Below are 54,070 nucleotides of genomic sequence, written 5' to 3'. Positions count from 1 at the left end.
GCGCCTCGCAGGTGCCCGGCGCTGGGGACGGCGCGCCTGAGTTGGGCGCCCTCGAGGCGGCGCGGATCGCCGTCGGGGTCCTGCTCGACGGCGGTGTGCAGCATGTGGTGGTGTCGCCCGGCTCCCGGTCGGCGCCCATGGCATATGCGCTGGCTGAAGCGTCCGCGGCAGGCAAAGTGGAGCTCTTTGTGCGGATTGACGAGCGTGCCGCCGGGTTCACCGCCCTGGGCCTCGCGCTGGCGACCGGCTCCCCGGCGGCCGTGCTGACGACGTCGGGGACCGCCGTCGGGAACCTGCTGCCCGCCGTGATGGAGGCGAATCATGCAGCGGTCCCGCTGATCGTCCTCTCCGCCGACCGGCCGGATGAGCTCCGCGGAACCGGAGCCAACCAGACCACGATCCAGCCGGACCTCTTCGGCGAGCAGGTGCGCTTCGCCGCCGACATCCCGGCAGGCAGCAACCCGGAGCGGGCCGTCCGGACCGGGCTCTCCGCCGCCACCCGCGCGTTTGAAGAGATCCCGCCGGGCCCCGTCCAGCTCAACCTCGCCTTCCGTGATCCGCTGGTTCCGGCGGACGGGGAATCGCTGCCGCCGGCGGCGGAGCGGCAGCGTTACCGGATCGGCACCCAGCCGCTGGTCATGAACCTGCCGCCGGCCCCCGAAACACTTCCCGAGCGGCGGACCGTGGTGCTGGCAGGACACGACGCCGGTCCGGTCGCCGAGGCCTTTGCCCGCGCCCACGGACTGCCGCTGCTGGCCGAGCCGTCGTCGAACGCCCGCTTCGGCCCGAACGCCGTGGGCCCGTACCGGCTCCTGCTGGAACACTACGGCTCCGGCTCCGGCCACTCGATCGAACGTGTGGTGCTGTTTGGCCGGCCCACCCTGTCCCGGCCGGTGGCGGCGCTGCTGGCCCGGGAAGACGTGCAGTCCGCCCTCTACCAGCCGGTCCCCGTGGCCTGGTATGAGCCTGGCCGGCGCACCGAGCTGCCGCTGGAAAACCTCGCTGACCTCGCCGACTTCGCGGGCCGCGGCGCACCCGCCTGGCTGGACACCTGGCTGCTCGCCGGCTCGGCCGCGCAGCACGCGCTGGACGGGGTGCTGTCCGCGGACTCTGCTGCCACCGGCCCGTCTGTCGCGGCCCTGGTGTGGCGGCACGCCCGCGGCCAGCTGCTGCTGGGTTCCTCGAACGGCATCCGCGACGTCGACCTCGCCGGGCTGCCCGCGCCCGAACCTGCGGCCACGGTCTACGCGAACCGCGGCCTGGCCGGCATCGACGGCACCATCTCCACTGCCACCGGCCTCGCCCTCGGCGGGCGCCAGGAGACCACGGTCCTGCTGGGCGACGTGACCTTCCTGCACGACGCGGGAGGCCTCCTGCTCGGGAACGGCGAGGAACAGCCCGACCTGCGGATCGTGGTCCTCAACGACGCCGGCGGGGCCATTTTCGGGCTCCTGGAGCACGGCGCCGTGGCCGAAAGTGGCGCGTACGGGGACGCCGTCGAACGCCTCTTCGGCACCCCGCACGCGGTGGACATCGCGGCACTCGCCGCGGCATACGGCGTCGGGCATTCACTGGTCAGTACGACGGCGGGACTCGCCGAAGCGCTTGGCCAGCCCGTCAAGGGACGCACCATCGTCGAAGTCCGCACGGACCGCCAGGCGCTGCGGCAACTCCATGCGCGGATCAAGGAAGCTGTTGCGGCCGCCGTCGGGGGAGTGCTGGCCCGGTAGCTAGCCGGTGGGCGGGGTGAACTGGCTGGCGGTGAACACGGCTCCCTGCGGATCCTTGATGAGTGCGTCGCGCGTCCATTCCGTGTCACGCTGCCCCAGGACCTGGCCGCCAAGCCGGGTTGCCGCAGCCGTTGCCTGGTCCCGGTCGGCGACCGCGAAGGTGACATGCCAGTGCGGAGGTTCGTCCGCCTCCGTTGGCGCAACCCAGCCGATCTCGTCCTCAAAGCCGGGAGGCACGGCGACCTCCGCCTGCCGCGACCGTGTGCAGATCGCTGAAGTTCCGGGATCCCGGCTGGTTGACTGCCTGGGCGCCCACCCGGTGCTTTGGCTGCCAGAGCCGGAACTCGACACCCTCCGGGTCAGCCAATGCCGCACCGCGCCCGCCCTCACCGGCATTGGAGGGACCCGAGAGCACCGTGGCGCCGGCCGCAACGAGCCGCTGCGCTGTTGCATCGACGTCGTCCACCGCTATGTAAGTACTCCAAGCCGTGATGTCCTCCCGCCCGCCTGCCAATCCGGCCACATCCTGGCCGTCAAGCTTCGCAATCAGGTACCTGCCGGGCGCGCCGGGCGGCATGGCGTCCTCGAATGTCCAGCCAAAAAGTCCGGCGTAGAATTCGGCGGCGGCAGCGATATCGGGCTGAGTAGTGCCGATCCATTACGGGACACCCTGGGGGTACGTTCGCGTGGTCATCGCTCACCCCTGCTTTCCTTCAGGGCCGACTCGAAGGCCGGCAGGCTGCGCTCGATCATGTCCTCGTTCGCGGTGAGGGAGATCCGGAAGAAGCCCGGGGTTTCGAACAGCACGCCGGGGAACACGAAGACGTCGCGGCGGGCCAGGGACTCAATGAAGGGCTCGTCGTCCGGCAGGGGAGATGTCACGAAAAGGTAGAACGAGCCCTCGGACGGCCGGAGGCGGTAACCCATGCCGCCGAGGGCATCCACCAGTCGGTCCCGGCGGCGCTGCAACTGGCTGACGTCGATGGTGAACTGCTCCAGCGCGGGCAGGGCGTGTTGCAGCAGCGCGTTGGGGTACACCCAGCCCATTGCCACCTGCAGGCCCGAGATGGCCGGTTCGAGCCCATCGGCGTCGGGCATGGTGGGCGGCAGCGCCAGGTAGCCGACCCGCTGGCCCGGGGAGAGGTGGGTCTTGCCGTAGGAATAGGCGAGCAGGGTGTGCGGGTAAAACTCGGCCGGGCTGTGGAAGCGCGTGCCGTCGAACACGATCCGGTTGTAGGCCTCGTCCGAGAGCAGGTAGATCCGCCGTCCGATGCGTGCGGAGGCCGTCTCCAGCAGGTCCGCGAGCCGGCGCAGCATCACGGGCGGATAGATGCGTCCCGTGGGGTTGTTGGGTGAATTGACGATCACGCACCTGGTCCGTTCCGTGATGGCGGCGTCAATGGCGGCCAGGTCCAGGTCGAACGTCTCCGTTTCGACCTTGACCTTGACCGGTACCAGCCCGGCTTCGAGGATCAGCGGCTCGTAGAGGAACCAGGGCGGGAGGCTGAAAATGATCTCGTCGCCCGGGTCCGCCACGGTCTTCAGCGCCAGCGCGATGGCGGCGAAACCCCCGGTGGTGAGGTAGATGTCCTGGGGCCGGAACGGCACGTCCAGGAGCCGTTGAAGCGACGCGGCGGCGGCCTCCCGGGCGGATTCGCCGTTCGTCTGGTAGGCGAACCACTGGTCGTTCTGTGGTGCCAGGGCGTCCCGCAGGGTGTTGACGTAGCGGTCCGGCGGCATCTGGTGCGGGTTGCCGAAGGTGAAGTCGCCGCCGGCCTCGCCCAGCCCCATCAGTGTCATCTTCCGGAGAAAGGCATCAACCCGTCGGAAGGAGGGGATCGACGCCAGCCGGGCAGCCCGCCTGGACACCCCCGACGTGGCTTGGGTGGTGGCTGATGGATCGTTCATTGATTGGCGCTCCTCTGCAAACCGCCCGGTTTGGACGGCCGTCGGACGGGCAGCGCGCTGCTGAGCCAGGGCTGTGGTGGGACCCATTCTCGGCCCCTGCCCGCGCCGGTGTAAAGGCTCCGTGAACCGCCCGGGCAGGGTGCCGCCGTCGTCCGCCTTGCGCTCCCGGCGACCTGCAAAAGGCCCTGTGACGCAAACATTCCCCGGCGCTGCGGTTGTCGCGGCGCCGGGGAATGCGTGTCTGTGTGGATCAGCGCGTCGGCGCCTACTCCTCGATCTCGATGTGGGTGGGGTCCAGGACGCGGCGCAGGAACTCCTTGGTGCGTGGCTGGGTGGGGGCGCCGATGACCTGCTCGGCCACGCCTTCCTCCACCACAACACCGCCGTCCATGAACACCACGCGGTCGGCCACTTCGCGGGCGAAGCCCATCTCGTGCGTAACCACCAGCATGGTCATGCCCTCCTTGGCCAGGTTCCGCATGACGGAGAGGACGTCGCCCACCGTTTCGGGGTCCAGGGCGGAGGTGGGCTCGTCGAAGAGCATAAGCTCGGGATTCATGCTCAGCGCACGGGCAATTGCCACGCGCTGCTGCTGCCCGCCCGAGAGCTGGTCCGGGAAACGGTCGGCCAGGTGGCCCAGTCCCACGCGCTCCAGGTTGTGCAGCGACACCTTGTCCGCTTCGGCCTGGGAGCGCTTGAGGACCTTGGTCTGGGCAATGGAGCAGTTGCGCTTGGCGTCCAGGTGCGGGAACAGGTTGAACTGCTGGAACACCATGCCCACCTTGCGGCGCATGCGGTCGATGTCCACGTCCGGGTCGGTGGCTTCGAACCCGCCTACGTGGATGCTGCCCTGGTTGGGCTGCTCCAGCAGGTTGACGCAGCGCAGCAGGGTGGACTTGCCGGAACCGGAGGGGCCGATCAGGCACACCACCTCGCCCGGTGCCACATCCAGGCTGATGCCCTTGAGGACCTCGTTGGTGCCGTAGGACTTGCGGAGGTCCTTGATGGATACGCCGGCGGCGTGGACGGTGCCGGTGCTGCCGGCGGAAGGTACGACGTCGTTCATTGGCTTGCCTGCCTATCGCTTGGTCCGCGCGGAGCGGCTTTCGAACTTCCGGGCCAGGAGGCTCAGCGGGATGGTGATGACCAGGTAGAAGGCGCCGGCCACCAGGAGGGGCGTCAGGCCAGCACCCAGGCTGGAAATACCGTCGCGCCCAAACTTGGTGAGCTCGTACTGCGAGGCGGTCAGGCCCAGGACATAGATCAGGGACGAGTCCTTGGTGAGCAGGATGATCTCGTTGGTCAGGGGCGGCAGGACGATCTTGAAAGCCTGCGGGATCACGATGGTGACCATGGCCCGCCACTGGGGCATGCCCAGCGAACGGGCAGCTTCCATCTGGCCCTTGGGGACGGCCTGGAGGCCGGCGCGGAGGGTTTCGGCGATATATGCCGAAGCGACCATGCCCAGCGAAATCATCACGATCACGGTGACGTTCCAGGAGACGCCGAAGGCCAGCGGGACGCCGTAGCCGAAGGCGATAAACACCAGCAGGGCCGGGATCCCGCGGAAGAATTCAATGTAGCCGGTGGCGATCCAGCGGTACAGCGGGAAGCTGGAGAGCTTCATCAGGGCAAGCAGCAGGCCGCCGGACAGGCCCACGATAAAGCCCAGGAAGGTGTAGACCAGGGTGTTGACCAGGCCGGTGACGAAGATGCCCGGAAACATGGGCCCGATCTTCGCGAAGTTGAAGACGCTGTTGCCGATCGTCTTCCAGTCGGTGGCCAGGATCAGCGCGGCGAGGGCCACAACAAAGATTCCTGCCTGGACATACAGGCTTACTCTGGCTCGCTGACGTGCGGTCATTGCCATGGGTTGCTCACATTCGTTATGCGTGGCTGGGGCCCCGGACGGCGGTGTGGCGTGTCCGGGGCCCCAACAGCGTTGTTCTCAGGGCCGCGAAGGCACCGGGTCAGCGCCCGGGCCCGCGCTCTGGCTACTTGGCGGCTTCGCCGAACCAGGTGGTCTTGAACTTCTCGAGCGAACCGTCGTCGGTCAGGCGCTTGAGCGTGCCGTTGACCTTCTCCGCCATGGCGGTGTTGCCCTTCTTGATGGAGATGCCGAGCTTCTCGCCGGTGGCGAAGTCTTCAACCTTCTTGAACTTGGGGTCGTCCTTGATGGCGTAGCCCAGCACGGACTGGTTGCCGAGGGCGGCGTCGATGGTCCCTGCCTGCAGGGCCTGGACCAGGAGTCCGGTGTCCTCGAACTGCTGTGCCTCGATGCCCTGTTCCTGTGCGTAGTCGGCGCCGGTGGTGGCCTGCTGGACGCCCACCTTCTTGCCCTTGGCGCTGTCCAGGCCGGTGATGCCGGAGTCTTCGCTGGCCACGAGGGTCAGGTCGTCGTCCAGGTAGGGATCGGAGAAGTCCATGACGGATTTGCGGGTGTCCGTGATGGAGATGGAGGAGATGCCCAGGTCGCACTGGGTCAGGGCGGTGCCGGTCTCGATGGCTTCGAAGGAGCTGTCGACGATGTTCAGTTCGGCGTCGAGGTCCTTGGCGACTTCCTTGGCGATGTCGACGTCGAAGCCGACGGTTTCGCCGTCCTTCTGGAATTCGAAGGGCTCGTACGGGACATCGGAGCAGACCGTGAGCTTGCCTGCGTTGATGAGCTGGATGCCGCCCTCGGACGCGGCGGGGGTGGAGTTGCCGCCACCGCACGCCGTGAGGGTGAGGGCGCCGGCGGCGAAGAGTGCTGCTGCCTTGGCGGTCATTTTGGCCGTAGCCAGGGACTTGAGCTGCATAATTCTTACCTTTTGTTGCAGGGGTATGCGGTACTAAATCGGTTCATAGTGTAGCGCCGATTATGAGATGTACATCACAGAAAACTAAGTTTCACTATTGGATAACTAAAGCACAGAAGAAAGCAACCGTGTCGCGCTGCTTTTTGTCTCCAATCCCGGACTCCGCCCAACTGGGTAGCAGTAACTGTCGTTTTGACGGCTCAAAACGGCAGTTACTGCTACCCAGTTGGGGCCAGTGGGGTTGTGAAAGCTAGCTGCTGATGCCCAGGGCCTCGAGCATCGGACGGAACTTCGCCCATGTCTCGGCCAACTCGGCTTCCGGCTGGGAACCGTCAACGATGCCGCAGCCGGCATACAACCGGACCGTGTCCGGCGCTTCGATCACCGCGCCGCGGAGGGCGATGCCCCACTCGCCGTTGCCGGCGGCGTCGAGCCAGCCGACCGGCCCGGCGTACGGGCCGCGGTCCAGGTGTTCCAGCTTGCGGATCAGCGCTCCGGCCACCTGTGTGGGGGTGCCACAGACCGCCGCCGTGGGGTGCAGCGCGTTGATCAGCGCAAGGCAGGTGGGCACATGGCCTTCCACCTCCGTGAGTTCGGCCTTGACGTCCGAAGCCAGGTGCCACACGTTGGGCAGTTCCAGGATGAAGGGCTCGTCATGGGCGTTCATCGCCTCCGAGAACGGCGCCAGCTGCGAAGTCAGCGACTGGATGGCGATCTCGTGCTCGTGCCGCTGCTTTTCGGACCCGGCGAGGACGCGGGTGGCAAAGTCCATCGGAATGCCGTCCTCGCCATGCGCGTCACGGCGGTCAAGGGTCCCGGCCAGCACCCGGGCCTGCGCGGTCCGGCCTTCCACCTGGATCAGCATTTCCGGGGTGGCCCCCACCAGTCCGTCAACGCCGTAGGTCCAGCATTCGCGGTACCGCGCCGACAGTTCGCGCAGCACCTTTGCCGCGTTCACGCCTGCCGGCAGTGTGGCCACAACGTCGCGCGCCAGGACCAGTTTCTCCAGCGCGCCGGTGCGGATCTCCGCCACCCCCGCGCTGACGGCCTCCATCCAGGCCTCCTCGCTCAGCGACCCGGTGTGCAGCGTCGCGCCGGCGGCCAAAGGGAGTGGTCGTACGACGGCGCCGCCCGCCTCGGCAGCACCGCGGCCCGAGGTGCCGTCCCCGGCCGGGTCCGCTGCCGCCGTCGTGCTTTCCGGAGCGGAGCCGCCGGAACCCCCTGAACCGCCGCTGAGCCAGCGGTCCAGCGCGGCGAGGGCGCTCTGTTCGGTGAGGTCGCCGTCGTCGAACGTCAGCTGGGTGACCCAGGCCCGGCCGTCCCGGACGCCGACCACCAGTTCCGGCACAATCAGGCGCGACTCATGCGCGGAGGTCTTGGAAAAGGCGAAGGAGCCGAATGCGACAGGTCCGGTGCCGGGCAGCCCAACCAGGTCGGTGATGTCCGCTTCGATGACCAGGTGGCGCCACCAGATGTCGGCCTCGAGGAACCGTTCGGGTCCGGTCGCGGTGAAACGCGTGATCTCCCCGAAGCCGGCCAGGCCGGACTCGCGGCGGGTCCAGCAGAGGACGTCGTCCCGCACCAGAAACGAAGGCAGCCCCCCGGGGAATGCTTTGCCATCCAGGGGGACTGTCAAGGTGCGGAACGTGCTCGTCATGATGAGACAACACTACTCCGGACAGCAATCAGGCCGTCCGCGGCGGCATCGTACGACATTCGGGCCGGCGCCGTCAGTCATGCGTGCGGTGGTCAGGGCCCTGCCGAACATTTGAGACAATGTCATGGTGAACCGAGCATCCTTGGATAAGCGTCCGGACGAAGTAGCCACCATGTTTGACGACGTCGCACCGAAGTACGACGTCGTGAACGATGTCCTGTCCATGGGGCAGACCCGCCGCTGGCGCAAGGTAGTGGTGGAAGCCATGGAGGTTTCCAAAGGCCAGCGCGTCCTCGACCTGGCGGCCGGCACCGGAACCTCGAGCGAGCCGTATGCCGATGCAGGCATAGATGTTGTGGCATGCGACTTTTCGCTCGGGATGCTCAAGGTGGGCAAGCGCCGCCGCCCGGACATCGACTTCATCGCCGGCGACGCCACCAACCTGCCGTTCGCGGACAACTCGTTCGACGCCACCACCATCTCCTTCGGCCTGCGGAACGTCAACGAGCCCAAGAAGGCCCTGCAGGAAATGCTCCGGGTCACCAAGCCCGGCGGACGGCTGGTCATCGCCGAGTTCTCCCAGCCCGTGGTCCCGCTGTGGCGCACCATGTACACCGAATACCTGATGCGCGCCCTGCCGGCCATCGCCACCAAGGTCGCTTCCAACCCGGACGCCTACGTCTACCTCGCCGAGTCAATCCGCGCCTGGCCGGACCAGGACCACCTGGCCGCATGGCTGCAGGAGGCCGGCTGGGACAACGTGAACTACCGGAACCTGACCGGCGGAATCGTGGCGGTCCACCGCGCCTTCAAGCCCGTTGACGCTTCGAATGGGGCCGCCGCTGCCATTGCCGCCCACAAGGGCCCGGTGGCCAAGCTGCGCCGCAACATCGTCCGCTGATCGCGTGAAAGTACTGATTGTCGGCGCGGGCCCGGCTGGCTCCACCGCCGCGTACTACCTGGCCAAAGCCGGTGTGGACGTCACGGTCCTGGAGAAGACGAGCTTTCCCCGGGAGAAGGTGTGCGGCGACGGGCTCACACCCCGCGCCGTCCGCGAGATCCAGAAGCTCGGCCTGCCGCACCCCGAAAACGACGGCTGGCGGCGCAACAAGGGGCTGCGCCTGATCGCCGGCGGCCGCACCATCGAACTGCCCTGGCCCGAGGTCTCCGACTTCCCGCAATACGGCCTCATCCGCACCCGGCTCGGCTTCGACGAGGAACTCGCCCGGCACGCCGGGGCCGCCGGTGCCACCATTCTTGAGCGGCACAGCGTCACCGACGCCCTCCACGCGGAGGACGGCCGCGTCACCGGTGTCCGCGCAGCGCTCCTGGACGGGGCCGGACGCAAGACGGGGGAGACGCGCGACTTTCGCGCCGACGTCGTGCTCGCTGCCGACGGCAACTCCACCCGCACCGCCGTGTCCCTCGGCATACAGAAGCGCGACGACCGCCCCCTCGGCGTCGCCGTCCGCACCTACTTCACCTCCCCGCGCACAGACGACGACTGGATGGAGGGCTGGCTCGAGCTCCCCGGCCGCGACGGCAAGCTGCTTCCCGGCTACGGCTGGGTGTTCGGCGTCGGCGACGGCACCTCGAACGTTGGCCTCGGCATCCTGAACTCGTCCAAGGAATTCGGCAAGCTCGACTACAAGCAGGTCCTGCGCGAATGGACCGCCGGCATGCCCGCCGAATGGGGCTTCACGCCGGAGAACCAGGTGGGTGAAATCCGCGGCGCCGCCCTGCCGATGGGCTTCAACCGCACCCCGCACTACTCGCCGGGTCTGCTCCTCCTGGGCGACGCCGGCGGCATGGTCTCGCCGTTCAACGGCGAAGGCATCTCCTACGCCATGGAGTCCGCGCGGTTCGCCGCAGAGTTCATCATCGACGCCTCCGCCCGCCTGGCCTCCTCGGGCGGGACGTACGACGCCGACGCGCACCTCGCGCGGTACGCGGACTACGTGCGGGACCAGTGGGGACGCCACTTCACGCTGGGCAGGGTGTTTGCCGCGCTGATCGGCAAACCGGCCGTGATGAAACTCGCGCTCCGGACCGGCATGCCCGTCCCGGTGCTGATGCGGTTCGTGGTGCGGCTCCTGGCCAACCTCACGGACCCGTCGGCCAGGGGCGTTGAGGACCGGATGATCCGGATCCTCGAGGCGCTGGTCCCGGCCACGTCCAACAGCCCATCGGCTTCGAATCAGCGGTATCCGCAACAAAAAGTTAGGGTTAACCCGTGACCAACCCCGCAGACCACAGCTGGACCCATGCCGGACACGGCCTGACCGACGCTGAACCATCGCTCAACACCAGCGCCATCGCCACCGGACTCCAGCTGCCCGCGGGCTTCGCCGCCATCGCCGGAGACCCTGAACTGGGACCGGCCATCACCACCAACCTGGCCAAGGTGGAGAAGAAGCTCCGCGAGGCCATCGCCAACTCGGATCCGCTGGCTGACGCAACGTCGCGCCACCTGGTGGAAGCCGGCGGCAAGCGGATCCGGCCGCTGCTGACCCTGCTGTGTGCACACCTCGGTGACGCGTCGCTGCCCGCCGTGGTGCAGGCCGCCGTCGTGGTGGAACTGACGCACCTGGCCACCCTGTACCACGACGACGTCATGGACTCCGCCCCGTTCCGCCGCGGTGCCCCCACCGCGCACGAGGTATGGGGCAACTCCGTGGCCGTACTCACCGGGGACCTGATCTTTGCCCGCGCATCCATCCTGGTGTCCGAGCTTGGCGGCCGGGCCCTGGGCATCCAGGCGCGCACCTTCGAGCGGCTGTGCCTGGGCCAGCTGCACGAAACTGTTGGTCCGCGGCCCGATGAAGACCCGGTGGAACACTACCTGTCCGTCATCGCCGACAAGACCGGCTCCCTGGTTGCCGCGTCGGGCCAGCTCGGCGCCATCTTCTCCGGCGCCGATGAGGCTTTCGAGAAGGTGCTGGTCGAATACGGCGAGAAGGTCGGGGTGGCCTTCCAGCTCGCCGATGACGTCATCGACGTGACCGGCGTCAAGGTGAAGTCCGGCAAGTCCCCGGGTACGGACCTGCGCGAAGGGGTCCCCACCCTGCCCGTGCTGCTCCTGCGGAAGGCTGCCGAGGATGGCGACCAGTCCGCCGTCGAACTCCTCCGCCTGATCGACGGCGACCTGTCGTCCGACGAGGCACTGGCCGAAGCCGTTGCCGGGCTGCGCGAGCACCCCGTGACAGCGGAATCCTGGGTTGTCGCGCGCTCCTGGGCCGATGAGGCCATCGCGGCGCTGGCGCCGCTGCCCGAAGGCGTGGTCAAGGATTCGCTGTCCAACTTCGCTCTGGCCGTGGTGGACCGCGCCAGCTGATTCCCGACGCAGAAAGAAGCCCGGCTCCCCCCAGGTGCCGGGCTTCTTTCTTGCCCCGTTAACTTGATAGCCCCGGTCTCCAGCAACCGGGATTGCTGTGAACCGGGGCTATCTCTCCGTTCGCATCAGACCCGCCGGAGGCGTTTAGCGGATCCGTGAACAGCTTATGACAAATCTGTCACAGATTGCAAGCGTGAATTTACTGCTTGTGTCACGATGTTTTCTGGACCTTCGTCAGTCGTCGCGGGGCGCATTGGAGCCCTGCTTCACGATCTGGCCCTGGTGCGGCGGCGTGTCCGTGTCGAAGTGCCCTAGGACGGCCGGCTTTCCCACATAGCTCACTGCCGCCCTCGCCCTCGGTGACTCGCTAAACCACCATGAGCTCATGGAAATCGAGGCTTATCTTCTTGGCAGGGGAGGCGTTGCCAGGACTACCCACCTCCGCCGAGTAGGAATCTCACGAACGCGGCTGGACAAAGCGCTGGAGGCTGGCCGTATCGTCAGGCTCCGCCGGGGCCTCTACAGTCTGCCTGATGCAGCCGGCCCGCTCGGCCTGGCGATGCGGCACAACGCACTCCTGACCTGCCTCTCTGCTGCCCCCACCTACAGGTTGTGGACCTTGAAGGACGCCGCGGTGATCCATCTGGCGCCCGGACACAAAAAGTCGGTGGCAGGAACCGTGTCGCACGGGCGCATCCTGCATCCCGTCCACCCCTGGCTGCCGGTTGCGGGGCTGGCCGACGTGCTGATCCATGCGTTGCACTGCCTGCCGGTTGTGGAGTCCCTCGCGCTGGTCCAGTCCGCTGCGCAACGGGGAGATATCACCGTGGAGTTCCTGCGACGGAAGCTGCCCGGCAACAGGAACGCCCGGGCCAGGGCCGTCCTGGACCATGTGATTCCTCGAGCCGATTCGATTCTCGAGGTGCTGGCCAACTACCACTTCCGAAACGCCGGGCTGCAGGTCCGCAGGCATGTGGAGCTTCCCGGCGTGGGGAGGTTGATTTCCTGATTGAGGAGTGCCTCGTGGTGGAAACCGACGGTGCCACGCACCTGGAGCCCTGCCAGGTCAAGAAGGACAGGTCCCGCAACAACGCCACCGTCGTCGGGGGACGCCTCTGCCTCAGGTTTGGCTACCCCGAGGTGGTCCATGAGCCACAGCGGATGGTCGCCCAGGTCCTGGCAGTACTTGAGCAGAGCCGAAGGGGAGCCTTCAGCGCGAGGTGAGTCCCGCCGTCGGGAGGCACTTCGACGCGCACCAAGCAGGATCCAGGCTCAAACTACGGCGTGTCCGTGTCAATGTGCCCCCGGAAGGCCGGGGCAAACCTGAAGGGGAGCCTACTCCTCGTCCTCGAAAGCCCACTCGAACATGTCGAAGACGAACTCGGAGAACGTGCCTTCCTCGGACTTCCACTGGCCGCGGGCGTTGTTGCGGCGGTACACGATGGGGTCCGGGATGCTGAGGTCGCCCACGCGGAAACCCCAGGTGTATTCCTCGTCCTCATCCTCGAGGAACATCAGGAAACCTTCGTCGTCGACTTCCAGCTCGTCCGGGTCCCAGAAGTAGTGGTAGGCCTCCATGAGGTCCTCGCAGCCGCCGACGGCCAGGTAGAACTCGCGCAGGACCAGCGGAATCTGGAACTGGTGTTCGGCAAGGGCCTTGTCCAGCTCCTCGGAGGACAGCCCGTCCTCGACCTGCCATTCATCCTCGAGATACTTCGGAACCAGCGCACGGAATTTCTCGAGGAACATGTCAGTCATGCTCATATCCTAGCTAATCGAAACCCCGCGATTCGCCGTGCGGAGAGCCCGTCCGGTGCCACCCGCGGACGGCCAGCGGCACATACCAGTACCGCCGCCACGCCACCACCCTGAACGTAAAAACGATGGCCGCCACCGCACACGCCGTGAACGCATTAAACAGACCCGTCACCCACAGAACTGAGGTCAGGGCGGCACCGGTGAACGCCGGCAGCGCATACAGGTCCCGGTTGTTGAACAGCTGGGGAACCTCATTGGCGGTGATGTCGCGCAGGAGTCCGCCGCCCACTGCGGTCGCCACGCCCAGGAGGACAGCCGCCAGCGGGTTCATGCCAAAGGACAGCGCCTTCAAGGTGCCTGTGATGGAGAACAGCCCCAGCCCGCCGGCGTCGAACAGCACCAGCAACGAGGTGTAGCGCTGGACGCTCGAGAACAGGAAGTACACCAGCGCGGTGGCCAGCAGCGGCGGCAGCAGGTATGCCGGGTTCGTGAACGCCGCCGGGACAGTGTTGAGGACGATGTCCCTGATCACGCCGCCGCCCAGGGACACCAGCGAGGCCAGGAGGAGCGAGCCCAGGAGGTCGAACTGCTTCCGTGCGGCCAGCAGGGATCCCGAGACCGCAAAGAAAAAGACACCGGCCAGGTCCAGCCAAACCAGGGCGATGTCAAAAGGGAATGTCATGGAGCGTCCCGGTAATTCAAGAAGGGCGGACAGGGCGGCTCCAACGTTACGCTAGCCCCTATGAACAGCCCCATCATGATCGCCTGCGCCCACGGGACGTCCAACAGCCAGGGAGCCGCGGAGGTCAACGCCCTGCGTGCAGCCATCGCTGGCCTGCGCCCCGGACTCGACGTCCGGGAGGCATACGTGGACGTCCAGCAGCCTGATCTGGTGGACGTGGTGGCCGGCCTGCCCGAGGGGCAGTCCGCCGTCGTTGTTCCGCTGCTGCTCAGCGTGGGCTACCACGTGAAGGTGGATATCGCCCGGGCCGTCAAGAGCCGGCCAGGCAGCGCCGCGGCCGCGCCCCTGGGCCCGGACCCGCGCCTTGCCGCCCTGCTCGACCAGCGGCTGCGCGAGGCCGGCGTCACGGACAACGACGTGATCGTGCTGGCCGCCGCCGGATCCTCCAACCCGAACGCGGCCAAGAGCGTCGAGGAGCTCCTCGGCCAGCTGCAGGAGTTGCGGTCCAACCGGATGGTGGCCGCCTATGGTGCCTCCGCGGAGCCTTCAGTTCCCGACGCCGTCGCGATGCTTCGGGAGGAACTGGAAGGGGGTGCCGGGGCGGGGGAGTCCGCAGGGGCCGTCGACGTCGGCGGGCGCATCGTGATTGCCTCCTACCTCCTGGCGCCAGGCTACTTCCACGACCAGCTGGCCAAGGCCGGTGCCGACCTCGTCACCGAACCCCTGCTGCCGTCCCCCGTGCTCGCCGAGATCGCGCTGGAACGGTACGACGCCGCCGTCGCGAAGGCTCACGAAGCGCCCGCCGAAGCTAGCGTGGCAGAGCCACCTGCAGCCACCGGGGAGGAGGCCGGCGCGCGGCCCGCCGATGCACAGCAGGGTGGCCTGATCAAGGCGCTCCGGCGTTTCGTGACGAAATATTTCCCTAGGTGACTTAGCGTTTCCGGACCCTTTGTGACGCAATTCGGGCGGGACCTACAGTCGATGCATGACTGATACAGCTCTAGCCGGAGCGTCCGCGGACTCCGCTGCCACCAAGCGTCCCGCACGCCCGTCCCGTCCCGCTGCGAAGCCGCACGGGCAGTGGAAAGTTGACGGCAAAACGCCGCTGAACGCCAACGAAACCTGGAAGCAGGAAGACGACGGCCTCAACGTGCGCGAGCGTATCGAGACCATCTACGCCAAAGAGGGCTTCGATGCCATCCCCGGCCAGGACCTGCACGGCCGGTTCCGCTGGTGGGGCCTCTACACCCAGCGCAAGCCCGGGATCGACGGCGGCAAGACCGCAACCCTCGAGCCGCACGAGCTCGAGGACAAGTACTTCATGCTGCGCGTACGGATCGACGGCGGTGCGCTCACCACCGAGCAGCTGCGCGTCATCGGCCAGATCTCCGTGGACTTCGCCCGGGACTCCGCCGACCTCACCGACCGCCAGAACATCCAGCTGCACTGGATCCGGGTTGAGGACATCCCCGAGATCTGGAACCGGCTGGAAGGCGTTGGCCTGTCCACCACCGAGGCCTGCGGCGACGTTCCCCGCGTCATCCTGGGCTCGCCCGTCGCCGGCATCGCCAAGGACGAGATCATCGACCCCACCCCGCTGATTGAGGAACTGGGGGAGCGGTTCATCGGCAACCCGCTGCTGTCCAACCTGCCGCGCAAGTACAAGTCCGCCATCACCGGCCACCCCAGCCAGGACGTGGTCCACGAGATCAACGACTTCGCCCTGGTGGGCGTCCGCCACCCCGAACTTGGCGTCGGCTACGACCTCTGGGCCGGCGGCGCCCTGTCCACCAACCCGATGCTGGGCAAGCGCCTCGGCGCCTTCGTCAAGCCTGAGCAGGCCGCCGACGTGTGGCTCGGCGTCACCAGCATCTTCCGCGACTACGGCTACCGGCGCATGCGCACCAAGGCGCGCCTGAAGTTCCTGATGGCGGACTGGGGTCCGGAGAAGTTCCGCCAGATCCTCGAGGACGAATACCTGGGCTACAAGCTCGCCGACGGCCCCGCCGCACCCAAGCCCACCACCCCCGGTGACCACGTGGGCGTGCACGAGCAGAAGGACGGCAAGTTCTTCATCGGCGCCACTCCGGTGGCCGGCCGGCTGTCCGGCGCCGCGCTGGTCAAGCTCGCCGACACCCTGGAGGCCCGCGGCTCCTACCGGCTGCGCACCACCCCGCACCAGAAGCTCGTTGTTTTGGACGTCGAGAAGGACCAGGTGGAGCCGCTGGTGGCCGAACTGGACGCCCTGGGCCTGTCCGCCCGCCCGTCCGTGTTCCGCCGCGGCACCATCGCCTGCACCGGCATCGAGTACTGCAAGCTGGCCATCGTGGAGACCAAGCACACGGCCGCCACCGCCGTGGCCGAGCTGGAACGCCGCCTGGCCGACCTCGCCGAGTCCGGCCAGCTGCCGCAGGCACTGTCGCTGCACATCAACGGCTGCCCCAACTCCTGCGCCCGCATCCAGACCGCGGACATCGGCCTGAAGGGCATGATGCTTCCCACGCCCGACGGCGACCCCTCCCCGGGCTTCCAGGTCCACTTGGGCGGCGGGCTGGCTAACAACAACCGCGAGGAAGCAGGCCTGGGCCGCACCGTCCGCGGCCTGAAGGTCTACGTCGACGACCTGCCCGACTACGTCGAGCGCGTGGTCCGCACGTTCGTGGCCCAGCGCGCCGAAGGCCAGACCTTCGCCGAGTGGGCCCACGCAGCAGACGAGGAGGCACTGCAGTAATGAGCAAGCACGCACTCGGAGTAGACCCGGTGGCTGCACCCGCCGAGGCATCCGCACAGGTTGAGGCCACGGTGGCAACTGCCGCCCCCAAGCTGCGCTCCAAGGAAGAACTGAAGGCCATTGCCGAGGCCGGCGCCGCCGAGCTCGGCTGGGACGCCCCCGCCCGCGACGTGATCGCCTGGGTGGAGCGGAACTTCGAGATGCCCGCCGTCGCCGTCGCATGCTCCATGGCCGACGCCGTCCTCCCGGCGCTGGTCGCGGACCAGATGCCCGGCGTCGACGTCCTGTTCCTGGAGACCGGCTACCACTTCCCGGAAACCTACGCCACCCGCGACGAGGTCGCCGCAAACCTCCGCGTCAACGTGGTGGACGTGCTTCCGGAAAACACCGTTGAGCAGCAGGACCGCCTGCTCGGCAAGGACCTGTTCGCCCGTGACGCCGCCCAGTGCTGCGCCCTCCGCAAGGTGGCCCCGCTGCAGCGCACCCTCGCCGGCTACGAGCTGTGGTTCACCGGCGTGCGCCGCGACGAGGCCCCCACCCGCACCAACACCCCGCTGGTCACCTGGGACGAGAAGAACGGCCTCGTCAAGGTCAACCCGATGGCCGCGTGGACGTTCGACCAGCTGGTCCAGTACTCCGACGACAACCTCCTGCCCGTCAACCCGCTCCTGTCCCAGGGCTACCCCTCCATCGGATGCCAGCCCTGCACCCGCAAGGTCGCTCCCGGCGAAGACCCCCGCGCCGGCCGCTGGGCAGGAACCAACAAGACAGAATGCGGACTACACGTATGAGCACATCACTAACCGAGGAGACCACCCAGGTGACTGACTCCGCCGTCTCAACCCGACTGAGCAGCCTGGACACCCTCGAATCCGAGGCCATCCACATCATCCGCGAGGTTGTTGCCGAGTTCGAGAAGCCCGCGCTGCTGTTCTCCGGCGGCAAGGACTCCGTGGTGATGCTGCACCTGGCCACCAAGGCATTCTGGCCGGGCAAGGTTCCGTTCCCCGTGCTGCACGTGGACACCGGACACAACTTCCCCGAGGTCATCGACTTCCGCGACCGCACCGTGGAGCGGCTGGGCCTGAAGCTCGTCGTCGGCTCCGTCCAGGAGTTCATCGACCGCGGCGAACTCGCCGAGCGTGCCGACGGCACCCGCAACCCGCTGCAGACCGTCCCGCTGCTGGACGCCATCCAGCAGAACAAGTTCGACGCCGTCTTCGGCGGCGGCCGCCGCGACGAGGACAAGGCCCGCGCCAAGGAGCGCATCCTTAGCCTGCGCGACGAATTCGGCCAGTGGGACCCGCGCAACCAGCGCCCCGAACTGTGGAACCTCTACAACGGCCGCCACACCTTGGGCCAGCACGTCCGTGCGTTCCCCATCAGCAACTGGACCGAGCTGGACATCTGGCGCTACATCGAGCGCGAGAACATCGAGCTGCCCGGCCTGTACTACGCCCACGAACGCGAGGTGTTCGCCCGTGACGGCATGTGGCGCGCAGTGGGCGAGGTGTCCCAGCCGCGCCCCGATGAGGAAGTCATCACCAAGACCGTCCGCTACCGCACCGTGGGCGACATGTCCTGCACCGGCGCCGTCGAGTCCAACGCCTTCACCGTGGCTGACGTCGTGGTTGAAGTCGCCGCCTCCACCCTGACCGAACGTGGCGCCACCCGTGCGGATGACCGCATCTCCGAGGCAGCCATGGAAGACCGCAAGAAGGACGGGTACTTCTAATGACCACCGAAACTGTTTTCTCCGGCGCTGCCGGTGGCTTGGAAACAGCCCTGCCCACCACCCTCTTCCGGTTCGCTACCGCGGGATCGGTCGACGACGGCAAGTCCACTTTGGTGGGCCGCCTCCTCCACGATTCCAAGGCGATCCTCGCCGACCAGCTCGACGCCGTCGCCCGCACCTCGGCCGACCGCGGCTTCGGCGGCGAGAAGGGCGGCATCGACCTCGCCCTGCTGACCGACGGCCTGCGTGCCGAGCGCGAACAGGGCATCACCATCGATGTTGCCTATCGCTACTTCGCCACCGACCGCCGCAGCTTCATCCTGGCCGACTGCCCCGGACACGTGCAGTACACCAAGAACACGGTGACCGGCGCGTCCACCGCGGATGCCGTCGTCGTCCTCATTGACGCCCGCAAGGGTGTGCTGGAGCAGACCCGCCGGCACCTGTCCGTGCTGCAGCTGCTGCGCGTCGCCCACGTGATCGTGGCCGTGAACAAGATCGACCTGGTGGACTTCAGCGAACAGGTGTTCCGCGACATTGAAGCCGACGTGCAGCAGGTGGGCCGCGAACTGGGCCTCGGCTCGGACGGGATTTCCGATCTGCTGGTGGTCCCCGTCTCCGCCCTCGACGGCGACAACGTGGTGGAGCGTTCCGAGCGCACCCCCTGGTACACCGGTCCGGCGCTGCTGGAGGTCCTCGAGACCCTGCCGGCTGCCGACGAACTCGAGAGCCACCTGGAAAGCTTCCGCTTCCCGGTGCAGATGGTCATCCGGCCGCAGGGCGCCCTGGCACCCGACGCCGTGGCCGCCGGCCTGGACGTCGAGGCCTACCGCGACTACCGCGCCTACGCCGGCCAGATCACCGAAGGTTCGGTCAAGGTGGGCGACCAGGTTTCCGTCCTGACCCCCGGGCAGGACCCGCGCACCACCACCGTGGTGGGCATCGACTTCGCCGGGAAGTCCCTGGAGGAAGCCGCAGCCCCGCAGTCCGTGGCCATCCGCCTGGCGGAGGAGTTCGACGTCGCCCGCGGTGACACCATCGCCGCCGCCGGCACCGTCCGGGAAGCCTCCGCCGACCTGTACGCCGCGCTGTGCTGGCTGTCCCCGAAGCCGCTGCGCGAAGGACAGAAGGTCCTGGTCAAGCACGGTACCCGCACGGTCCAGGCGCTGGTCCGCAACGTCTCCGGCAAGCTGGACCTGGCGTCCTTCAAGCTGGAGCCGGCGTCCAACCTGGAACTGAACGACATCGGGCACGCGCAGCTCCGGCTCGCCGCCCCGCTGCCGCTTGAGAACTACCTGCACCACCGCCGAACCGGCGCGTTCCTGGTGATCGATCCGCTGGACGGCAACACGCTGGCCGCGGGCCTGGTCAAGGACCACCCGGGCGACCACGAGGACGAGCGCTACAGCATCTAGCCATCACCGAAATCGCTGGAACGCTGCGAAATCGCCGGAAAACTACGGCGTCCCCGCAGCGTTCCAGCGATTTCGCGTTTTCGGCGAAGCCTTAGCGACGGGGCGCCTCGAGGATGGACTTGAGCCGGTGCAGGTCCTTACGGGTTTCCCGCCGGATCATCGGTGCCATGACCAGCCCAGCCAGCCGCGAGAAACCCGAGGGGCTCCCGGTGTTGCCGAGCGTCATGCGCGTGCCGCCGTCGTCGTCCGCCCATGTGTAGGTGGTCTGCATGGGGAAGGGGCCTTGGGCCGTCCGCATGACCAGCTTCTCGCCGGGGACATACTCCACGAACTCGTAGGTGTAGCTGAGTTCGCGGCCCAGGAACTTCGCGGTGAAGGCCACCTGGGACCCCGGGGCGATCGGGCCGTCCGTCAGCCGCTGGGAACTGTGGATATTCACGTACCACTGCGGCGCGTTGTCCGGATTGGCAGCGTACTCCGCCACCTCCGCCCGCGGCCTGTTGATGTGGATCTGGGTCTGGACGTTCACCATGGTTGCGTCTCCTTGCGGCCGGTTCAGGTGATTGCGGGAGTAGCCTTGAACCCACGTTAGTCCGGACCCGGCGGGAGGCGAAGCATGGAAACCATCAGCCCCAAGCTCCTGAACTGGGCATCCATCCTGGACCCACAGACGCGTGAGCAGGCCGTGAAGACGGCGAGCCTGCCCTTCATCTATCCGCACCTTGCCCTCATGCCGGACGCCCACCTGGGCAAGGGCGCCACCGTGGGCTCCGTGATTCCCACGCTCCGGGCGATCATTCCTGCGGCGGTCGGTGTCGATATTGGCTGCGGCATGATCGCCGTCCGCACCCAATACTCCGTGGAGGACCTGCCCAAGGACCGGAAGAAGATCCGGGAAGACATCGAACGCGTTATCCCGTTGTCCGCCGGGCACAACAACAAGAAGGTGCTCTCCACAGCCGAGCCCCGGATCGCCGAGCTGAAGCGGCTGGCCGCGAAAGCCGGCTTCAACCCGGCCCAGTACGTCGCCCAGTGGGAGCTTCAGCTGGGGTCCCTCGGCTCGGGAAACCACTTCATCGAGATCTGCGCGGACGAGGCGGACGCCGTCTGGCTCTTCCTGCACTCGGGCTCGCGGGGCATCGGGAACAAGATTGCCCAGCACCACATCGGCGTCGCCCAGCACGTCACCCGGAAGAACCAGATCTACCTTCCTGATCCAGACCTCGCCTACCTGGATGAGGGGACGCCGCAGTTTGACCGCTATATCGCCGAGCTCCGCTGGGCACAGCACTTCGCGCTGCTCAACCGCGAGGAAATGATGGACAGGGTCAGCACGCAGTTCGGGCACTGGGTGGGCGGGCCGGTCCACGAACGGGAGCGCATCAACTGCCACCACAACTTCACCCGGCAGGAAACGCATTACGGCAAGCCGGTGTGGGTATCCCGCAAGGGGGCCATCAAAGCCGAGCAGGGCGACCCGGGACTCATCCCCGGATCCATGGGGACGGCGTCCTACGTTGTGGAGGGCCGCGGCAACCCGGCCTCGCTCAATTCGTCACCCCACGGGGCCGGCCGCGAGTACTCCCGGAACGCGGCCCGGAAGACCTTCACCCTGGAGGAGCTGAAGCGGGCCATGCGGGGGATCGAGTTCCGCGCGTCGGAGGCTTTCATCGACGAAATCCCCGCCGCGTACAAGCCGATCGACCAGGTGATGCAGGACGCCTCAGACCTGGTGGCGGTACGGCACAAGCTGCGGCAGCTGGTCAACGTTAAGGGCAATTAACCCGTCACATCCGGGCGGCCACGTGGCCGAATGTGACGCTAGATGACCCTGCGTGACCCCCCGTTTAGGCTTCATTGAACGGGAATATGAGTCTCCCTATGGTGAAACAATGACTAGTTCCAAGCCCGGGATGACCCGCATCGTGGCAGGCGAAAGCGCGGTACCCAAGCGCAAGCGTGCCATTGAGGCCGCCCTCGCCGTGGGACTGGTCCTGCTGATCGTGGTTGGGGCCGTCGTCGCGTCCACGGTTTCCCGCAACGCCGAGGCCCGGGCCGTGGAGCCAGCCCCGGCCGGGGAGCTCAAACTCGGGTACTTCGGCAACGTCACGCATGCCCCCGCGCTGGTGGGAATCAAGGAAGGCTTCCTCGCCGAAGCGCTCGGAAACACCACGCTGAACACTGAGACTTTCAACGCCGGACCTGCGGCCATTGAGGCGCTGAACGCCGGCGCCATCGATGCCGCGTACATCGGCCCGAACCCGGCGATCAACTCGTACGTGAAGAGCTCAGGTGAATCGGTCCGGATCATCGCCGGGGCCGCGGCGGGCGGTGCCCAGCTCGTGGTCAAACCGGAGATCTACTCCGCAGCGGACCTGAAAGGCAAGACCATCGCCTCCCCGCAGCTCGGCGGCACCCAGGACGTGGCCCTGCGCGCCTGGCTGGCAGACCAGGGGTACAAGACCAACGTGGACGGCAGCGGCGACGTCGCCATCAACCCCACCGAGAATGCCCAGTCCCTGAAGCTTTTCCAGGACGGAAAGCTCGACGGCGCGTGGCTGCCTGAGCCGTGGGCTTCCCGTCTGGTGCTCCAGGCCGGGGCCAAGGTGCTGGTGGACGAAAAGGACCTCTGGGACGGGACAGGGACGGGCAAGCCCGGCGAGTTCCCGACCACGGTCCTGATTGTGAACCAGAAGTTCGCCGCAGCCCACCCCGAGACCGTCAAGGCCCTCCTCGCCGGCCACGCAAAGTCTGTGGCCTGGCTGAACGAAGCCCCAGCGGACCAGAAAGCCACCGTCATCAACTCGGCCCTTCAGGAGTCCGCGGGCGCCGCCCTGGCCGAGGACGTCCTGTCCCGGTCACTGGCCAACATCACCTTCACCCTTGATCCGCTGGCCGGAGGATACCCGCGGCTGCTGCAGGACGGCGTCGAGGCCGGCACCACCAAGCAGGCCGACATCAACGGTCTCTTCGACCTCCGGCCGCTCAACGAGGTCGCCGGCACCAGCAAGATTTCAGCTGCCGGCCTCGGCCAGGACTGATCCACCTACTACCTAAAGGACGGCACCATGCCAGTCGTACTGGAACACCTGGGGAAGCGCTTCGGCGACGGCGCCCCGGTACTGGACGACGTCAACGCCAACATCGGGAAGGGCGAGTTCGTCGCCCTCCTCGGTGCCTCCGGCTGCGGCAAGTCCACCCTGCTGAACATCATCGCGGGACTGGAGGCGCCGTCGTCGGGCGCCCTCGAAGTACCCAGCGACGGTGCCGCCTTTATGTTCCAGGACGCGGCGCTCTTCCCCTGGCTGACCGCCCGGGAAAACATCGAACTGGCCCTGAAGCTGCGCGGCGTGGGCAAGGCCGAGCGGCGGGCCAAGGCGCAGGAACTCCTTGAACTGGTTCACCTCGGCGCTGCGGGGGACAAGCGCCCGCACGAGCTGTCCGGCGGCATGCGCCAGCGCGTCTCGCTGGCCCGTTCGCTGGCCCAGGACCGGCAGTTGCTGCTCATGGATGAGCCGTTCGCCGCCCTCGACGCCATCACCCGCGACCTGCTGCATGACGAGCTTGAGCGCATCTGGAGGGAAACCGGGCGCACCATCGTCTTTGTGACCCACAACGTCCGCGAGGCCGTCCGCCTGGGCCAGCGCGTGCTGCTGCTTTCGTCCCGTCCCGGCAGGGTGGTCGAGGAGTGGGCCGTGACTGAGGAACACCGTACCGACGCCGGGCTTGCCGGCCAGCTGACCGGGGTCATCACCGCCCGGCTCCGTGAGGAGATTCGCCGCCATGCCAAGTAATCCCACACCGCTCGCCGAAACCGAGCCGGCGGTTGAGCCTGTCCGAAGCCGGGAGCACGTGCATGCGGCCTTGACCCGGACGTCCACCGGGAAAGAGGACCTGCGGGAACTCGAGTCCGGGCTTGATTCCCTGCAGTCCGACGCCGAGCGCAAGCACCGCGTCGAATGGAGCCGGATCCTCCTGCCGGTCGCTGCCCTGGTCGTCCTGGTGCTGGTCTGGCAGTTCTACGTGTCGCTCGGTGTAAAGCGCCGCGACCTGGTGCCAGGTCCGCTGGACGTCGCCACCCAGATGGGCGTGCTCTGGAACGAGGGGAAGCTGCAGGAAGCCGTGTGGACCTCGCTGCAGCGCGGCCTGGTGGGCTTCCTCATTTCGGTGGCCATCGCCACCCCGGTGGGGCTGCTGCTTGCACAGGTGGCGCCGCTGCGCCGGGCTTTCGGACCGCTGATCTCGGGCCTGCAGGTCCTGCCGTCCGTGGCGTGGGTGCCCGCCGCGATCATCTGGTTCGGCCTCACCGATGCCACGGTCTACTTCGTCGTGTTCATGGGTGCCATCCCGTCGATCATCAACGGGCTCATCTCCGGCGTGGACCAGATCCCGCCGCAGTACCGCCGGGTTGGGACTGTCCTGGGCGCCAACCGCCTGCAGATGGCGTTGCAGGTGATCCTTCCGGCCGCACTGCCCGGATACTTGGGCGGCCTGAAGCAGGGCTGGGCGTTCTCCTGGCGGTCCCTGATGGCCGCGGAAATCATCGCCGTGGGCGGCACCATCGGCTTCGGCCTGGGCTCGTTGCTGGACCAGGGCCGGGTCCTCTCCGACATGACCGTGGTGATGTCGGCGATCCTGCTGATCCTGGGCGTCGGCATCCTGATCGAGCTGCTGGTTTTCGGCCCTGTCGAGAAGCGGCTGCTGCGCCGCCGCGGGCTCCTGGCGGGCAGCACCCGCTAGCCCCGCACCGTCCCAGCGCACCGCACCGGTGCGACTTTCAGAGCCCGACGGCGACCTCCCGCCGTCGGGCTTTGTTGTTTCCTGGCGCTGCCCGTACCGAACCGGGGCACTTCGACACGGACACGCCGGGGGAAAAGGCGGCGTCCGCCCCCGGACCGCCGCAATGTGCCCCACCATGACGGGTACCCTCACACGTGGCAGACTGGCGGCATGACCGTCAGCTTCGTCTGCCGCACCGAATCCGCCTTGCCGCCGGAACGGCTCTTCGACCTGGCCCGCAGCGTCGACCTGCATGTGCAGTCCCAGCAGCGGTCCAAGGAGCGTGCAGTGGCGGGCGTGACCAGCGGGCTGATCGGGGAGGGGCAGGATGTGACCTGGCGGGCGCGGCACTTCGGCATTCCACTCACCATGACCAGCCGCGTCACAGAGTTCAATTTCCCGCACAGCTTCACAGACGAACAGGTGAGGGGCCCCTTCAACGCCTTCCGGCACATCCACCAGTTTCAGGCCACGCCCAATGGCAGCATCATGACCGACCGGGTGGAGTTCACGGCGCCATCCGGCATCCTGGGCCGGGCCGTCGAGCGGCTGGTCCTCGCCCGGTAACTGGAGCGGCTTATCACGGCCCGCGGACGCTACCTCGCCGGCTACGCGAGCCAAACCGGGGCACTTTGACACGGACAGGCCGGAGAACGGTGCAGTGCCCGCCTCGAAGCCAGCCAAAGTGCCCCACGACGGCGGCCGAAATCCTTTGTGACGCAGCGTTACCTTACGTGAACTGGTGTTGCTCGGCCTTTGTGGGCGATTGTGACGCGGCCCTACCGTTGATTCATGGCAATTCAGGATATTTACCCCACGGCGCTGCGGCTGCTTGGCCGTCCCGTGCTGGTGGTGGGCGGCGGACCCGTCGCCGCCCGCCGCGCCAAGGGGCTGCTTGACGCCGGTGCAGTAGTCACCGTCGTGGCTCCCGATGCCTCGCCCGCGCTGCGCGACATGGCCGACGCTGGCCTGCTCACCTGGGCAGCGCGCCCCTATGATCCCAAGGACGTCGACGGCGTCTGGTTCGTCCAAACGGCCACCGGCGATTCCGCCGTGGACGCCCAGGTATCGGCCGACGCTGAGGCACAGCGCATCTGGTGCGTCAACGCCTCCGACCACGAAGCCTCCGCAGCCTGGACCCCCGCGGTCGCCGAGGTGGACGACGTCAAGATCGCCATCAACGCCGGGGGAGACCCGCGCCGCGCCATGGCAGTCCGTGACGCCGTCGCCACCGCCCTGGAGACGGGCGACCTGCCGCTCCGCCGCCGCCGGCCCGCCAAAGTCGGATCCGTTGCCCTCGTGGGCGGCGGCCCCGGCGACACCGGGCTCATCACCGTCCGCGGCCGCCGCCTCCTGGGCCAGGCCGACGTCGTCGTCGCTGACCGTCTCGGCCCCCGCGAACTCCTGAACGAGCTCGCCCCCGACGTCCGCATCATCGAGGTCGGCAAGACCCCCGGCCACCACCCCGTCCCACAGGCGGAGATCAACAGGATCCTCGTCGAGGAAGCCCTCAAGGGCCACCGGGTGGTCCGGCTCAAGGGCGGAGACCCGTACGTCCTGGGCCGCGGCGGGGAAGAAGCCGAACACTGCCGCCGGCACGGCGTTGAAGTGGAAGTGGTCTCCGGCGTCACGTCCGCCATCTCGGTTCCCGCCGCAGCCGGCATCCCGGTCACCCACCGCGGCCTGGCCAAGGGCTTCAGCGTGGTCACTGGCCACGAGGAACTCTCCGAAGTCCCGGCCCGCCCCGACCACACAGTTGTGCTCCTCATGGGGGTTGGCCAGCTCCGGGAATCGGCGTCCGCGCTGGGCGAAGCCGGCCTGCCCGCTGGCACCCCGGTTGGTATCGTGGAGAACGGATATTTGCCGGACCAGCGCGTCACCATTGGCACCCTCGGTTCCATCGCGGACCAGGCCGAGGCGGCCGGCGTCGCAAATCCCGCAGTGATTGTCATCGGTGACGTGGTGCGCGTGAGCCCCTTCGCGCCGTCGCACTTCAAAACCGCTGACTACAGCACCACCACCCCGAACAAGCCCCGAGTCCTTACCAACTAGCCCACACAGAACGAACAAAAGGAACACAGCCGTGTCATCAAGCACCTCCGTAGGTACTGCCGAACGCCCGCTGCGCGTCGCCGTCGTGGGCTCCGGCCCGGCCGGCGTCTACGCCGCGGACATCCTCACCAAGAGCGAAGCCGTCAAGAGCGGCGAACTGTCGGTGAGCATCGACCTGTTTGACCGCTACCCGGCACCCTACGGCCTGATCCGCTACGGCGTCGCCCCGGACCACCCCCGCATCAAGGGCATCGTCAACGCCCTGCACAAGGTCCTGGACCGCGGCGACATCCGTTTCTTCGGCAACGTTGATTACGGCACGGACCTCACCATCGAGGACCTCCGCACCCACTACGACGCCGTCATCTTCGCCACCGGCGCCATCAAGGACGCGGACCTGAACATCCCCGGCATCGAGCTGGAGGGCTCCTACGGCGGCGCCGACTTCGTTTCCTGGTATGACGGCCACCCGGACGTCCCGCGTGAATGGCCGCTCGAAGCCAAGGAAATCGCCGTCATCGGCAACGGCAACGTGGCCCTGGACGTCGCCCGCGTCCTGTCCAAGCACGCCGACGACCTGCTGGTCTCCGAGATCCCGGACAACGTCTACGCCGGCCTGAAGGCCTCCCCGGTCACGGACGTCCACGTCTTCGGCCGCCGCGGCCCGGCACAGGTGAAGTTCACCCCGCTGGAGCTGCGCGAGCTGTCCCACTCCAAGGACGTGGACATCATCCTGTACCCGGAGGACTTCGAGTTCGACGAGGAATCGGACCGCCAGATCCAGACCAACAACCAGACCAAGACCATGGTCGGCACGCTCACCAACTGGATTGCCGAGCAGCCCGAGGACCTGTCCGAGCTCAAGGCTTCCCGCCGCCTGCACCTGCACTTCCTGCACAGCCCGGTGGAGATTTATGACGACGCCGAGACGCCGGGCAAGGTGGCCGGCATTAAGTTCGAGCGCACCGAGCTGGACGGCACGGGCAACGCCCGCGGCACCGGCGAGTTCGTGGACTACCCGGTCCAGGCCGTGTACCGCGCCATCGGCTACTTCGGTTCCGCCCTGCCGGAGATCGAGTTCGACCACAAGAAGGGTGTCATCCCGAACGACGGCGGCCGCGTCCTCGACGCCACCGGCAGCCACGTGCCGGGCGTCTACGCCACCGGCTGGATCAAGCGCGGACCGGTCGGCCTCATCGGCCACACCAAGGGCGACGCCCTGGAGACCGTGACCTACCTGCTGGAGGACCGCGAAAACCTGCCGTTCGCTGCGGTTCCCGCGGAAGACGCCGTCGTCGATCTGCTCGACGCCCGCGGTGTCCAGTTCACCACTTGGGAAGGCTGGCTGGCCCTGGACGCCCACGAGCTCGCACTCGGTGCCGCCGCAACCGAGGCCGGCGGCTCCCATGGTGTCGAGGTCAAGCGTGAGCGCATCAAGGTGGTCCCGCGCGAGGATATGGTTGCCATCTCCCGCGACGGTGTAGCCGCGCAGGTCTAGGACCAAAATCAAGGGATCCCGGACCACTGGTTCCGGGATCCCTTGATTTAACGGCCTGCCCCGCCGGCCGCCATCAGTTCCAGCCGCTGGAGCGTTTCCCGGTTGCGCACGTTGATGGTGGCGTCGCGCAGGATCTTGGGGACCAGCTTCCCGGGTCCCCGGATGGCGTCTTCTGCGATGGTCACCAGGCACTGGTCCCCCCGGTCCTCGAGCGTGATCACCACCTTGGCCTCACCCATGGGCCAACCACGAGCCACCAGCTCCAAAGTGCGCTCCGGTTCGGCGAGGGTCACCCGTGAACTGTCGTTGATCACGAACGGCCACGCGCCGACGGAGTGGTGCAGCCGGGCTCCGGCCTGCGGCCAGGTGTCGTCCACGGCACGGATCCGGGAGGCCCCCACCACCCAGCCGGAATACAGCCAGCCGTCGGAGAGTACCCGCCAGACATCGGCGGCGGGGGAGTTGAACAGCCTGGACACGGTGGACATGTTGTTCCTTCCTGTTTCGTGGGTGCCGGCGCGGGCCTGGGCAGAGCGGACGACGGCGGCGGGCGGCCTCCGCTGTGCCGCATGGTAGGAGCGCTCCCGCAGCCGGCGGGTCCAGGCATACGTGCCGGCGCCGGGCGGGGGGTGCTCGAGGGGGTTGAAGCGCAGCGGAGTGTCCCCGGGATGCGCGCCCGCATGGAGCCGGAGTTCGCCGCAGGGGCGCCACCGTCCGGCCGGGCGGGCCCAGTAGAGCTCGAGGACCCATTCTCCGGAGGACAGTGAACCCGCTGGAAGGCTGCCGGTCCGCAGGCCCAGCAGCACCGGCCCGTGCCGGCCTTTGTACGGCATCAGGGTGGTCAAGGTGGCGCCGTCCACGTCGAGCCGGGGCCGCAGCAGGAACCGCCAGGGCAGGTGCCAGCCCGTGGAGGCGAACAGGACATGCGCCGGCGCGCCGCCTTCCGGGGTAACCCGGAGCGCGAGCCCCAGGATGTCCGGCAAAGCCTGCGGCAGGCCTACTGACCGGGAGAACCGGGCCTCCACGTCGTCCACCCCGGGAGTGTCAAGCCAGTCCAGGCCGCTCGGTTCGAACGGGTTGCCGGTCCTGGCCAGCTCCCCGGTGAGCCCCAAACCGTTCGGATGGATGGGCCGGTCCGGCCGGGCAAGCTTCAGGATCCGGAACAGCCCGGCAAAGGCACCACCTGCCACTTCGGCAGCCGCCGGTAGGGCGTTGTCGGCCGGCTGGTCAGTCATCGCGTGCCTCATGCTTCCTTCCTACCCCGAAAACCGCCGGACCTACATGCGGCCAAACCTGGACCGGAGCAGCGCGAAGATCCCGTAGGCGATGAATCCAGCGCCGATGGCCACCAGCAGGTAAGGCCCGTACGGATGGTCGCGGAGGGCTTTGAGGCTGCCGTCCAGGCCGGTGGACTCCTCCGGTGAATGCTTGGCGGCGGCGACCACAAACAGGAGCCCCGTGAGGACCAGCGCGGCGCCCTTGGCGATGTGCCCGACGACGCCCAGGGTGTCGATCAACCGGCCGCGCCGGGTTCCGTCGAAGTGGAACAGTTCCTCCTTGAACCCGAGCCGCAGGCCTTTGTAGACGAAGTAAACGCCGATGCCGATGATCACCAGGCCGACGGCAACCAGGGTCCACAGGCCCAGCGGGGTGGCCATCAGGGAGGCGCTGAAGTCGCGTGCGCTGTCACCGGAATCACCGCGCAGGCCCACCGCGAAGCCCGCGAAACTGAGGCCCACACTGCCGTAGGCGACAGCCAGGAACCCTGACGAGATCAGTTTCGAAACGCGTTCCTTCCGCGGCCTGCCCCGCATGCGGAGTGTCGCCTCGCTCGCCTGCCACAGCGACAAACCGCCGCATGCCGTTACGCAGGCCCACATGACGGCAGGTCCCAAAGGGTTGGCTGCCAGCTGCTCGATCGCGCCGGTGGCGTCCGCGTCCCCCGGCTGGCCGAAGGCGATGGCGACGGCGATGGCCCCCACGATGACGTGCAGCACGGCCATAACCGCGAACCCGGTACGAGCCAGGACGTCCAGGACCTTATGGTTGGAGGCTTCCTCGACGGCGTTGGCGGCCTGGCTGAGGGTGGATTCCCCATCCGACACGGTCAGCCGTTCATCGGTCCTTCGGCACGAAGCTTTTCCGCACCGGGTCCCTCGACGTGCACCGTGCAGCGGACCACCAGGCGGCCCGGGGCGTTGTCCAGCTCCACCAGGGAATCGTCGCCGCTCAGCACCGTGAAAACCTCCGAACCGGCCACGGCGCTCACGCCCTTGGCTTTGGCCGTCTCCCGGGCGTTCTCCAGCGCCTCGCGCTGCAGGCCGTCCACGTAGCCGCCGTCGTTTTCCCGTGCCGGGTCCCCGAAGGCCCAGCCGAACAAAGTCCCTGTCATTCCCATGGCCACGATATTACGCGTTCCGCCGCTGGAAGACGGGCTTTCGTAACATTAGTAAGTGTGCTTACCATAAGCGCACCGTGGCCCTCGAAAGGGCATGGGCAGGGAAGTCCGCGGCAGCGGCATCGGCGAAACCAATTCAACGTTAGGAATGCACATCATGGCAGGAAATCTCATTGCCCGGTCAGTCCACGATCTGACGGCGGCGGCATGGTTCGGCGGTTCCCTGATGGGTGCCATCGGGCTGAATGGTGCGGCGGCGGAAGCCCGGGACCCCTCCGAACGGACCAGGCTCTCCAGCGCCGGTTGGATGAAATGGGCGCCCATCCAGACGGCGGCCTTCGCGTCCCATCTGGTGGCGGACCTGGCCATCGCCTGGGAGAACAAGGAACGCATCGCCAAGCAGGACGGGGTTGCCCGGGACACGGCCATCAAGACCGCCGTCACGCTGGCCGGCGCTGCAGTCACCCTGTACTCGGGAATGCTCGGCAAGAAGGTTGAGAAGCTGGCCGACGAGGGCTCCGAGGGTGCCACCGAGCCGCGCCCCGGCGCGTCGGACGAGCTGAAGGCGGCGCAGCAGCAGCTCAAGACGCTGCAGTGGGTCATCCCCGCGTTTGCCGGGCTCGTGGTCATCCTGGGTGCAAAGCACGGCGAGATGCAGCGGCCCAAGAACGTCTTCGCCGGCCTGCGCTCCTAGCCACTCCGGAATCAGCAGCAACGCACGACGGCGGTCCGGCACCCAAGTGCCGGACCGCCGTCGTGCATCCCCTTGGCTTGGAGTTTTTGGGCAGATATGCCGACTTCCAGGCCCCGGAAGCCCGCATATCTGCCCAAAAACTCCGGAGGGCTAAATGGGTTTGGAGCCCGCGGGCGGGAGGTCCGGGTTCATGTCCTCAAGGTTCGGGTCCTCCGCCGTCCACACCTGGATGATGGCCCAGGCGACTGCGGCGAGCGGGACGGACAGTACCGCGCCCACGATGCCGGCCAGGATGGTGCCCGCGGTCAGCGCCATCAGGATCACCAGCGCGTGCAGCTGCAGCGACTTGCCCATTACGATGGGCTGCAGGAGGTCGCCCTCGAGCTGGTTGACCGCGATGACCACCGCCACCACAACCAGCGCCACCACCGGACCGTTGGCAACAAGCGCGACCAGGGCGGCCAGGATTCCGGCGACGGTGGCGCCCACCAGCGGGATGAAGGCGCCGATGAACACGATGATGGCAAGCGGGAATGCAAGCGGGACCTGCATGATCAGCAGCGCCGCGCCGATGGCCACCGTATCCACAAGGGCCACGATGGCGGTGCCACGGACGTATCCGCCGAGGACCTCCATGGTCCGGCTGCCCACCCGGCGCAGCTTCGCTTCGCGGCGGCCGGTGAAGGGGCGCAGGAAGAAGTTCCAGATCTTGGCGCCGTCCTTGAGGAAGAAGAACAGGATCACCACCATGAGCGCGGTACCGGCAAAGAACTCGGTGACCACGGACAGCCCGGTGATGGCGCCGGAGCGGACCTGGCTGCTGGTGGCAAATTCGATGATGCCCTGCCGCGCCTGGTCCAGCTGCTCCTGTTCGATCGGGATGGGGCCGTTGCGGAGGAACTCCTCGAGTTCATCCAGCCCGGAGGAGGCCTGTGCTGCCAGTTCGCCCCACTGGTTCCGTACGGAGAAGTAGATGATGGTGAAGATTCCGCCCAGCAGCAGCAGGAGCAGGATGAAGGCGATACCGGTGGCAAGGCCGCCCCTCATTCCACGGCGCCGCAGCATGTTCACGAACGGCCCGATCGCGGCGGCCAGGATCAGCGCGATCAGCACCGGGATGACTAGGAGCTTGATCTGCATCAGTGCGTAGACGGAGACAACCACGACGGCGAGGATCAGCAGGATCTGCGCTGCCCGGATTCCTACACGGCCCAGGCCGTCCGCCCAGAGGGCGCTGGCCGGTTTGTGACCCTGCTGCTGTGGCAGGCGGCCACCCCCTGTGGAGGGAACTCCGCCGGCCCCGGCGTCATCCCGCTGGATTTCCCCCAGGGGCTGGCCCTGCCTGGGCGCGCCGGCAGGGGTGCCGGACGTCTCCGGATTCCGGGTGTCGCTGCCCGTTTCGTCGTCGGTCAGGCGGGTTGATCGCGCCATCGAAAAACTCCTCATCATCGGCGGGCGCCTGCAGGGTGCAGGGCAGGCTGGTTACCTACGTCAGATAGTAAGCCTACTGACCGATTTAGGTCCGGCGAAACCCCGGCCGGTCAAACACCCGCCCATTCGTGCAGTTTTTGTCCAGATATGCAGGGCTGTGTGCACCGGAAGCGTGCATATCTGGACAAAAACTCCGGGGTAGAGGAGTTTAGGCGCCCAGCCACTCCGCGCAGGAGTTTAGGTTCCTGTTCACGGTCGCGACTGCTCCGGCCTCGTCCCGCCGTTCGATGGCGTCGAGCAGGACCTCGTGCCCCTCGGGCGGGAGCCCCTGGAAGCCCGGCCGGCGGTGCTGGGCGAGCAGGTCCTGGTGGAACACCGGGCCGAAGCTGACGTAGAGCTCGTGCAGCAGCGGGTTGCCCGACGCCTGCGCCACCCGGTCGTGGAAGCCCCAGTCTGCCTGCGCCCATGCCTCGTAGTCTCCGCCGTGCCAGGCCTGGTCCCGGGCGGTGAGGAGCGCGCGCAGGGCCGTGACGTCGTCGGGCGTGGCATTGCGGGCCGCGAGCCGGGCTGCCTGGGTGTCCAGTCCCAGCCGGACTTCCAGGATGTGCTGCTCCGTGTGGTCCTGGTACAGCCGGCGGGCCGCCCCGGAGATTTCGCTGGTGGCGCGCACGTAGGTGCCGTCGCCGCGGCGGACTTCCAGCATGCCGCTGTGGGCGAGCGCCTTGATGGCTTCGCGGAGCGTGCCTCGGGAAACTCCCAGGCCGGCCATCAGTTCGGTCTCGGACGGGATGCGCTGGTTCAGCGGCCACTCGCCGGAGTGGACCATCGCCCGGAGTTTGGCGGTGACTTCGTCCGCTAGCGGCGCTCTGGTGGAGGGGCTTAGTGCCATGAAGTCCTACTTTATCTTTGTCGGTGCTTTGCCGGTCATCGCCGGCCCGGTGATCAGGTGCGCCACGACAACCTGGACCAGCGCCAGGGCCAGGAGCAGCACCAGGGGCAGCGTCCAGCCGCCAGTGGCGCTGTGCAGGAGGCCCATTCCAAAAGGGCCAGCTGTCGCCAGCAGGTAGCCGGTGGACTGCGCCAGGGTGGACAGGGCCGTGGTTTCGGCCGTGCTGGAGCCGCTGCGGCTGATCATCACCATCACCAGCGGGAAGATCCCGAGGCCGAAGCCCAGCAGGACCGCCGAGACAAGCGACAGCTGCACGGGCAGGACCAGTACGGCGGCCAGGCCCAGGACCATCACAACGCTGACCAGGTAGAAGGCGGGGCGCAGCATCCGGGGCCGCGACCCGATGGCGATCAGGACCATGCCCGCCGGCACTGACACAAGCTGCATCAATCCGAACATCAGCCCGCTTTCCGAGGCGCTCAGCCCCAGGGTGGTCAGCATGTACGGATACCAGCTGAGCAGCGCGTAAGCCAGCAGCGCCTGGAGCGTGAAGACGGCGGTCAGCAACTGCCCTTTGCGGGTCCGCAGCAGTGGCCAGGGAGATACGCGCCCGGCGGAGGCCCGCGCCTTGTTCCGGTGCGCGTGCAGCACCACGGGAATGAACCCGGCGAACGCCGCGACGGCGGTGATGCCGATGGCGCCGACGGCGGCGGACGGCGAGCCAAGCGCCTGCGCCAGGGGCACCACGGCGACGGCGGTCACGGTGGCCCCGGTGGTCATGGTCACCGTATACAGGGCGGTCATGAGCGACGTCCGGGCGGCGAAATGCTCCCGGATGAACGACGGCATGGCCACATTGCAGACCGCGAGGCCGGACATGCCCACCACGCTCCCGGCCAACAGCATCCCGGTGGCCGGAATGCCGCGCAGCAGCAGCCCGCCCGCGAGGAGCGCCAGGGACAGCAGGATCGCCTTCTCCACGCCCAGCCGTCCCGTGAGCCAGGACGTGCCGGCACCGGCAAGGGCAAAGCAGAGGGTGGGGATTGAGGGAATCACGGCCGCCACCAGGGGGCCGTAGCCCAGCACCATCTGGAGGTCGTGCAGCAGCGCGGACGCCCCGGTGATGCCCGCCCGCAGGTTCAGGCCAATGAGCAGCAGTGCAACGACGCCGAACACCACTGCGGCCCTCGGCTTGGCTCCGGCCAGCCGCACAACCGCCGCGTCCCTGGGGCGCGGATCCTGGGTCCTGCCGGACGTGCCCGGTGGGGGAGAAGCAGGCACGACGGGAGCCGGCGGGGAGGACGGGGCGGGGGCGTGGGCGGGCGGAGTGGCGGACATGCTTCCAGAGTAAAGGTTAGACGTTTGATGTCTCGGGTTTTGTGGGCAAGCTCTCCCGGCCGGGACGCCGCGGGGAATAGACTGCCTACGCCGGGATGCCTCACCGGGTGGTTTGGGCCGCGGCGATGTGGAAGGACGGTTGTGAAAGCTTCGCAGGGACTTGAGGTTGAAAAGAAGTACGACGTCGGCGCTGACGCCGTGGTTCCGGCCCTATCGAACCTTCCCGGCGTTGCCAGGATGGGGGAGCCGCATACGGCACAGCTGGACGCCGTGTACTTTGACACCCCGGACCACCAGTTGGCGAAACGGCGCATCACCCTTCGCCGCCGCACGGGCGGAACCGATGCCGGCTGGCACCTGAAACTGCCGCCGGAGGGGGCGGACGGAACGGGGCCGGAACCGCAGCAGCGCCGAGAGCTGCATGCCCCGCTCGGCCAGGCCGGCGTTGTGCCCGACGTCCTCCTGGCCCGCGTGCAGGCGTATGTGCGCGGTGTGGACCCCGTTCCTGTGGTCCGGTTGCACACCGAGCGCACCACCCACCCCCTGTACGGTGCTGACGGCGTCCACCTGGCTGACCTGGCGGATGACCGGGTCACGGCCGAACGGCTGCGGGGGGCGGCCGGCGGGAAAGCGGGGCACAGGCAGCAGTGGCGTGAGTGGGAACTGGAGCTGGTCCATGGCGACACGGGCCTGTTCGCGCCGGCAGGGGAGCTGCTTGCCGCTGCCGGTGCCCGTCCCGCGGGCCACGCCTCCAAACTTGGGAAGGCGCTCGGGGCACCACGGGAAGGTGCGGCCGGCGCCGCCCGCACAGCCGCGCCGGAGCAAGGTAGTCCCGCGCCGGCCGCCGGGAAGAAAGCCCCCGCCGCCGCCGTCGTGACCGTCTACGTGGCCGCCCAGATCGACGAACTCCTCGCCCGCGACGGCGGGGTCCGGCTGGAGGAACCGGAAGCCGTCCATGACATGCGCTCGGCAGCCCGCCGGATCCGCTCGGTCCTGGCCGCCTACCGGAAGCTCTACCGTGCCGTGCCGGTCCGCCGGCTGCGGGACGACCTCAAATGGCTGGGAACGCTCCTCGGTGATCCGCGGGACTCGGAGGTGCTGCTTGCCCGGTTGCGGGGCCACCTCGACGACCTTGCCTCCGGTCCCGGCATCGAGACGGCCCGCGCCCGGGTGGAACACGAGGTCGGCGCGTCCTACGACGCCGGGTACCGCCGGCTTCAGGCAGCCCTGCGCTCCGACCGCTATTTCCGGCTGCTGGACAGCCTGGAAGAGTTCCGCGACAACCCGCCCCTGCGAACCGAGGCCGTGGCACCGGGGCAGAGGACGGTGGGGAAGGCGGTGGACAAGGCCGCGAAACGGCTGCGGCGCTCGCACAAGACAGCGGCGCACGCCCGGCGCGGAACCGACCACGAGAACGCCCTCCACCGGACACGCATCAGCGCCAAGCGGCTACGGCACGTCGCGGAATCCGCGGCCCTGGTCAAGGGCAAACGCGCCGGCAAAGTGGCCAAGGCGGCCAGGAGGCAGCAAAAACTCCTCGGCGATTTCCACGACGCCGTCCTGGCCCGAAACCTGCTGGCCGGCCTGCAGCAGGACCGGAAGCCCGGCGCCGCCGTCGAAGCGTATGCCGCGCTGGTGCGGCGGCAGGAAGAGCTGATGGCCGCCACTGAGAAGAAGTACCGGAAGGCCCGCAGGAAGTCCCGCGACCTGCTCCGGCGCGGGGTCCTCTGACCCTGCGCTGCGTCCGGCTACCTTCCCTGCCGGGCCGACAAGCGGGCCACCGCGAGTGCCAGCCACAGCTGGACCCGGTCGGGCGTGACGGCGGGGTCGTACCCGGTCAGTTCCGTGATCTGGGCCAGGCGGTAACGGACGGTGTTGCGGTGCAGGGTGAGTTCCTCGGCGACGGCGGCCACGGACCCGTTGTTGTTCAGGTAGCTTTCCAGCGTGGTCATCAGCTCCGCCCCATGGGCGGCGTCGAAGGTGCGCAGCGGATTGAGCGACTCGTGCGCCATGTCGGCCAGCGGCACATCCTCGCTGGCGAGCAGCAGCGACGTCAGGCTGAGCCGCTCCGGTTCGTTCACCGGCAGCCCGTGCCCCGCCGCGTCGCGGGCCTCGAAATAGCTCCACCGCAATCCGTTCGGCTTGGTGTATGCCCCGCCGATGCCGATGGTGGCGTGGATGCCGGCCTCGGCCAGGTGGTCGCTGAGCTTGCGCGCCAGTGACGGCGCCGCGCCGCCGTCGTCGTTGACCACCAGCACCAGGTCCTTGCCCACGACGGCGGCAACGGAGTTTTCGAGTTCGCGCGGCACGGCGGTGCTTCCCAGGGCTTTGTTGTGCGCCGCCGAGACGGCGAGCAACACCACGTTCTTGCGGGTGCTGTTCACCCCGATGCCGGCAAGCCTGCGCTGTGCCTCGCTGGTTTCCAGCGACCCGTGGATGACGTCCTCCAGCACCTGGCCGCACAGGGCACGCTGGGCCTGGCGCTGCTTGACCATGTTGTTCAGTTCCACGCTGATCAGGTTCTGGGCGTAACCAATGATGCCGGAGTCCTCGAAGGGCTTGCGGACCCACAGGGTGCAGGCGTCGCGCCGGCCGGTTGGGATCGGATAGGAGGACCAGGACTCCGCGGACGGCGGCGCGCCTGTGCTGTTGTACAGTTCCGCCGTGAACTGGGTGAGCGCAATGTCCGTCCGCAGCATGCTGCCCAGCTGCTTCAGGAGTTCGGCCAGGCCGCCGCCGGTCAGCAGGGCGCGGGCCAGCACCTGGTGCCCGGCGATCAGCCGCTCGAGCTTGGCGTAGTGGTCCGCCGACTGCGCATCGGCAACGAGTTTCGTGATGGCAATGAAGGGCGTCTCGTAAGGGACCTCCACCACCGGCAGGCCCCAGCGGTTCGCCTCGGCAAGGAGCGCCGGTGGCACCGCCTCGTGCGACAGCCCGACGCCGAAACCGATCCCCACGGCGCCTGCGCGCTGCACCTGCCGGACAAAGCGCCGCTGTTCCTGCGCCGACCTCAACCGCAGGCCGGTGGTCAGGATCAGTTCCCCGCCGTTGATGAACCGCTGCGGGTCCTCAAGCTCCGTCACCGCCACCCAGTTGATGTCCTGGTGCCAGGTGGTTTCTGCAACCCCCGCCTTGGACAGATTCAGGGAGTTCACGCCCAGCAGGGCAGCGAGGGAAATGGCCATGGATCAAGGATAAACGGGGGCTGGACAACCGCACTAAACCCCGGGATGAAGGGTGTGCAGGTGGCTATTCACTGGCCCGGTGCGCTGGCATAGGCTCAAACCAGTTCCATCCATACGCCCTGGTCCATTCCGCTTTGGTGCCGATGGCCGCTACGAAAGAGGTTGCACACCGTGGTCCAAACCTTGCAGAACTTCATCAACGGGGAGTTCGTCACCCCCGCCGGCACCAGCCTGCTGGACGTGGTCAACCCCACCAACGGGGAAGTGGTGGCCAAGTCCCCCATCTCGGTGCAGGCGGACGTCGACGCCGCCATGGCCGCTGCACAGACCGCCTTCAAGACCTGGAAGCACACCACTCCCGGCCAGCGCCAGCTGATGCTGCTCAAGCTCGCTGACGCCGTCGAGGCCAACAGCGACGAGCTGGTCGAGGCGCAGCACCGCAACACAGGCCAGGTCCGTTCACTGATCGCCTCCGAGGAAGTGGCCGCCGGCGCCGACCAGCTGCGCTTCTTCGCCGGCGCCGCCCGCATCCTCGAAGGCAAGTCCGCCGGCGAATACTTCGAGGGCCACACCTCCTACGTCCGCCGCGAACCGATCGGCGTCGTGGCCCAGGTGGCCCCGTGGAACTACCCGTTCCTGATGGCCATCTGGAAGATCGGCCCCGCCCTCGCCGCCGGCAACACCGTGGTCCTCAAGCCCTCGGACACCACCCCCGAGTCCACCCTGGTCCTGGCCCGCCTCGCTGCTGACATCTTCCCCGCCGGTGTCCTGAACGTGGTCCTGGGTACTGGCGAAACCGGCGCCATGATGGTCGACCACAAGGTGCCCGGCCTGGTGTCCATCACCGGCTCCGTCCGCGCCGGCATCGCCGTCGCTTCCGGTGCCGCCAAGGGCCTGAAGCGCGCGCACCTGGAGCTCGGCGGCAAGGCCCCGGCCATTGTCTTCAAGGACGCCGACATCAAGAAGAGCGCTGCCGCGATCGCTGAGTTCGCGTTCTTCAACGCCGGCCAGGACTGCACCGCCATCACGCGTGTGCTGGTGGAGGAGTCCGTGCACGACGACGTTGTGGCCGCCATGGTGGAACATACCCGCACCCTGCACACCGGCTCGCAGAACGACGAAGACAACTACTTCGGGCCGCTGAACAACGTGAACCACTTCAACGCCGTGACCTCGGTGGTGGAGAACCTGCCCGCCAACTGCCGGATCGAAACCGGCGGCCACCGGGCGGGGGAGAAGGGCTACTTCTTCGAGCCCACCATCATTACCGGCGCCAAGCAGAGCGACGACGTGGTGCAGAAGGAAACCTTCGGCCCCGTCATCACCGTGCAGAAGTTCACCACCGAGGAAGAAGCCGTTGAACTGGCCAACGGTGTGGAGTACGCGCTGGCCTCCAGCGTCTGGACGTCCAACCACGGCACGGCCATGCGCCTGAGCCGGGACCTGGATTTCGGCGCCGTCTGGATCAACACCCACATCCTCCTCACCGCCGAAATGCCGCACGGCGGCTTCAAGCAGTCCGGCTACGGCAAAGACCTCTCCATGTACGGCGTGGAGGACTACACGCGCATCAAGCACGTCATGTCCGCCCTCGATTCCTAAACAATTTTCCGGTGGTTGGGTTTGTGGCAACCCCGGGTTTCGACAAGCTCAACCACCAGCACTGAAAGGCCCCCCAAATGACCACCACAGCACCTGAGCTTTCCTACCGGCTGGAGCAGAAGCGCTCCATCAACGGCGCCTTCCCCGGCCCCAAGTCCGCCGCCCTGGCCGAACGCCGCAAGTCCGTCGTGGCTGCGGGTGTCGCCTCCGGCGTCCCCGTCTACGTCGCGGACGCCGACGGCGGCATCATCCAGGACGTCGACGGCAACTCCTTCATCGACCTCGGCTCGGGCATCGCTGTGACCAGCGTGGGCGCATCCGATCCCGCCGTCGTTGGCGCCGTCAAGGAAGCCGTGGAGCACTTCACCCACACCTGCTTTATGGTCACCCCCTACGAAGGCTACGTGGCGGTCGCCGAGCAGCTGAACCGGCTCACCCCCGGCGACCACGAAAAGCGCACCGTCCTGTTCAACTCCGGCGCCGAGGCAGTGGAGAACGCCATCAAGGTGGCCCGCCTCGCAACCGGGCGTGACGCCGTCGTCGCCTTCGACCACGCCTACCACGGCCGCACCAACCTGACCATGGCGCTGACCGCCAAGGCGATGCCGTACAAGACCAACTTCGGACCGTTCGCGCCCGAGGTCTACCGCATGCCGATGAGCTACCCCTACCGCGAGGAAAACCCGGAGATCACCGGGGCCGAGGCCGCCAAGCGGGCCATCACCGCGATCGAAAAGCAGATCGGCGGCGACCAGGTTGCCGCGATCATCATCGAGCCCATCCAGGGCGAGGGCGGCTTCATCGTTCCCGCCGAGGGCTTCCTCCCCGCGCTGGCCGCATGGGCCAAGGAAAAGGGCATCGTCTTCATCGCAGACGAGGTCCAGTCCGGCTTCTGCCGCACCGGCGAATGGTTCGCGGTCCAGCACGAGGGTGTGGTGCCGGACATCATGACCCTGGCCAAGGGCATCGCCGGCGGTATGCCGCTGTCCGCGATCACCGGCCGCGCCGACCTGCTCGACGCCGTCCACCCGGGCGGCCTTGGCGGCACCTACGGCGGCAACCCGGTCGCCTGCGCCGCAGCGCTCGCCTCGATTGGCACCATGGAGGAATACGACCTGGCCGGCCGCGCCCGGCACATCGAAGCCCTCGCCACCAGCCGGCTGCGCGACCTGCAGGCCGAGCTTGCCGGTGCCGGCACCGGCGTCATCGGGGACATCCGCGGCCGCGGCGCCATGCTGGCCATTGAACTAATCCAGGCCGGCTCCAAGGAACCCAACCCGGAACTGACCAAGGCTGTGGCCGCCGCCTGCCTCAAGGAAGGCGTCATCATCCTCACCTGCGGCACCTACGGCAACGTTATCCGCCTGCTGCCGCCGCTGGTCATCACCGACGAGCTGCTGAACGACGGACTGGACGTCCTGGCCGCCGCCATCAAGGCGAACGCCTAAAGACCGGCACCAACGCCGGCGCCTTTCGCAACGGGCGCAGGAAAAGCCGCCGGGCTCCGGAAAACTTGGTGGTTGAGCTTGTCGAAACCGGTTTCGACAAGCTCAACCACCGGGCGTTCCGGGCCTGGCGGCTTTTCGTTTGCCCGCCTGGCATCGGGGCTTTTACTTTGGTTCGCCGACCACCACCTGGGCCGGGCTGTGCAGGACATACCCGTTCAGCCAGGAGAAGAGGGCCCGGACCTTCTGCTGCACTCCGGACAGGAGGGCCAGGTGCACGAGCAGCCAGGACATGAACGCCAGCGGACCCTGCAGCTGCAGCCGCTGGCGGCCCAGCTCGGCCACGGCCGCGCCCCTGCCGATCATCGCCATGTATCCCTTATCCAGGTAGCGGAAGGGCTCCCGCGTTCCGTTATGGAGGTCCGCGTAAATGTTGCGGGCGGCCCACTTTCCGGCCTGCTGTGCCACAGATCCCAACTGGGGGAGCTTAGCCCCGGTGGAATCGGTGATGTTGGCCGCGTCGCCGATAACATAGACCCCCTCCGCTCCGGGAGCAGTGAGGTCGGGCCGGACATCGATCCTGCCGCCCTTCCCCTGCGGGAGCCCGGAACCGGCGAGCAGCTGCCCGCCTTTCAGGCCGCCGGCCCACACCACCACTCCGCCGGGAATGTTGGTCCCGTCGGCCAGCGTGACACCATCCGCCCGGACCTCGGTGACCCCCACCCCCATGTGCAGCTGGACGCCGATTTTGGCCAGCCGCTGCCGGGTGTACTCCTGCGATTTTTTTGAAAACATGGTCAGCACGGTGGGGACCATGTCCACCAGGTGCACCCGGCAGCGCCTTGCGAGTTCGGGGGAAAAGTACTTGGTCACCACGTACTTGATGTTCTCGGCCAGCGCCCCGGCTGTCTCCACACCCGTGGGCCCGCCGCCCACCACCACCATGTCCACCTGGACTCCGGGCTGGCGGTCGGCCTGGTCCAGCAACTTCGTCACGCTGCTGCCCAGCCGCGTGGCGTCCGTGACGGAATAGAGCGGAAAAGCGTGCTCCTCGGCGCCGGGCGTGTTGAAGAAATTCGGCACCGCCCCCACCGCGAGCACCAGGATCTTTGCCTTGAAGGTGCTGCCCTCCGCTGTGGTTACGGTGTGGTTGGCGGCATCCACCGAGGCAATCTCCGCCGTCAGGACGCGCACGTTCCTGATCCGCCGGAATACGGACCTGATGGGCCTGGCAATGGCCGAGACCCCGATCTGGGATGTCGCCACCTGATACAGCAGGGGCTGGAACTGGTGATAGTTGTTCGAATCGATGAGCAGCACCTGCACACCCTTGCGGCCAAGCTCCCTGGCTGCGCTGATCCCGGCGAAACCCGCCCCCACCACGATGACCTGATATGAGTCGTCCATCCGAGCAACCTACTCCAACCGTGCTCCGGGCAACAGGGGTGCGGCGGCTGCCGGGCCTTAGTTCAGGCGCCGTTCAGGTGCCGGACTGCACCATGACCCGCTTCCGGGCCCGCGACGCCTTGCGGGTGTTGCGCAGCATGTCCACCGTGAGGACCAGCAGGGCCAGCCACACCACGCCAAAACCGATCCACCGCTCCGGTGTCATTGCCTCCCGGAAAACAACCAGCGCAACGATGAACTGCAGGACCGGTGCGAAGTACTGCAGCAGCCCGATGGTGGTCATGGGCAGCCTGCGTGCGGAGGCGCCGAAGAACAGCAGCGGCACCGCGGTAATCACGCCGGAGGCGAGCAGCAGCCAGAAGTGGCCGGCGCCCTGGCTGGTCAGCGTGGCTGTGCCGTTGGTGGCCAGGACCACCATGGTGGCCGCCGCAAATGGGGCCAGCACCATGGTTTCCACGCTGAGGCTCGTGACCGCATCGACCTTCGGGCCCACGCGCTTTTTCACGAAGCCGTACAGGCCGAAGCTGAACGCCAGGGTCAGGGCGATCCAAGGCAGCTTGCCGTAGGAATACGTCAGGACACCCACGGCCACAAAACCAATGCCGACGGCGGCCCACTGGAGCGGACGGAGCTTCTCCTTGAGCACAAAAACGCCCAGCAGGACCGAGACCAGCGGGTTGATGAAGTAGCCCAGCGAGGTTTCCACGGCCTGGTTCGTGGTGACGCCAAACGTGTAGGTCAGCCAGTTGATCGCGATGAGGAACGCCGCCAGGGCCAGCGAACCGAAAACCGTGCGGTTCCTGAGCGCGGCCACCAGCACGGGCCAGCCCCCGGTCACGGTGATCAGCAGGGCACAGAAGATCAGCGACCAGACCACCCGGTTGGCCACGATTTCGACAGCTCCGGCCGGCATCAGCACAAAGAAGTACAGCGGAAGCAGCCCCCACAGCCCGTACGCTCCGACGCCGAAGAGGACGCCCGCCGTCGTATCCTTGTCCACCGGCTTGGGGCCCGCGGCCCTGGGCGGCGTCCCGCGGGAGGTCGCGGCGTGTGAAAGGGCGGGGGAGGATCCTTTGGGCGAGGGCACGAAGCCATAACACCAGCCCTGGACCGCCTATTCCAAACCATCCGGCCCGAAAACCGGAAAATAGTCAGTAGGCTTGCTTTCATGACATGTGCCAACCTCCCTGAAGCCGCGCCATGAGGCTCCGGCGCAGCAATGCCTCGGGCCGCGGGTACCGCCGGATCCACGCGGGCAAGGGCTTCAGCTACCGTGACCTTGACGGTTCCACCGTCCCGCCCGGGCCCGTCCGGGACCGGCTGGAAAGCATCGGCATTCCGCCGGCCTGGACCGACGTGTGGATTGCGCCCTTCGAAAACGGGCACATCCAGGCCACCGGACTGGACGCAGTGGGGCGGCGGCAGTACATCTACCACCCGGAATGGCGGGAACGGAAGGATCGGGTCAAGTTCGACCGCTCCCTCCAACTGGCTGAATCGCTGCCTGCCGCCCGCCGCCGCGTGACGATGGACCTCCGCAGTGAAGGCTTCAGCCACGACCGGGTCCTGGCCGCCGCGTTCCGGATGCTCGACTCCGGGTCATTGCGCGTGGGCTCTGAGCGGTACACGAACGAAAACGGCAGCCGCGGGCTGGCCACCTTGCTCTGCGCGCACGTCCAGGTGCGCAAGGACCGGATCATGCTTCGGTTTCCGGCCAAGAGCGGCAAGGACTGGGAATCGGAAATCCGCGACCCCGACCTCGCGGTCCTGATCCGGCTGCTTAGGCGCCGCGGGCCTAACGCCCGGCTCCTGGCCTACAAGGCCGGCCGGACCTGGAGGCCCGTCACCAGTGCGGAGATCAACGCCTATGTGAAGGAACGGACGGGCTCGGACTTCACCGCCAAGGATTTCCGCACCCTCCGGGGGACGGTGGCTGCGGCCGCCAGCCTGGCCAGGACCGGGCCGCAGAAGACGGTGGCCAAGCGCAAGCGGGCCGTAAGCCGCGCCATGATGGAGGCCGCAGAGGTACTGGGGAACACGCCGTCGATCGCCCGGAAGAGTTATGTGGACCCCCGTGTGGTGGACCACTACAACGAGGGAGAAACCATCGATCCCAAGCGGCTCGATTCGGCAGAGGCGGAACTGCGTGCCCTGCTCTACCGGGAAGGCAACGTGGTTCCGCTGGCGAAAAGCGGCTGAGGCCTAGAATTAGGGACTGTGCGCACCCATCCGGCGCATCCGCATCGTCAGAAGGGCTCCAGGTGTCCAACTCCAGCGAACCAGCGTCCACCCGTCCGCTCCGCGTCGCCATCGTCGGGGCAGGACCGGCAGGGGTCTATGCTGCGGACATCCTCACCAAATCCAGTGGGGTCAAGGACGGGGACTTCGAAGTCAGTATCGACCTTTTCGAGGCCTACCCCGCGCCGTACGGCCTGATCCGGTACGGTGTCGCCCCGGACCATCCCAGGATCAAAGGCATCGTCAACGCCCTGCACAAGGTCCTGGACCGCGGCGACATCCGCTTCCTGGGCAATGTCACCTATGGGCGGGACCTCACCCTTCACGACTTCCGCGCCTTCTACGACGCCGTGATCTTCTCCACCGGCGCTGTCAAGGACGCGGACCTGGACATCCCCGGCATCAACCTGCAGGGCTCGTTCGGCGGCGCCGACTTTGTGTCCTGGTACGACGGCCATCCCGACGTCCCGCGCGAATGGCCGCTGGACGCAAGGGAAATCGCCGTGATCGGCAACGGCAACGTTGCACTGGATGTGGCCCGGATGCTCGTGAAGCATCCGGAGGAGCTGCTCAGCACCGAGATCCCGGACAACGTCTACCAGGGGCTGAAGTCATCTCCGGTGACGGACGTGCACGTGTTCGGCCGCCGCGGCCCGGCCCAGGTGAAGTTCACGCCCCTGGAGCTGCGCGAGCTCAGCCACATGAACGACGTCGACATTGTGCTGTACCCGGAGGACTTCGAGTTCGATGACGCCTCCGACGAGGCCATCCGGACCAACAACCAGACCAAGACCATGGTGAACACGCTCACCAACTGGCTGGTGGAAGAGCACGCCGAGTCCGAGAACCCGTCATCCCGCCGCCTGCACCTGCACTTCCTGCACAGTCCCGTGGAGATACTCGCCGAAGGTGGAGACGCGGCCGGCAGCGGCAAGGTGGGCGGGATCAGGTTCGAGCGCATGCAGCTGGACGGCACGGGCAACGTCAAAGGCACCGGCGAGTACATCGAGTACCCGGTCCAGGCTGTGTACCGGGCCATCGGCTACCACGGCTCGGCGCTCGATGAACTCGAATACGACGCCAAACGAGGCGTCATCCCCAACGAGGGCGGCCGGGTCCTGGACGCGGACGGCAAAGCGGTTCCGGGCATCTACGCCACAGGGTGGATCAAACGCGGCCCGGTCGGCCTGATCGGCCACACCAAGGGCGACGCCCTGGAAACCATCGGTTTCCTGCTTGAGGACCGGCTGATGCTGCCCCCCGCCCAGAACCCGGACCCGCAGGCCATCATCGACCTGCTCGAGGAACGCGGCATCGAATACACCACGTGGGAGGGCTGGAACAAGCTCGACGCCCATGAGGCCGGCCTCGGTGCCGCCTGGACGGGCCCGGAAGGCCTGGACCACGTGGTCCGCGAACGGATCAAGGTGGTCCCGCGCGAGGAAATGATCCGCATCTCCCGCACCTGACCCCCGAGTTTTTGTCCAGGTATGCCGACTTAAACGCCTTCCAGCCCTGCATACCTGGACAAAAATTCGCGCTGCCGGGAGGGATGTTGCCGGGCTACAATGGCGTCCATCCCTTGGCCGGCACGCGGTGCCGTACCCCTCAAGGCAGCACAGCAGCACAGGAGTTCGATGAAGAACCTCACCCGGGCGGAGCCGCTGCAGCGCCGTGCCCTGGCAGCCCATGAACAGTTGGACCGCGGCCGGCTCGACGGCGGTGCGCTCGCAGGTGCCCCCGGCGGCCTCCGGCCCCTGGTCAGGGAGTCCTGGCAGCGTTCAGTCAGCTTCAAGGCCAATCCGGACAATCCCGGCGCGCCGCTGGCGCTGGACGGCGGCCAGCTTGAGGAGTACCGGAACCAGCATCCGCTCGCCGCGATCATGCCCGTCATCAATAAACTGCTGGTCCAGCCCAGCCACGACAGCGGCCTGCTTGTGGCGGTAGGGGACGAGGTGGGCCGGCTGCTGTGGGTGGACGGCGACCCGGCCCTGCAGCGCCGGGCCGAAGGCATGATGTTCGTGGCCGGCGCCGACTGGTCCGAGGCCACGGTAGGCACCAGCGCCCCCGGAACCGCGCTCGCACTCGGACGCGGCATCCAGATCGCCGGGGCCGAGCACTACCAGCGCGCCGTCCACGCATGGAGCTGCACCGCGGTCCCCTTCCACGATCCCGATTCCGGTGCCGTGCTGGGCGTCGTGGACATCACGGGCACGGACACGGCGGTGGCGCCGCACACCTTGTCCCTGGTGGAAGCAACGGTCGCCGCCGCACAGGCGCAACTTCGGGTGGAGCGCCTCCAGCGCGCCGCGGACCTGGCCAGCAGGCCCGCACGACGCCGGGCGCCGGGTTCCGCTTCCCGCGCACCAGGCGCGGGCGGCAGGGAAGGCAGCCTCTACCGGAACAGCCTGCAACTCCTGGGCCGTGACCAGGCCATGCTCAGCCTCGACGGAAAAACTGTGGTCCTCTCCGCCCGGCACAGCGAAATCCTCGCACTGCTCAGCACCCACCCGGACGGGCTCAGCGCCGACGAACTCAGCGCCCTGCTCTACCCCGGGGACGGCTCCACCATCACACTCCGGGCCGAAATGGTGCGCCTGCGCAAGGTCCTCCAGCAGCTCAATCCCGACGCCGTCCCGGAATCACGGCCCTACCGGCTCCCTGTCGACGTCACACCTGACAGCGGCCAGGTGCTCAGCTGCCTGCAGCGGGGCGCGCACCGCATCGCCCTGGAAATCTACCGCGGCGCGGTCCTGCCCCGGTCCGAGGCTCCGGGCATCGCGGAGCTTCGGAACAAAGTCTCCTCGCTGCTGCGCGAGGCCGTCCTGACCGACGGCAGCGCCGACTCCCTGCTGCGGTACGCCGCGCTGCCCGAGGCGCGGGACGACGTCGACGTCCGCCGTGCCGCGCTCCGGCTCCTTCCCGCCCGCTCACCCCGGCGCGCCGCCGTCGTCGCCGACCTCGAACGGCTCGAGGCCGAACTCAGCGCCTAGAATCCTGGTTGCAACCTTGCCGCAACCTGCACGCTCCTACGCTGGCTCCATCGGCTTGATCCCGCACGGGACAGCCTGCTGCACAGCAAAGGAGCTCAGCAATGACCGTTTACGCACAGCCCGGAACCGACGGCTCGAAGGTCACCTTCAAGGACCGCTACGAGAACTGGATCGGTGGCGAATGGGTGGCCCCGGTCAAGGGCCAGTACTTCGAAAACATCACCCCGGTCACGGGCAAGGCGTTCTGCGAGGTGGCCCGCGGCACCGCCGAGGACATCGAACTGGCGCTGGACGCGGCGCACAAGGCGGCACCGTCCTGGGGCAAGACCTCCGTGGCCGAGCGGGCCGCCATCCTGAACAAGATTGCCGACCGCATCGACGAAAACCTCGAGATGCTCGCGGTCGCCGAAACATGGGACAACGGCAAGCCCATCCGGGAGACCCTCAACGCGGACCTTCCGCTCGCCGCCGACCACTTCCGCTACTTTGCGTCCGCCATCCGCGCCCAGGAAGGCACCCTTTCACAGCTCGACGACGACACCACCGCCTACCACTTCCACGAGCCGCTCGGCGTCGTCGGCCAGATCATCCCCTGGAACTTCCCCATCCTGATGGCCGTCTGGAAGCTCGCCCCGGCCCTTGCCGCCGGCAACGCCGTCGTCCTCAAACCCGCTGAGCAGACGCCGTCGTCCATCCTGGTGCTGATGGAACTCATCGGCGACCTGCTTCCCGCCGGCGTGGTGAACGTGGTCAACGGCTTCGGTGTGGAGGCCGGCAAGCCCCTGGCCTCCAGTTCCCGGATCCGCAAGATTGCCTTCACCGGCGAAACCACCACCGGCCGCCTCATCAGCCAGTACGCCTCGAATAACCTGATCCCGGTCACCCTGGAACTGGGCGGCAAGAGCCCCAACATCTTCTTCAACGACGTCGCCCAGGCCGACGACGCCTTTTACGACAAGGCCCAGGAAGGCTTCGCGCTGTTCGCCTTCAACCAGGGCGAGGTCTGCACCTGCCCGTCCCGGGCACTCGTGCAGGAGGACATCTACGACTCCTTCATGGCCGACGCCGTGGCCCGGGTGGAGAAAATGGTGCAGGGCAACCCGCTGGACACGGACACCCAGGTGGGCGCCCAGGCCTCCAACGACCAGCTGGAGAAGATCCTCTCCTACATCGACATTGGAAAGCAGGAGGGCGCCAAGGTCCTCACCGGCGGCGCCCGGGCGGAGCTTCCCGGCGACCTGGCCGGCGGCTTCTACGTGCAGCCCACCGTGTTCGAGGGCCATAACCGGATGCGGATTTTCCAGGAGGAGATCTTCGGACCCGTGGTCGCCGTCACGAAGTTCAGCGACTACGACGAGGCCATGGGCATCGCAAACGACACCCTCTACGGACTGGGGGCCGGCGTCTGGTCCCGGAACGGCAACGTGGCCTACCGCGCAGGCCGCGAAATCCAGGCCGGCCGTGTCTGGGTCAACAACTACCACGCCTACCCGGCGGGTGCCGCGTTCGGCGGCTACAAGTCCTCGGGCATCGGGCGCGAGAACCACGCCATGATGCTGGACCACTACCAGCAGACCAAGAACCTGCTGGTGAGCTACAACGAAAACAAGCTGGGCTTCTTCTAAGCCCTGGCTTTTCCATCAACGCAAGGATCGCCAATGACGACGACAATGCAAGCAGCAGTGGTAAACACCTTCGGCGCAGAACTGCAGGTGCAGGACCTCCCTATTCCCACCCCCGGCCCGGGGGAGGCACTGGTCAAAGTACTCACCACAGGCGTCTGCCATACGGACCTGCACGCCGCCGAAGGCGACTGGCCGGTCAAGCCTTCCCCGCCCTTTGTCCCCGGCCATGAGGGCGTGGGCGAAGTGGTGGCCCTCGGCGAGGGCGTCACCGACCTCGCCGTCGGTGACCTCGTGGGCAACGCCTGGCTCTGGTCCGCCTGCGGCGACTGCCAGTACTGCCGCACCGGGTGGGAAACCCTCTGCGAGGCGCAGAAGAACGGCGGCTACAGCGTGGACGGTTCCTTCGGCGAGTACATGCTCGTCGACTCCCGCTTCGCCGCCCGGATACCGGCGGGATCCGACCCCGCCGAGGTGGCGCCGGTGCTGTGCGCCGGTGTCACCGTGTACAAGGGCCTGAAGATGACGGAGGCCAAGCCGGGCCAGTGGGTCACCATCTCCGGCATCGGCGGGCTCGGGCACATCGCCGTGCAGTACGCCGTGGCCATGGGCCTGCGCGTTGCCGCAGTCGACATTGCGGACGACAAGCTCGCCCTGGCGAAGGCACATGGTGCCGAACTGACCGTCAACGCCCTCCACGAGGATCCGGCAGAAGTCATCCAGCGCGAAACGGGAGGTTGCCATGGAGTCCTGGTCACTGCGGTGCACCCGTCGGCGTTCGGCCAGGCCATCGGCATGGCGCGCCGTGGCGGCACCATCGTGTTCAACGGCCTGCCGCCCGGGGACTTCCCGGCGCCGATCTTCGAGATTGTGCTCAAAGGCCTGACCGTCCGCGGGTCCATCGTGGGAACACGGCAGGACCTGGAAGAGGCCCTTGACTTCTACGCCCAGGGGAAAATCCACCCCACCGTGTCAGTCCGGGAACTCTCCGAGGTCAACGCGGTGTTTGACGAGATGAAGCACGCCAAGATCGACGGCCGCGTGGTCCTGAGATTCTGATGGTGCCCAACAGCCTGCCGGCTGCAGTGACGCTGCCCGGGGAGGACTTCTCCCGGGTGGCGCTCACGCCGGCCGCCGTGGACCTGCTGCGCATCCTGTGGCGCCGGCACGGGCCGCTGATGTTCCACCAGTCCGGCGGCTGCTGCGACGGGTCGGCACCCATGTGCTACCCCGTCGGTGATTTCCTGACCGGGGACGCGGACGTCCTCCTGGGGTTGTTCGATCTCTCGGAAGGCCTGGAACCGCGGCCGCTGGAGTTCTGGATGTCACGTGAGCAGTTCAGCTACTGGAGCCATACGCACCTGACCATCGATGTGGTGACCGGCCGGGGGAGCGGCTTTTCGGTGGAAGCCCCAGAGGGCAAACGCTTCCTCATCCGGTCCACGCTGATGGAGGACTGGCCGGTGTAGCGGTTCGGCATTGACCGCTTGGGACCCTCCACCAGGAGGGTCCCAAGCGTGTTCAGCAGAACAGGGTTCGGCAAATCACGCGTCTCACCATCCGAGACGATTGGGGTCGTCCAGTGGATGGACACTATCGTTGATAGGTCTGATTCCATCACAAACCAGGATTGTGATCCCCATGAACCTTCTCCGGACCAAATCCATCGAGCAGTCAATCGCCGACGCCGATGAACCCGGACGCAAGCTCAAACGCTCCCTCAGCACCTGGGACCTCATGATCATGGGCGTCGCGGTTGCTGTCGGCGCCGGCATCTTCTCCGTAGGTGCCAAGGCGGCGGCCAACTTCGCCGGCCCCGCCGTGACCCTGTCCTTCGTCATCGCCGCCATCACCTGCGCCCTGGCGATCATGTGCTACGCCGAGTTCGCCACCGCCATCCCGGTGGCCGGCTCCGCCTATGTCTTCACCTACGCCACAATGGGTGAACTTCTTGCCTGGATCATCGGCTGGAACCTGATCCTGGAACTCTTTACCGCCGCGGCCGTCATCGCCAAGTACTGGGGCATCTACCTCAGCAAGGTGTTCGCGCTGATGGGGGCGGATATCCCGCCGGCCGTCTCGCTGGGCGGCATCGACCTCTACTGGGGTGCGTTCCTGATCGTTGCGGTCTTCACCGTGCTGCTGGTCCTCGGCACCAAGCTCTCGGCCCGGGTTGGCAACATCTTCACCCTGATCAAGATCGGCGTCGTCCTGTTCGTGATCGTGGTGGGCTTCACCTACGTGAAGGTCGAAAACTACGCGCCGTTCGTTCCGGCAGCGGAGCCGACCGGCGGCACGGGCGCAGCCGATGTCCTCAAGCAGTCCTTCTTCGGCTTCCTCACAGGCGCGGCGCCGGCCCAGTATGGCACCTTGGGCATCTTTGCCGGCGCGGCACTGGTGTTCTTCGCGTTCATTGGTTTCGACGTCGTCGCCACCTCTGCCGAAGAGGTCAAAAACCCGCAGAAAACGCTGCCGCGCGGTATCTTCGGCGGCCTGGCCCTCGTGACCCTGCTCTACATCCTGGTGTCGCTGGCCCTCACCGGCATGGTGTCCTACACCCAGCTTGCCGAGGCCGAGAACCCGACGCTCACCACGGCTTTTGAGGCCGTCGGCGACACGTCCGCCGCGAAAATCATCGCGTTCGGCTCGCTGATCGGGTTGACCACCGTCATTATGGTGCTGCTGATGGGCCTGTCCCGCGTTGTCCTGGCCATGAGCCGCGACGGCCTCCTGCCCCGGGCCCTGTCCCGGACCAGCGACAAGCATGCGACGCCGGCCCGCCTGCAGATCATCTGTGGTGCAGCCGTAGCGGTGGTCGCCGGGCTCACCAACGTTGACCTGCTCGAGGAAATGATCAACATCGGCACCCTGTCCGCCTTCGTGGTGGTCAGCCTGGGAATCCTGGTGCTGCGCAAGAAGCGGCCGGACCTCAAGCCCGCCTTCCGCGTCCCGTTCGGCAAGGTCCTGCCGGTCGTTTCCGCGCTCCTGTGCCTCTACCTGATGACAAACCTGGCCGTGGAGACCTGGATCTTCTTCGCGATTTGGCTCGCCCTCGGCCTGGCCATCTACTTCGCGTACGGGCAGCGCCACTCCCGGCTCAACGAACGGTTCGCTGCCGCCAGCACGGCAGTAAACGGCAACGCCGCTGAAGCCGACGCAATCGAGGACCAGGAGCGCAGCCGCGCCTGACGCCCTCTGCCGAATGCCCGCCCGGGCCCGTTCCGGGCGGGCATTCGCATGCTCGGGGCCAGACTCTGCTCCGGGCGGAGCAGGCTCCTAGGATGGACTTATGGCACGCCCGACACGACCCGAACGAAAAGCCGAGCTGCTCAGTGCCATCCTCGACTACCTGATGGACAAGACCCTGGCGGAGCTGACCTTCCGCAGCCTCGCGGAGGGCCTGGGGATGAGCTCTTACGTGCTGGTGTACCACTTTGGCAACCGCGACCAGCTGATCAACGAGATCGTGGTTTCCATCGAGTCCCGGCTGGACCGGATGCGGAACACCGACGTCCACGATATTGACCGGACAGCGTGGCGGGACTTCCTGCTCGACTCCTGGCAGTGGACCATGGCCCAGCGGAACCGCCACCTGACCCGGCTCGAATTCGAAGCCACAGCCCAGGACATTGTGGCGGCAGAGCCGCGGGGTACGTCCCAGGAGCACTTCCGCATGCTCCACCACAAGACACGCGACTGGCTGATGGTGCAGGGCATCCCGGAGGAGTACGCGAACACGGATGCCCGCCTCTTCACCTCCACGTTTTACGGGCTGCAGTTCGACTTTGTGGTGATGAACGAACCGGAGGCGGCCACAAAGGCGTTCGAGCTGATGCTGACGGTCTTCTTCAACAACCTTGAAACCAGGCTCGCGGCTGCAGGAGCGGCGGCGCAGGACGCCTGAGGGCCCCCGGACGGCCGCCGTACAGCCCTGCCCATCAGGGGGCAGCGTACCGGCCTACCCACTCCACCAGAGGACGCAGCTGCCGCCACCGGCCCGCAATCTCCTCCCGTGCCTGTGGTGTTGCCACCCACGCCGGCTGGCCCAGCTCAACCCCGGCGGACAGGGATTTGTGCTTGAGCAGCTCGGCACGGGGATGGTCCTTGTCGTAGCCGCGCGGGACCGTCTTGAGTTTCTCGCCTTCGATGGCGAACCCGGCAGCGGCCACTGAGTCAACGATGTCCTGCAGTGCTGCCCCGCTGGCAGAGGCGTCCGCCGAGGCGCGGAATCGTGCCAGTTGCGCGGGAGTGTGGGAATGGTAGCCCCCGCCCACCAGAAGGCCGTCGGCACTGACCTGGAGGTAGAACCCCACGCCCTCCTGCCGGGCTGCGAAGGCACCCTGCGCGGTCTTGTAGGGCGACTTGTCCTGGGAGAACCGGATATCCCGGTTCGGGCGGAACAGTTTGGCCGGGCCGAATTCGGGTTCAAGCTCCGCCAGCAGCTGTGAGAGCGGCTCCTTCACTGCGGCATCATAGGTGGCCTTGTTCGCCAGCCACCAGTCACGGTTATTGTTCTCTTCAAGCTCCTCGTAAAACCGGAAAGCCTCCGGGGGAATGCCTGCAAAAGTGTTCATGGAGCGAGCCTAGGAGCACCCCCGTGCCCCCGCCAGAGGCCTTGGACGCTATGTGCAAAAGGGGCCCTTAACACAGGTCACCCCGCCGCGGGTGGTGCCGTGGCGGGGTGGTCTGTTACTTCGGGGCCGGGGGTGTCCCGGGTGATGGGGTTTTAGTATTTGGTGGCGGCTTCGGCG

51 protein-coding genes are annotated in these 54,070 nt (G+C 67.3%); 30 read left to right on the top strand and 21 right to left on the bottom strand.

Going from position 1 to position 54,070, the window contains the following annotated elements; genetic code table 11:
* Positions 1 to 11 precede the first annotated feature (11 nt).
* Positions 12 to 1,730 (top strand): 2-succinyl-5-enolpyruvyl-6-hydroxy-3-cyclohexene-1-carboxylic-acid synthase, encoded by a 1,719-nt coding sequence (menD, locus tag ACYQ1Z_RS08830; RefSeq protein ID WP_459792141.1) that lies wholly within the window; start codon positions 12 to 14, stop codon positions 1,728 to 1,730.
* Here menD and ACYQ1Z_RS08825 read toward each other — a convergent pair whose 3' ends face one another.
* The 7 genes from ACYQ1Z_RS08825 to ACYQ1Z_RS08795 form a co-directional block, all read right to left on the bottom strand.
* The gene (locus tag ACYQ1Z_RS08825; RefSeq protein ID WP_459792138.1) at positions 1,731 to 1,967 is read right to left on the bottom strand and encodes a VOC family protein; all 237 of its coding nucleotides are present in this window, start codon (positions 1,965 to 1,967) and stop codon (positions 1,731 to 1,733) included.
* Positions 1,951 to 2,364 (bottom strand): VOC family protein, encoded by a 414-nt coding sequence (locus ACYQ1Z_RS08820; protein ID WP_459792140.1) that lies wholly within the window; start codon positions 2,362 to 2,364, stop codon positions 1,951 to 1,953. The genes ACYQ1Z_RS08825 and ACYQ1Z_RS08820 overlap by 17 nt, the downstream gene beginning before the upstream one ends.
* A gap of 56 nt (positions 2,365 to 2,420) precedes the next feature.
* Positions 2,421 to 3,638 (bottom strand): aminotransferase class I/II-fold pyridoxal phosphate-dependent enzyme, encoded by a 1,218-nt coding sequence (locus ACYQ1Z_RS08815; RefSeq protein WP_459792137.1) that lies wholly within the window; start codon positions 3,636 to 3,638, stop codon positions 2,421 to 2,423.
* A gap of 265 nt (positions 3,639 to 3,903) precedes the next feature.
* Positions 3,904 to 4,704 (bottom strand): amino acid ABC transporter ATP-binding protein, encoded by an 801-nt coding sequence (locus tag ACYQ1Z_RS08810; RefSeq protein ID WP_459792136.1) that lies wholly within the window; start codon positions 4,702 to 4,704, stop codon positions 3,904 to 3,906.
* Positions 4,705 to 4,716: 12 nt separating this feature from the next.
* Entirely contained in the window at positions 4,717 to 5,508 is a 792-nt protein-coding gene (locus ACYQ1Z_RS08805) for an amino acid ABC transporter permease (protein WP_459792135.1), read from the bottom strand.
* A 124-nt stretch (positions 5,509 to 5,632) separates the two neighbouring features.
* On the bottom strand, positions 5,633 to 6,436 hold the full coding sequence (locus ACYQ1Z_RS08800; protein WP_459792134.1) for an ABC transporter substrate-binding protein: 804 nt from the start codon (positions 6,434 to 6,436) through the stop codon (positions 5,633 to 5,635).
* 250 nt (positions 6,437 to 6,686) lie between these two features.
* Complete coding sequence (locus tag ACYQ1Z_RS08795) at positions 6,687 to 8,093, bottom strand: isochorismate synthase (protein ID WP_459792133.1); 1,407 nt, start codon at positions 8,091 to 8,093, stop codon at positions 6,687 to 6,689.
* A gap of 127 nt (positions 8,094 to 8,220) precedes the next feature.
* On the opposite strand from ACYQ1Z_RS08795, the gene ACYQ1Z_RS08790 reads away from it, so the two are divergent.
* The 3 genes from ACYQ1Z_RS08790 to ACYQ1Z_RS08780 are packed head-to-tail and all read left to right on the top strand — an operon-like array spanning position 8,221 to position 11,427.
* A complete protein-coding gene (locus ACYQ1Z_RS08790) occupies positions 8,221 to 8,994 on the top strand; it encodes a demethylmenaquinone methyltransferase (protein ID WP_459792132.1) in 774 nt (257 codons plus the stop codon).
* A gap of 4 nt (positions 8,995 to 8,998) precedes the next feature.
* Entirely contained in the window at positions 8,999 to 10,330 is a 1,332-nt protein-coding gene (locus ACYQ1Z_RS08785) for a geranylgeranyl reductase family protein (protein ID WP_459792131.1), read from the top strand.
* Positions 10,327 to 11,427 (top strand): polyprenyl synthetase family protein, encoded by a 1,101-nt coding sequence (locus tag ACYQ1Z_RS08780; RefSeq protein ID WP_459792130.1) that lies wholly within the window; start codon positions 10,327 to 10,329, stop codon positions 11,425 to 11,427. The genes ACYQ1Z_RS08785 and ACYQ1Z_RS08780 overlap by 4 nt, the downstream gene beginning before the upstream one ends.
* Positions 11,428 to 11,661: 234 nt before the next feature.
* On the opposite strand, the gene ACYQ1Z_RS08775 is transcribed toward ACYQ1Z_RS08780, so the two are convergent.
* Positions 11,662 to 11,814, bottom strand: a complete 153-nt coding sequence (locus tag ACYQ1Z_RS08775; protein ID WP_459792129.1) for a hypothetical protein — start codon at positions 11,812 to 11,814, stop codon at positions 11,662 to 11,664.
* Between ACYQ1Z_RS08775 and ACYQ1Z_RS08770 the strand changes: the two genes are divergently transcribed.
* Both ACYQ1Z_RS08770 and ACYQ1Z_RS08765 read left to right on the top strand, forming a co-directional pair.
* Positions 11,813 to 12,436, top strand: coding sequence for a type IV toxin-antitoxin system AbiEi family antitoxin domain-containing protein (locus ACYQ1Z_RS08770; RefSeq protein WP_459792128.1), 624 nt, complete (start codon positions 11,813 to 11,815; stop codon positions 12,434 to 12,436). The two genes, ACYQ1Z_RS08775 and ACYQ1Z_RS08770, sit on opposite strands and share 2 nt — an antisense overlap.
* A 14-nt stretch (positions 12,437 to 12,450) precedes the next feature.
* Complete coding sequence (locus tag ACYQ1Z_RS08765) at positions 12,451 to 12,651, top strand: DUF559 domain-containing protein (RefSeq protein ID WP_459792127.1); 201 nt, start codon at positions 12,451 to 12,453, stop codon at positions 12,649 to 12,651.
* A gap of 111 nt (positions 12,652 to 12,762) precedes the next feature.
* Here ACYQ1Z_RS08765 and ACYQ1Z_RS08760 read toward each other — a convergent pair whose 3' ends face one another.
* Together ACYQ1Z_RS08760 and ACYQ1Z_RS08755 are read right to left on the bottom strand one after the other, a co-directional pair.
* On the bottom strand, positions 12,763 to 13,185 hold the full coding sequence (locus ACYQ1Z_RS08760; RefSeq protein WP_459792126.1) for a hypothetical protein: 423 nt from the start codon (positions 13,183 to 13,185) through the stop codon (positions 12,763 to 12,765).
* A 13-nt stretch (positions 13,186 to 13,198) separates the two neighbouring features.
* Positions 13,199 to 13,867 carry a trimeric intracellular cation channel family protein gene (locus ACYQ1Z_RS08755; RefSeq protein ID WP_459792125.1) on the bottom strand — a complete coding sequence of 223 codons (669 nt, stop codon included), beginning with the start codon at positions 13,865 to 13,867 and terminating at the stop codon, positions 13,199 to 13,201.
* A 60-nt stretch (positions 13,868 to 13,927) separates the two neighbouring features.
* Here ACYQ1Z_RS08755 and ACYQ1Z_RS08750 point away from each other — a divergent pair, with 60 nt between their 5' ends.
* Genes ACYQ1Z_RS08750 through ACYQ1Z_RS08730 form a run of 5 tightly spaced genes read left to right on the top strand, consistent with a single transcriptional unit; the run spans position 13,928 to position 19,748 of the window.
* Positions 13,928 to 14,797, top strand: a complete 870-nt coding sequence (locus ACYQ1Z_RS08750) for a sirohydrochlorin chelatase (protein ID WP_459792124.1) — start codon at positions 13,928 to 13,930, stop codon at positions 14,795 to 14,797.
* A 55-nt stretch (positions 14,798 to 14,852) separates the two neighbouring features.
* Positions 14,853 to 16,598, top strand: a complete 1,746-nt coding sequence (locus tag ACYQ1Z_RS08745) for a nitrite/sulfite reductase (RefSeq protein ID WP_459792123.1) — start codon at positions 14,853 to 14,855, stop codon at positions 16,596 to 16,598.
* Positions 16,598 to 17,389 carry a phosphoadenylyl-sulfate reductase gene (locus ACYQ1Z_RS08740; RefSeq protein ID WP_459792122.1) on the top strand — a complete coding sequence of 264 codons (792 nt, stop codon included), beginning with the start codon at positions 16,598 to 16,600 and terminating at the stop codon, positions 17,387 to 17,389. Before ACYQ1Z_RS08745 ends, ACYQ1Z_RS08740 begins: the two co-directional genes overlap by 1 nt.
* Positions 17,386 to 18,333, top strand: a complete 948-nt coding sequence (gene cysD, locus ACYQ1Z_RS08735; RefSeq protein WP_459792121.1) for a sulfate adenylyltransferase subunit CysD — start codon at positions 17,386 to 17,388, stop codon at positions 18,331 to 18,333. The genes ACYQ1Z_RS08740 and cysD overlap by 4 nt, the downstream gene beginning before the upstream one ends.
* Positions 18,333 to 19,748, top strand: coding sequence for a sulfate adenylyltransferase subunit 1 (locus ACYQ1Z_RS08730; protein WP_459792120.1), 1,416 nt, complete (start codon positions 18,333 to 18,335; stop codon positions 19,746 to 19,748). The genes cysD and ACYQ1Z_RS08730 overlap by 1 nt, the downstream gene beginning before the upstream one ends.
* Positions 19,749 to 19,839: 91 nt before the next feature.
* Here the strand turns inward: ACYQ1Z_RS08730 and ACYQ1Z_RS08725 are convergent, their stop codons facing one another.
* Entirely contained in the window at positions 19,840 to 20,280 is a 441-nt protein-coding gene (locus tag ACYQ1Z_RS08725) for an SRPBCC family protein (RefSeq protein WP_459792119.1), read from the bottom strand.
* Between the two features lie 84 nt (positions 20,281 to 20,364).
* On the opposite strand from ACYQ1Z_RS08725, the gene ACYQ1Z_RS08720 reads away from it, so the two are divergent.
* The 7 genes from ACYQ1Z_RS08720 (at position 20,365) to ACYQ1Z_RS08690 (ending at position 28,077) form a co-directional block, all read left to right on the top strand.
* On the top strand, positions 20,365 to 21,531 hold the full coding sequence (locus tag ACYQ1Z_RS08720; protein ID WP_459792118.1) for an RtcB family protein: 1,167 nt from the start codon (positions 20,365 to 20,367) through the stop codon (positions 21,529 to 21,531).
* Between the two features lie 130 nt (positions 21,532 to 21,661).
* Positions 21,662 to 22,789: an ABC transporter substrate-binding protein gene (locus tag ACYQ1Z_RS08715; protein WP_459792139.1), complete on the top strand. Its 1,128-nt coding sequence runs from the start codon at positions 21,662 to 21,664 to the stop codon at positions 22,787 to 22,789.
* 27 nt (positions 22,790 to 22,816) lie between these two features.
* Positions 22,817 to 23,542, top strand: a complete 726-nt coding sequence (locus ACYQ1Z_RS08710) for an ABC transporter ATP-binding protein (protein WP_459792117.1) — start codon at positions 22,817 to 22,819, stop codon at positions 23,540 to 23,542.
* Positions 23,532 to 24,488, top strand: a complete 957-nt coding sequence (locus tag ACYQ1Z_RS08705; protein WP_459792116.1) for an ABC transporter permease — start codon at positions 23,532 to 23,534, stop codon at positions 24,486 to 24,488. Before ACYQ1Z_RS08710 ends, ACYQ1Z_RS08705 begins: the two co-directional genes overlap by 11 nt.
* Positions 24,489 to 24,698: 210 nt before the next feature.
* Positions 24,699 to 25,094: an SRPBCC family protein gene (locus ACYQ1Z_RS08700; protein WP_459792115.1), complete on the top strand. Its 396-nt coding sequence runs from the start codon at positions 24,699 to 24,701 to the stop codon at positions 25,092 to 25,094.
* A gap of 225 nt (positions 25,095 to 25,319) precedes the next feature.
* A complete protein-coding gene (cobA, locus tag ACYQ1Z_RS08695) occupies positions 25,320 to 26,579 on the top strand; it encodes a uroporphyrinogen-III C-methyltransferase (protein WP_459792114.1) in 1,260 nt (419 codons plus the stop codon).
* Positions 26,580 to 26,610: 31 nt separating this feature from the next.
* The gene (locus tag ACYQ1Z_RS08690; protein WP_459792113.1) at positions 26,611 to 28,077 is read left to right on the top strand and encodes an FAD-dependent oxidoreductase; all 1,467 of its coding nucleotides are present in this window, start codon (positions 26,611 to 26,613) and stop codon (positions 28,075 to 28,077) included.
* A gap of 47 nt (positions 28,078 to 28,124) precedes the next feature.
* Here ACYQ1Z_RS08690 and ACYQ1Z_RS08685 read toward each other — a convergent pair whose 3' ends face one another.
* The 3 genes from ACYQ1Z_RS08685 to ACYQ1Z_RS08675 are packed head-to-tail and all read right to left on the bottom strand — an operon-like array spanning position 28,125 to position 30,475.
* On the bottom strand, positions 28,125 to 29,324 hold the full coding sequence (locus ACYQ1Z_RS08685) for an SRPBCC family protein (RefSeq protein WP_459792112.1): 1,200 nt from the start codon (positions 29,322 to 29,324) through the stop codon (positions 28,125 to 28,127).
* A gap of 30 nt (positions 29,325 to 29,354) precedes the next feature.
* Complete coding sequence (locus ACYQ1Z_RS08680; RefSeq protein WP_459792111.1) at positions 29,355 to 30,182, bottom strand: DUF1206 domain-containing protein; 828 nt, start codon at positions 30,180 to 30,182, stop codon at positions 29,355 to 29,357.
* A 2-nt stretch (positions 30,183 to 30,184) separates the two neighbouring features.
* Positions 30,185 to 30,475, bottom strand: a complete 291-nt coding sequence (locus tag ACYQ1Z_RS08675; protein ID WP_459792110.1) for a hypothetical protein — start codon at positions 30,473 to 30,475, stop codon at positions 30,185 to 30,187.
* A 157-nt stretch (positions 30,476 to 30,632) separates the two neighbouring features.
* On the opposite strand from ACYQ1Z_RS08675, the gene ACYQ1Z_RS08670 reads away from it, so the two are divergent.
* Positions 30,633 to 31,169 (top strand): hypothetical protein, encoded by a 537-nt coding sequence (locus ACYQ1Z_RS08670; RefSeq protein WP_459792109.1) that lies wholly within the window; start codon positions 30,633 to 30,635, stop codon positions 31,167 to 31,169.
* 150 nt (positions 31,170 to 31,319) lie between these two features.
* Here ACYQ1Z_RS08670 and ACYQ1Z_RS08665 read toward each other — a convergent pair whose 3' ends face one another.
* From ACYQ1Z_RS08665 to ACYQ1Z_RS08655, 3 genes are all read right to left on the bottom strand, one after another.
* Positions 31,320 to 32,600 carry an AI-2E family transporter gene (locus ACYQ1Z_RS08665; protein WP_459792108.1) on the bottom strand — a complete coding sequence of 427 codons (1,281 nt, stop codon included), beginning with the start codon at positions 32,598 to 32,600 and terminating at the stop codon, positions 31,320 to 31,322.
* A 208-nt stretch (positions 32,601 to 32,808) separates the two neighbouring features.
* On the bottom strand, positions 32,809 to 33,489 hold the full coding sequence (locus ACYQ1Z_RS08660) for a FadR/GntR family transcriptional regulator (protein ID WP_459792107.1): 681 nt from the start codon (positions 33,487 to 33,489) through the stop codon (positions 32,809 to 32,811).
* Between the two features lie 6 nt (positions 33,490 to 33,495).
* Positions 33,496 to 34,827, bottom strand: a complete 1,332-nt coding sequence (locus tag ACYQ1Z_RS08655; RefSeq protein WP_459792106.1) for an MFS transporter — start codon at positions 34,825 to 34,827, stop codon at positions 33,496 to 33,498.
* 141 nt (positions 34,828 to 34,968) lie between these two features.
* On the opposite strand from ACYQ1Z_RS08655, the gene ACYQ1Z_RS08650 reads away from it, so the two are divergent.
* Complete coding sequence (locus tag ACYQ1Z_RS08650; protein ID WP_459792105.1) at positions 34,969 to 36,558, top strand: CYTH and CHAD domain-containing protein; 1,590 nt, start codon at positions 34,969 to 34,971, stop codon at positions 36,556 to 36,558.
* A gap of 17 nt (positions 36,559 to 36,575) precedes the next feature.
* Here ACYQ1Z_RS08650 and ACYQ1Z_RS08645 read toward each other — a convergent pair whose 3' ends face one another.
* Entirely contained in the window at positions 36,576 to 38,012 is a 1,437-nt protein-coding gene (locus ACYQ1Z_RS08645) for a PucR family transcriptional regulator (protein WP_459792104.1), read from the bottom strand.
* Between the two features lie 171 nt (positions 38,013 to 38,183).
* Between ACYQ1Z_RS08645 and ACYQ1Z_RS08640 the strand changes: the two genes are divergently transcribed.
* The gene (locus ACYQ1Z_RS08640; protein WP_459792103.1) at positions 38,184 to 39,614 is read left to right on the top strand and encodes a gamma-aminobutyraldehyde dehydrogenase; all 1,431 of its coding nucleotides are present in this window, start codon (positions 38,184 to 38,186) and stop codon (positions 39,612 to 39,614) included.
* A 77-nt stretch (positions 39,615 to 39,691) separates the two neighbouring features.
* Positions 39,692 to 41,062 carry a 4-aminobutyrate--2-oxoglutarate transaminase gene (gene gabT, locus ACYQ1Z_RS08635; protein WP_459792102.1) on the top strand — a complete coding sequence of 457 codons (1,371 nt, stop codon included), beginning with the start codon at positions 39,692 to 39,694 and terminating at the stop codon, positions 41,060 to 41,062.
* A 162-nt stretch (positions 41,063 to 41,224) separates the two neighbouring features.
* Here the strand turns inward: gabT and ACYQ1Z_RS08630 are convergent, their stop codons facing one another.
* Entirely contained in the window at positions 41,225 to 42,466 is a 1,242-nt protein-coding gene (locus ACYQ1Z_RS08630) for an NAD(P)/FAD-dependent oxidoreductase (protein ID WP_459792101.1), read from the bottom strand.
* Positions 42,467 to 42,539: 73 nt separating this feature from the next.
* On the bottom strand, positions 42,540 to 43,553 hold the full coding sequence (gene rarD / locus ACYQ1Z_RS08625; RefSeq protein ID WP_459792100.1) for an EamA family transporter RarD: 1,014 nt from the start codon (positions 43,551 to 43,553) through the stop codon (positions 42,540 to 42,542).
* 113 nt (positions 43,554 to 43,666) lie between these two features.
* Here rarD and ACYQ1Z_RS08620 point away from each other — a divergent pair, with 113 nt between their 5' ends.
* From ACYQ1Z_RS08620 to ACYQ1Z_RS08585, 8 genes are all read left to right on the top strand, one after another.
* Positions 43,667 to 44,665, top strand: a complete 999-nt coding sequence (locus tag ACYQ1Z_RS08620) for a DNA topoisomerase IB (RefSeq protein WP_459792099.1) — start codon at positions 43,667 to 43,669, stop codon at positions 44,663 to 44,665.
* Positions 44,666 to 44,727: 62 nt separating this feature from the next.
* Entirely contained in the window at positions 44,728 to 46,173 is a 1,446-nt protein-coding gene (locus ACYQ1Z_RS08615; protein WP_459792098.1) for an FAD-dependent oxidoreductase, read from the top strand.
* Between the two features lie 168 nt (positions 46,174 to 46,341).
* Entirely contained in the window at positions 46,342 to 47,697 is a 1,356-nt protein-coding gene (locus ACYQ1Z_RS08610; protein ID WP_459792097.1) for a GAF domain-containing protein, read from the top strand.
* Between the two features lie 101 nt (positions 47,698 to 47,798).
* Entirely contained in the window at positions 47,799 to 49,322 is a 1,524-nt protein-coding gene (exaC, locus tag ACYQ1Z_RS08605) for an acetaldehyde dehydrogenase ExaC (protein WP_459792096.1), read from the top strand.
* Positions 49,323 to 49,355: 33 nt separating this feature from the next.
* On the top strand, positions 49,356 to 50,378 hold the full coding sequence (gene adhP, locus ACYQ1Z_RS08600; RefSeq protein WP_459792095.1) for an alcohol dehydrogenase AdhP: 1,023 nt from the start codon (positions 49,356 to 49,358) through the stop codon (positions 50,376 to 50,378).
* Positions 50,378 to 50,788: a DUF779 domain-containing protein gene (locus tag ACYQ1Z_RS08595; RefSeq protein ID WP_459792094.1), complete on the top strand. Its 411-nt coding sequence runs from the start codon at positions 50,378 to 50,380 to the stop codon at positions 50,786 to 50,788. The genes adhP and ACYQ1Z_RS08595 overlap by 1 nt, the downstream gene beginning before the upstream one ends.
* 172 nt (positions 50,789 to 50,960) lie before the next feature.
* Positions 50,961 to 52,508, top strand: a complete 1,548-nt coding sequence (locus tag ACYQ1Z_RS08590; RefSeq protein ID WP_459792093.1) for an amino acid permease — start codon at positions 50,961 to 50,963, stop codon at positions 52,506 to 52,508.
* 100 nt (positions 52,509 to 52,608) lie between these two features.
* The gene (locus tag ACYQ1Z_RS08585) at positions 52,609 to 53,223 is read left to right on the top strand and encodes a TetR/AcrR family transcriptional regulator (RefSeq protein WP_459792092.1); all 615 of its coding nucleotides are present in this window, start codon (positions 52,609 to 52,611) and stop codon (positions 53,221 to 53,223) included.
* A gap of 34 nt (positions 53,224 to 53,257) precedes the next feature.
* Here the strand turns inward: ACYQ1Z_RS08585 and ACYQ1Z_RS08580 are convergent, their stop codons facing one another.
* Complete coding sequence (locus ACYQ1Z_RS08580) at positions 53,258 to 53,893, bottom strand: DUF2461 domain-containing protein (RefSeq protein WP_459792091.1); 636 nt, start codon at positions 53,891 to 53,893, stop codon at positions 53,258 to 53,260.
* Positions 53,894 to 54,070 lie beyond the last annotated feature (177 nt).

The organism is Arthrobacter sp. AD-310 (genome assembly GCF_054656615.1).
Note: the sequence above shows the minus strand (reverse complement) of the source record. Positions and strands in the feature narration are given on the sequence as shown.

Excerpts from the sequence above, each read along its gene's own strand:
- cysD (WP_459792121.1), top strand. The coding sequence starts at position 17,386 with ATGAGCACATCACTAACCGAGGAGACCACCCAGGTGACTGACTCCGCC.
- ACYQ1Z_RS08755 (WP_459792125.1), bottom strand. The coding sequence starts at position 13,867 with ATGACATTCCCTTTTGACATCGCCCTGGTTTGGCTGGACCTGGCCGGT.
- ACYQ1Z_RS08815 (WP_459792137.1), bottom strand. The coding sequence starts at position 3,638 with ATGAACGATCCATCAGCCACCACCCAAGCCACGTCGGGGGTGTCCAGG.
- ACYQ1Z_RS08620 (WP_459792099.1), top strand. The coding sequence starts at position 43,667 with ATGAGGCTCCGGCGCAGCAATGCCTCGGGCCGCGGGTACCGCCGGATC.
- exaC (WP_459792096.1), top strand. The coding sequence starts at position 47,799 with ATGACCGTTTACGCACAGCCCGGAACCGACGGCTCGAAGGTCACCTTC.
- ACYQ1Z_RS08805 (WP_459792135.1), bottom strand. The coding sequence starts at position 5,508 with ATGGCAATGACCGCACGTCAGCGAGCCAGAGTAAGCCTGTATGTCCAG.
- ACYQ1Z_RS08660 (WP_459792107.1), bottom strand. The coding sequence starts at position 33,489 with ATGGCACTAAGCCCCTCCACCAGAGCGCCGCTAGCGGACGAAGTCACC.
- ACYQ1Z_RS08730 (WP_459792120.1), top strand. The coding sequence starts at position 18,333 with ATGACCACCGAAACTGTTTTCTCCGGCGCTGCCGGTGGCTTGGAAACA.
- ACYQ1Z_RS08685 (WP_459792112.1), bottom strand. The coding sequence starts at position 29,324 with ATGAGGCACGCGATGACTGACCAGCCGGCCGACAACGCCCTACCGGCG.
- ACYQ1Z_RS08630 (WP_459792101.1), bottom strand. The coding sequence starts at position 42,466 with ATGGACGACTCATATCAGGTCATCGTGGTGGGGGCGGGTTTCGCCGGG.
- ACYQ1Z_RS08715 (WP_459792139.1), top strand. The coding sequence starts at position 21,662 with ATGACCCGCATCGTGGCAGGCGAAAGCGCGGTACCCAAGCGCAAGCGT.
- ACYQ1Z_RS08675 (WP_459792110.1), bottom strand. The coding sequence starts at position 30,475 with ATGGGAATGACAGGGACTTTGTTCGGCTGGGCCTTCGGGGACCCGGCA.
- ACYQ1Z_RS08585 (WP_459792092.1), top strand. The coding sequence starts at position 52,609 with ATGGCACGCCCGACACGACCCGAACGAAAAGCCGAGCTGCTCAGTGCC.
- ACYQ1Z_RS08710 (WP_459792117.1), top strand. The coding sequence starts at position 22,817 with ATGCCAGTCGTACTGGAACACCTGGGGAAGCGCTTCGGCGACGGCGCC.
- ACYQ1Z_RS08795 (WP_459792133.1), bottom strand. The coding sequence starts at position 8,093 with ATGACGAGCACGTTCCGCACCTTGACAGTCCCCCTGGATGGCAAAGCA.
- ACYQ1Z_RS08610 (WP_459792097.1), top strand. The coding sequence starts at position 46,342 with ATGAAGAACCTCACCCGGGCGGAGCCGCTGCAGCGCCGTGCCCTGGCA.
- ACYQ1Z_RS08645 (WP_459792104.1), bottom strand. The coding sequence starts at position 38,012 with ATGGCCATTTCCCTCGCTGCCCTGCTGGGCGTGAACTCCCTGAATCTG.
- gabT (WP_459792102.1), top strand. The coding sequence starts at position 39,692 with ATGACCACCACAGCACCTGAGCTTTCCTACCGGCTGGAGCAGAAGCGC.
- ACYQ1Z_RS08750 (WP_459792124.1), top strand. The coding sequence starts at position 13,928 with ATGAACAGCCCCATCATGATCGCCTGCGCCCACGGGACGTCCAACAGC.
- ACYQ1Z_RS08775 (WP_459792129.1), bottom strand. The coding sequence starts at position 11,814 with ATGAGCTCATGGTGGTTTAGCGAGTCACCGAGGGCGAGGGCGGCAGTG.
- ACYQ1Z_RS08810 (WP_459792136.1), bottom strand. The coding sequence starts at position 4,704 with ATGAACGACGTCGTACCTTCCGCCGGCAGCACCGGCACCGTCCACGCC.
- ACYQ1Z_RS08590 (WP_459792093.1), top strand. The coding sequence starts at position 50,961 with ATGAACCTTCTCCGGACCAAATCCATCGAGCAGTCAATCGCCGACGCC.
- ACYQ1Z_RS08655 (WP_459792106.1), bottom strand. The coding sequence starts at position 34,827 with ATGTCCGCCACTCCGCCCGCCCACGCCCCCGCCCCGTCCTCCCCGCCG.
- ACYQ1Z_RS08770 (WP_459792128.1), top strand. The coding sequence starts at position 11,813 with ATGGAAATCGAGGCTTATCTTCTTGGCAGGGGAGGCGTTGCCAGGACT.
- ACYQ1Z_RS08580 (WP_459792091.1), bottom strand. The coding sequence starts at position 53,893 with ATGAACACTTTTGCAGGCATTCCCCCGGAGGCTTTCCGGTTTTACGAG.
- ACYQ1Z_RS08745 (WP_459792123.1), top strand. The coding sequence starts at position 14,853 with ATGACTGATACAGCTCTAGCCGGAGCGTCCGCGGACTCCGCTGCCACC.
- ACYQ1Z_RS08705 (WP_459792116.1), top strand. The coding sequence starts at position 23,532 with ATGCCAAGTAATCCCACACCGCTCGCCGAAACCGAGCCGGCGGTTGAG.
- ACYQ1Z_RS08665 (WP_459792108.1), bottom strand. The coding sequence starts at position 32,600 with ATGGCGCGATCAACCCGCCTGACCGACGACGAAACGGGCAGCGACACC.
- ACYQ1Z_RS08725 (WP_459792119.1), bottom strand. The coding sequence starts at position 20,280 with ATGGTGAACGTCCAGACCCAGATCCACATCAACAGGCCGCGGGCGGAG.
- ACYQ1Z_RS08720 (WP_459792118.1), top strand. The coding sequence starts at position 20,365 with ATGGAAACCATCAGCCCCAAGCTCCTGAACTGGGCATCCATCCTGGAC.
- cobA (WP_459792114.1), top strand. The coding sequence starts at position 25,320 with ATGGCAATTCAGGATATTTACCCCACGGCGCTGCGGCTGCTTGGCCGT.
- adhP (WP_459792095.1), top strand. The coding sequence starts at position 49,356 with ATGACGACGACAATGCAAGCAGCAGTGGTAAACACCTTCGGCGCAGAA.
- ACYQ1Z_RS08800 (WP_459792134.1), bottom strand. The coding sequence starts at position 6,436 with ATGCAGCTCAAGTCCCTGGCTACGGCCAAAATGACCGCCAAGGCAGCA.
- ACYQ1Z_RS08740 (WP_459792122.1), top strand. The coding sequence starts at position 16,598 with ATGAGCAAGCACGCACTCGGAGTAGACCCGGTGGCTGCACCCGCCGAG.
- ACYQ1Z_RS08760 (WP_459792126.1), bottom strand. The coding sequence starts at position 13,185 with ATGACTGACATGTTCCTCGAGAAATTCCGTGCGCTGGTTCCGAAGTAT.
- ACYQ1Z_RS08700 (WP_459792115.1), top strand. The coding sequence starts at position 24,699 with ATGACCGTCAGCTTCGTCTGCCGCACCGAATCCGCCTTGCCGCCGGAA.
- ACYQ1Z_RS08595 (WP_459792094.1), top strand. The coding sequence starts at position 50,378 with ATGGTGCCCAACAGCCTGCCGGCTGCAGTGACGCTGCCCGGGGAGGAC.
- ACYQ1Z_RS08670 (WP_459792109.1), top strand. The coding sequence starts at position 30,633 with ATGGCAGGAAATCTCATTGCCCGGTCAGTCCACGATCTGACGGCGGCG.